Here is a 57,671-nt window from a genome sequence, read left to right on the forward strand (position 1 = left end):
TAGCAAGGCTTCACGCAGCCCGGCAGGGTTGACAAAAGAACCTTTTAAGGGAAGGGGTAATTGGGGGATATTAAACTATTCGAGGTCCAGAACGGAAACTTCTCCTCGGATCAGATGTTTGATGAGCGTTTCCTCCGCGAGTTTGAGGTCGTTTTCTTTCAGTGCCTTAACGATCTGACGGTGCTCAGAATCAGTTAGTTCGTAATCATTCATATGCGTCTGGGACTGGCCCAGCTTGTGGTGAAACAGGGGAATGTTGCTGAATTGATACAGATCCATCAGTTTTTTGTTCCTGGCGCTGTCTATGAGTGTTTCATGGAATTTAACGTCGGCCTCACAAGCCCCCCCCAGATACCCGCCACTGACCATGGAGGTAAAGTCGTCGCATATCTCCTCCAACTTTTTAATGAGCTTTTCGTCGGTTTTCTGAAAAGTGAGCCTCAATGCGCCCAGTTCCAGCACTTCCCGTAACTCCCTGATTTCCTTGATATCCGCTGCAGTGAGCGACTTAACAAAATACCCGCCCTTTTCACCAAAAACAACCAGGTTTTCGCCCAGCAGCCGGTTCAACGCTTCTCTCACGGCCATTCTGTTCACTTCCATTCTCTTAGCCCAGACATCCTCTTTAAGCCTTATCCCGGAAACCAGCTGATTGGACAGGATTTTCCGTCGTAATTCCACATATACTTTGCTGGCCAGTGAATCTTCTTTCATTTATAATAAACAATGGAGTAAAAATGTAAACATAAAGGTAGCAAGTTATAGACAAAACGTCCCCTATTTTGTAAGTTAACATTTTCGGCACCAATATTTTTTCACATTTTATTTAAAAAAAATCCTGAATCGATTAAGGGGTATTTTTCTAAAAGTTGTCTTGTAAATAGTTGACCGATTCAAAGAAATAATTGTGCTGTCTCATATGACTGATAACCTGCCTAAAAATACTTCCCGGGAGAACGGCGAGCCAGACAAAGTGTTGAACCTCGGTCCCAGGCCCGCCCAGGCCGACGGTCCGATCGATAGTGAATGGATGATCCGGAACGGTTTCGATAAAAGTCCGAAACATGGCTTTGAATTATTATTCAAGCGTTACCATAAGGTACTCTGCAGCCACGCAGCGCGGTTCGTATATTCAGATGCGGTAGCGCAGGATATAGTCAGTGAGGTCTTTTGCAAACTATGGAAATCCCGGTCGTACGAGAATATCACTTCTTCTTACCGGTTTTACCTGTTCCGCTCGGTGAGAAATGAGGCTTACAACTACATAAGGCTGGAATTTCAGCCGATGGAACAACTGGATGCGGCCGCAGCCCACGTATCCGGAAATGGTCAGCTGCCGGATATGATCACGCAATACGAAGAAGTATTGAACCATGTTGAGCGGCTTGTACAAGGCCTTCCTCCGCAGTGCCGTAAGATCTTTTTAATGAGCCGCTTCGAAGACAAAAAGTACCAGGAAATCGCAGACGAGCTGGGGATATCCATTAAAACGGTAGAAGTACACATCAGCCGGGCGCTATCGTCAATGCGCCATGGTTTAAAAGAACACTGGATTTAATATGAAACCAACGATCAGCAAGAGGCTCATATTCGACCATTTTGCAAACAAAACCTCACCCCTGCAAAAGACAGCCATCGAAAGCTGGCTAACCGACAGGGAGAATGAAGAGCTCTATTATCAATGGCTGGAAGAATGGGAACGAAACCATCTCCAGTACGATGCGCCAAGCGAAATCGCGCTCGAAAATTTTTTTTCGATCATTGAGCAAGAAGATGCCGCGCTGCCTGAGGAGCAAACAAGCCTCCGCGAAAAACTGGCCAGCTGGACCAATCACCATGCCGGAAAGATCGCCGCAGTAATCGCGCTCGCACTGGGGCTGGCCTGGTACAACCGGGATACGATCACATACGTTTCGTACAAAACCGGTTACGGGGAGATTGAGACGTTCCAGCTCAAAGACGGCAGCAAAGTAAAGCTGAATGCGAATTCGGTATTGACATTGTCCCGTTGGAATTTTGGGGAAACAAAAAGAGAGGTTTTCCTGAAAGGCGATGCAAGCTTTGATGTAGAACACCTGAAAAATCACCAGAAATTCATCGTTAATACACCCGAAAACTTTACCGTGGAGGTACTAGGTACCGAGTTTACCATGTCGGCGCGAAAATTCGGCTCCAAAGTGATCCTCACCAACGGCAAGGTAAAACTCCATTACCGGGAAGCCACGGACGAGAAGGAGCTCATTATGAAGCCCGGGGACGTGGTGAAGCTCAAAAAGGACCGGCCCATGGAAATGTCCCGTACCGAAGCGCCTGAAACGTACTCGGAGTGGGAAAACAAACGGTTCGTATTTGACGAAACAACCCTGGAAGAAATGGGTTACCAGCTCCACGAAACCTACGGACTCGATGTGACGTTCAGCAGCCAGACGATTGCCAGCCGGCAGCTGATGGGGTCTTTTAAAGGACGTACCATAGACGAATTTTTACAATCGATCGCAGAGGTGCTGGATCTCTCCGTAAGCCGCGAAAACAATAAAGTGCTTTTTACAGACCATTAAAAACGGCGGCCGTATCTGACATTTCCGTCCGCCCCGAGTACCCAACTGTTCCTAATCAATTAACCCATCATGTCCAGACATTTTTACCCGGCTACCATTTGGGGAGCTATCCTCTTTCTCCATTTACTGATTTCTTTCCCGGCGAGTGCCCAGGCATTGGCCATAAACCAAACAAAGCAAAACAATCCCCCCGCGCAGCGTCCGGCAAAAATACTACTGCTGAAAGATGCGCTCAATGAGCTGAAACACCACTTCCGGATCGATATCCTGTTTGACTCTCAGGCCACGAACGGTGTGCAGGTACCCAACTTCCGGATCAACAAGCAATGGAACGTGGAAAAAAACCTCGACGAAATGCTTGCCCCGCTGGGACTTACCTACAAGAAAGTCAACAAGAGTTCGTATCTGATCGTCGACCGGAGCAGCAGTTCCAACAGTCTGGCGCCCGGAACGATTAAAACCGCAGGCATTGAAAACCCGGCCGAATCGCAAAATGCAGTCAGCAAACCAATCGGAAACGAGACACCCGCGACCGTTGCGCCGGTCCAGGCTCGCGCCGACGTCACCATTTCAGGCAAGGTAACCGACGAAACCGGGGAGCCATTGCCGGGTGTAAGTGTGATGGTAAAAGGTACCCAGCAGGGTACCGCCACCGACGCTGCCGGAGAATACAAGCTGACGCTGAATGCATTGCCGGTATCACTGGTCTTTTCGTTTGTAGGTTATATTTCAGATGAAATGGAAGTGACCAGCCAGTCATATCTTTCCGTAAAACTGGCAGCTGACACCAAAGCGCTGGAAGAGATCGTGGTGGTGGGATATGGTACCGTTAAAAAAAGCGACCTGACTGGTGCGGTGTCGAAGATCGGGGAAGGAAATATCAAGGCAACCCCCATTGTCTCCCTCGACCGCGCGATGCAGGGACGGGCGGCAGGTGTGCAGGTCGTAAGCAACTCGGCCAGACCAGGCGGCAGCTCCACCATCCGGATCCGCGGCTCAGGTTCCGTGAATGCAAGTAATGACCCGCTCTATGTTGTGGATGGTTTCCCGACCGACAACCTGAATTCGATCAACCCAAACGACATCGAATCCATTGAAATCCTGAAAGACGCTTCGGCAACTGCCATTTACGGTTCGAGGGGATCCAATGGCGTGGTGATGGTCACTACCAAACATGGCAAAGCCGGAAAAACGGTAGTAAGCTATGAAGGATACTATGGGGTTCAGTCGGTTCGCCGCAAGATACCGTTGCTCAACGGACAGCAATTTGCGGAGTTCGTAAACGAGGCGCAGGTTAACAATGGAGGCACACCGTATTTCGACGGCTCCAACGCCGACCGGCCACTACCTTCGGCAATCGGGGCGGGAACCGACTGGCAGGATGCCATTATCCAGAGTGCCCCGATGCAGAATCACCAGCTGGGCATTTCGGGCGGTTCGGACAAATCGCGGTATGCGATCTCATTCGGCTATTACGACCAGGGAGGTATCATCAAGAACTCCGACTTTAAACGGTACACATTACGGTCGAACATCGATTCTGACATATCATCCCGGATTAAGGTAGGTCTTACATTTCAGGGAGCCTATACCGAAAACAACGACGCACAGACGGAACCTACGGGTAACCTCGCTTACACCGGCGTGATCAGCGCAGCTATGAACTATTCGCCGACCTTCAAACAGTACAACGACGACGGTACCTATTATAAAAACCAGGGACAACTGAATGGCCTGGGCGCCGACAACCCCCTGGCGTTATTGAATGAGTTTACCAACAAAACGTCGGCAATCAGGTTATTGGCCAATTCCTTCGTCGACATCAAGATCATGGACGGGCTGAACCTCAGGAGCAGCATCGGAGCCGACGTTCAGACTTCGAGACTCAACTATTACGTCACCAGAAATGCCCTCGTGGGCGCAAGTGTGCTGGGAAGCGCAGCGATTACCAGTACACAGCGACTTAACTGGCTCAATGAGAACACATTGAACTACACCAAAAATTTTAACCCGAAAAATTCATTCAGCGCATTGATCGGTTATACGATCCAAGAGATCAAGGCTGAAAACGCAGTGGCAAGAGCCAACACATTTTCCGACGATTTTGCGGAATATAACAACCTTGGAGCCGGATCTACATTGATCGCCCCTTCTTCCACAGCCAGTGAATGGGCGCTGATCTCTTACCTGGCCCGCGTAAATTATGGTTATGACGACCGTTTCTTATTGACCCTGACTGGCCGCCGCGACGGTTCATCAAGATTTGGCCCCAACCGCAAGCAGGGTTTTTTCCCGTCGGGAGCTTTGGCCTGGAAGCTTCATAATGAAGAATGGTTCAGCAACATCCCTTCGGTCACCGAGGCGAAGCTGCGCACCAGTTATGGATTGTCGGGTAACCAGGAGATCGGCAACTATCAATATCTGGCGAACATCAGCGCCGCACCCTACGTCATTGGAGGCGTTCTGAACACCGGTTCTGCTACGGCGGGTATTGCCAATCCCGACCTCAGATGGGAGAAAAACGCACAATTCGACATCGGTCTGGACCTGGGTCTTTTCCGCAACCGGATCACTGTTTCTGCCGATTATTACTACAAAAAAACATCCGACCTGCTTTTCAACGTGGGTGTGCCTACATCGTCAGGGTTTTCGACGACACTCAAAAACATCGGTAGCGTGCAGAACAAAGGTCTGGAACTGGCGCTCAACACCATTAATATCGACAAAGGTGGTTTGAGATGGAGCTCAGAGTTCAACGTTACATTCAACCGGAACAAGATCCTCACCCTCGACGGCCGTCAGGAATTCCGGACCGGCTCGGATGCGACGATCTCCAACACGTCCCAGAACCCGATCCTGCTCCGTGTGGGCAGCGAGCTGGGTAACTATTTCGGACTTGTAATGGACGGAATTTTCCAGAACCAGTCGGAGATCGATAACTCTGCCCAGAAGACCGCGAAGCCAGGCGACATCCGCTACATAGACCGCGACGGCAACGGAGCGATCAACGACGACGACCGTGACATTCTTGGCAGCGCCAATCCTGAATTTTTCGGGGGGATCAACAACACGGTTAGCTACAAAGGGTTCGACTTCAACATCTTCGTTCAAGGCACTTACGGCAATGAAATCCTGAATTTCGGCTCTTTTGACCAATTGAATTTCACGGGCGGGAACAACCAGTCGGCCCGGGTACTTGACCGGTGGACGCCTACAAACCCGAGCAACACCATTCCGCGCGCCAACGCGGCGGGAGGCTCGCGACTGTTGTCGACCCTGCATGTGGAAGACGGTTCTTATTTAAGGTTCAAAAACATTTCGCTGGGATACAACCTGCCTCAGCAATGGCGGAGCAAACTGCGGGCGCAGCAGGCCAAAGTGTATGTTGCCGCGCAAAACCTTTTCACGCTCACCAAATACACCGGATACGATCCCGAAGTGAACCGCTACGGAAGCTCTTCGCTGAGCCAGGGCATCGATTACGGCGGATATCCTGCTGCTAAAACCATTCTCGTAGGTCTGAATCTGACATTCTAAAAACTAAATTCATGAAACGTTACCTCATATATCTGCTTCCAGCCCTGCTGACGGTTTCCTGCGAAAGCAAACTCGACCTGACGCCCGTCACCAACCTGACGAATGCAACCTATTATAAAACAGCTGCCGACGCCAAAGCCGCCGTGGGTGCCTGCTATGCCGCCATCGGAAACCTCGATCCATTTGCCGATCTGGTGACGACTGACGACGCCATTCCATTCCTTACCGGCGCAGCCGACAGGCCGCAGCTCTGGCGTTACGAGATTACGACGGCCAACTCCTTCATTGCCCAATACGCGGGTGGCTTCCGGGGTATTAACCGGTCGAACATTGTGATTGACAGATTACCGGGGATCACCATGGACGAATCATTGAAAGCCCGCTACGTGGCCGAGGCGCGTTTCCTCCGTGCCCTGCATTATTTCAACCTTGTAAGGTGGTATGGCGGCGTACCTATTGTTACTTCCGAAACGGCGTCTCTTGAAGGCCTCGAAGTAGAAAAAGCTTCTGTTGAAGAAGTTTATAAATTGATTATCGAAGACCTGACCGCCGCAGAAACGGTGCTTCCTTCGACCTACCCGGCTACCGACGTGGGCCGCGCTACCAAAGGAGCTGCGATGGGCATACTTGCAAAAGTGTATATCACCATGGCAGGTACCGACCGCCAGTCGCCTTACTGGGCTCAGGCTGTCGCGAAACTGAAACAGGTGATCGACTCGGGTGTGTACGATTTATATGCCAATTTCGCCGATGCATTTGCACTTTCTGCCAGAGGCGGAAAAGAGAATGTATTTGAAGTCCAGTACCTGACAGACGTTCGCGGACACGGCCAGGGACGGGGATATGGCGTGAGAGGTGCCCTCATTTACCCGAGCGGCGGGAGCGGCATTGCGCGCCCTACCAAAAGTTTGTTTGACCTTTATTCAGCTCAGGATGCCAGAAAACCGGTTACCTTCCTGACGTCGTATACTTACAATGGCACTACCACCGAGCTGTCGGTAACCAATCCGGACTTTACAAAAGCAGTTTCCTTTCAAAAGCTGTGGGATAAAACGGCGAAAACGAGCGGCGGCGAAGGAACCAGCATCCCTATCCTGCGCTATTCCGACCTGTTGCTGCTTTATGCCGAAGCATTGAATGAAGTCAACAACGGACCTACTCCGGAAGCGTACGCCGCTTTGAACAAAGTACGGACACGCGCAAAACTGACCGCATTGGCCGGCCTTACCTACCAGTCTTTCAAAGAAGCAGTCTGGCTGGAACGTCGCCTCGAACTGACTTTTGAAAACCACCGTCGTTTCGACCTGTTGCGTACCGGGAAGCTCATTGAGGCGGTAAAAGCGGAGACAACCTTCAACCGGAACCCGCAGATACAGCCATTCCACGTGCTGTTCCCATTCCCGCAATCCGACACGGATGCCAACCCGAAACTGGTACAAAATCAGGGTTACTAACACCTGACTGCTAAGCTATTATGAAAAAATGTTTGATAATCCTAATGGTCTGCACGCTGGCAGCAGCGTTTTCAGGGATGATTTTTCCTGAACGAAATGCGCTGGGCGGTATCGCGGACATTCCGATCCGGAAGGTAGCCTCGGGCAAGATCATCCACCGCTTTCACGACACCTCGCCCATTAGTCCGTCGGGGAAATACATTGCGCTGTTTCGCATTCCTTTCGAGGACCATTATCCCGAGGCAGGCGACGTTGGCGAAGTAGTATTGATAGAACTCGCGACCGGGAAGGAAACGGTTGTCGAACGTTCCTACGGCTGGGAAATGCAGGTCGGAGCAAACGTCCAATGGGGAGCTTCTGATCACGAACTATTTTATAATCAGGTAAATACCAGCACCTGGAAGGCCTACACCATTCTGCACGACCCCATCAGCAAAACGTCCCGGAAATGGGAAGGGGCGACATTCATGGTTACGCCCGACGGGAAGCAGGCTGCAAGCCACAACATGATCAACTCGGTGAATGCACAGTCCGGCTACGGCGTGATCCTGCCGGAAAAATTTCGCAGCAAAAATTCGGGAGTGGTGAACAATGACGGACTTTTCGTAACAAATGTCGCGACCGGCAAAACGAAAATGATCGCGTCCATTAAACGGATTTTTGACGAAGCTAAACCTAAAATCGGGATCGACGATCCGGAAAACTACGAGATCTACACATTCAAAGCGATGTGGAATGCACAGGGTACCAGACTGATGACCTGCCTGATCATTAAACCTAAAACAGGCGGACCGAGAAAAGTGGCGCTCATCACCATTAAACCCGATGGCAGCGACATTCGTACCGCGGTTACCACGAAACAATATTCCAAAGGCGGGCACCACATGGCATGGATGCCCGACGGCGACCATTTTTCCATGAACCTCGAAGTGGATAGTACGAAGAACGGCCTCGAACTGATCACCGCTAAATACGACGGATCAGAGATCAAAACCGTTTTTTCCCCAGGCTCCGGTCACCCGAGTTTTCACCCGAAAGGCTTGCCGCTGATCATTACCGATTCCTATAACCACGAAAAAAGTGTGGCTAAAGGCGACGGCATCATACCCATTCGGCTGCTGAATACGAAAACCGGCAAGGAGATAATTCTTGCCAATGTGAGGGTACCAAAAGTAGAGGACAATTCTTTCCGCATGGACGCCCACCCTACCTGGGACCGGACCGGCAGATATGTGATTTTTAATGGGTACGACGACGATAACAGGGGCGTATACATTGCCGACCTGCAAAAGACGATTGAAGAACTAAAACCTTAACCACTTGTCACGGACAAGTAAAAACCTTTACAATGGACAGGCGTAAATTTTTGAATCTGACCCTACCCGCCACCGGCGCGGTATTCCTGACGAGCTCCATGCTCAGCGAGCAGGCAATGGCCGAGATCAGCCGGCAGTTCGACGGCAAGAATGCGGTCGGGCATTACGACATCGTGATCAACGGTGCGGGACTTTCGGGCTACTTTGCGGCGCTGCATGCGTCGTCGAAAGGCAAGAAAGTACTGATCGTGGAAAAACGGTCGAGCCCGGGTTTTGAGCTGGCCGCCAAAAGTCGGCTCTGGCTCCATGCGCAGGGATTCGACTCGCTGCGACCGGACTTGCAGGAACTGCTTTTGCCTGAGCAGGAATTAATGGAAATCAAGAATACAAAAGGTACCGGCAAAGGGAAAAGCCAGCTCGGCGATCACATTGCGCTTTTTAAAGGCAGTATCCGGAAAGGAATGGTACGTAACCTGCTCGTGGGCAAAGTGGATCTTTTGCTGATGACAGATACCTGTGGTCTTTTTGAAAGCAAAGGTCAGGTGAGCGGCGTGTTGCTGGCTACCAAACAAGGCGTATTTTCCGTTCCTTGTAAAACGTTCATTGATGCCTCCGATCAACTGATATTCAGCCGGAGACTGGCAGGAAAATCACTGAAAGTGCAGAAAGCCGGTTTTGTAGTTGAAGTAAATAAAGTAAGTAAGCCGGCATTTAAAGAGATTAAAACCGACGCTGCATTTGGACTGGATGGAAACAAGCTGACCGTCTACCCCGGCAAACTTTCGGATGACCAGGCTTTCCTGGCGTTCGAATACCTTGTGGACACCGACAAACTGGAAGAAATCGAGCACAAAGGCCGGCAGATCGCCACGCAGATCGGAACTAAGATTAAGTCCCTGGGCGCAGGTTTTTCCGTCGCTCAAATCCAGCAATACGCACTCGAAGCCTCGCTGACCCTGGCCGACAATGCCGTACCAACAACTTCACTGAACGGACATTATGTGCTGGACAGCACTGCCTCGGCACTCTCGGCGTCTTCACTTTTGACCCTCGAAAAAAACGCGCAGGCATTGGTGGACCGTGTTAAGATCCCAGCGCAAAACGCCGCTCCGCAGAACCTTATTCTTCCGGGTAAAAAGCTGGATATCAAGAAGGTGAAATTTGAAGACATTGATGAGCCGGGTTTCAATGTGCCGCTGCAAGCCGTGCATCTGGATTGGATGGATGCGGTGGTTGCCAGGCGCCAAACGCAGGTGGTCGTCGCCGGCGGAGGTACAGCCGGGGCGCTTGCGGCCGCAGGTTCGATAGACAAAGGTGCCGACACGATCGTGGTGGACTATTTCAATGACATGGGCGGTACCAAAACAATGGGTGGCGTAATGGGTTACTACCATGGCGTGAAAGAAAATGTATTTTTCAAAAAACAAAACGACGAGGCCGAAAGACTTGCTCTCGAAGCTAATATGAACAAAAAGATCGGGCGGCAGATTTTCCATCTGCGCTCGGTGGTGGATAAAGGCGGTCAGTTCCTGTCCTCGGCTATACTGTGCCAGGCCGTTACAAAAGACAATACCGTAAAAGGCGTGGTCGTATGCCGCCACGGCCAGCTCGAACTCGTACTCGGCGACGTGACAATCGATGCTACGGGCGACGGCGATGTGGCGGCCATGGCCGGTGCAAGCTTCCAGATCGGCGATTCCCGCATCGGGCTTACTCAAAATTACAGTCAATGGGACATTGCCGGCGCGGGAAAACTACCCTCGGCGACCAATCGCGATTATGATATTCTCGACAACCGGAAGGTCTCCGAGCAGCAGCGCGGACTTTTTATCTCGCATTACGAAGCCCATTGCTACGATTTTCATCCGTTCATGACCGTCAGAGAATCGCGGCGCATCGACGGCATTCACAATCTTGACCTGATCGATTGTGTTGAAAAAAGGCATTTTGAAGACGTACTGGCACTCGCCAGCAGCGATTTCGATCCGCATAATGTTGCTTCCTCCGAGTACAGCAAATGCGGTTTTCTGCTGCCCCATTCCAATGATATCACGGTGGAAATTCCTTATCGTTCCATTGTCCCCAAAAAGCTCGATGGCCTGCTGATATCCGGCCGCGGGTTCGGGCAAAGCCGCAATGCGCTGCAGTTCACGAGGATGACCGCCGACCTGCTCGTACTCGGTTATCTCACCGGGCAGATCGCGGCGGATGTGGCGTGGAAAAAAGTCCGTCCGAGAGATTATAATGTCGGTACATTACAAAAAGAATGGGTTTCGCTGAATTACCTTCCCGCGGAATACCTGAGCAAAAAGCCGGGCGACCTCCGCGCCGACCGGGCAGAAATACAGCGCCGGGTGCAGCAACTGGAATCGGGCGCGCCGGAATATCTGTACGAATGCAGCCGCGTAGAAAAATCGCTGATATTGCCGCTGATCAAAGAACGTTTTGAGAAAACCGATCGTCAGGATGGGAAATTGCTGCTCGCTAAAATGCTGGCGTGGTTCGGTGATGCGGGTGGCAATGCGATGATCGGTGCGGAACTTGCCAATCTTTTCGAACTGGAACAGGAAGATGGTTATCCAAAAGGCTATATCGACGATTACGATAACATCCGTGGCCGGCCGAAGAACAAACTGGAAGGTCTTTTCTGGAAAATCAACCAGAATATTGCCTTACTTGGCATGTCGGGCAATGGTTCGGAGACGGCGAAGATCCGGCACATTCTTGAAAAAACTGCCTCCGGCGGCGGCATGGTACCCCGTACCAGCGATTACTTTAACGAACGCATCGATATCAAATTCGTCCCATTCCACAACCGGATCATCGCCATCGCCGTGTACGCCGAGCGCCTGCCCGACCCATCGCTGATCAGCGGATTCGAAAACCTGCTGAAAGACCCGAATATCGGCGGCTTTGTCACATCGACTTATGAAAAAGTACGGTGGAGAGTTTATGGCGGATCACTTGAAATCAGCATGGCAGCAGCCATGGCACGGTGCGGAAGCAAAAAAGGGTTCGAGCTTTTGCAAGCTTACCTGGGTGATCTGCATTATAATTACAAAACTTTCGCATTAAGCGAGCTCAAAGAACTCACGGGAAAAAATTGGGATTACAAACCCCAGGATTGGCAGAAACACCTGGCGGGACTTTCGTATCCACAACCGGTAAAGGCTTTGAAAAAAGAAGTAGAAATTTAGTATCAATGCTAAAAACCCGACTCTTATCGCTGTTTCTTTTGCTTTCCACCACGCTGACTTTCGGTCAGCTGGTGGAAAGAACTTATTATCGAAGTCCTGAGCTCGAAACGCTTACATTGAACACCGATGGAGCTGAATTTGAAATCAACGACGACCACATGGAACCCTTTGCCGTCCGGGAATTCACTACCCCCGCCGGCATCATCTACTGGTACCGGCGCATTGCCACCGAGGTATGCCTCACCGGCGACTGCCGCCCGATCGACGTAGGCATTTATTGGGACGGCACCGGAGATTTTACCGGATTGGAGGTATTTAAAGAACCTTTGACAAAAACAGATCATAGCGACTTTTCCACCTTCGATTACCGCAGGCTCATTTCGATATTAAAAGACGACTGGTCGCCGCTGCGCGAATATTCTCTGAGTGAGCTGGTGGATGAAAAAAAAGAAGACAGCGTGGACGTGGTGAGCGGCGCTACCAAACATGAGATCGCGCAGGCAGCAGTGGAAAAAGCGGTTTATACCACCCACACGCTCTGGCACCTGATCCACGTAGGCGAGAAAGAACAGCTTGCCAAACTCACCGCCAGGCGACTAACCGAAAAGAACCTTCTGGAAAAAGCATTGCAGACCCAGCGCGAAAAGTATCAGCCGTTTCTGCTCGATATGTTTGCGCAGGGTAATCTGCCGCAAAATACCTTTACCGAATCCCTCGTGCTGACCGGTCTCGCCGATTCCACGGACCCTACCCTTCGCGCCGTGTCGCTCAATGCATTACAGCATCTGGACCTGACGCCCCCCGCATTGCAGGACCGCCTCGCAGCCATTTACAAAAACAAAAAACAACCCGAGCGCGTAGAGATTTTAACCAGGTTACACCCCACGGCCCAGCTTTCGGAAAGCTTTTACACTACCCTGGCAGAAGACCTTAAGGCGGATAATCCGTGGATGTCCGTCAAGATCCTGGCCGCATTAAAACACAGTGTGAAACAATCCCCAAAGGTTTTGGAAACCGTTACAAAACTGTCACAAAGCGATATTCCGGTGGTGCAAAAGGCGGTGAAAGAATTTGAACAAACCCGCAAAACGGGCAGCACCATTCCCTGATCATGAAAGCAATGCATTAGATCAAATCAGCCAGCAGATTGGAATATCAAAATGACCTTTCAGAAATGGACCGGGAAAGCCGCAACGCCCCGTCCGTGAGCGATGCAGAATCTGCGTCGGACGGTCACTATTGGTGGCAGCGACTCAGAGAAAGTGATGCAGACGCACTGGCCTACTTTTACGACCAGCACGCCGACTGGCTGCTGCGGTACGGCTTGTCGGTGATCTACGAGCGGGCAATTGTCAAGGACGCGGTGCAGGAATTGTTCCTCGTGATTTGGAACAGTCGACATACATTATCTGCCCCGAAGTCAGTAAGGTTCTATTTAATGGCATCGCTCAGACGTCTTATCCTGAAAAACGTCCGTACCGATCTGCGTCTCTGCGATCCGGTGGAGGATATGGCAGATATCGTTACGACCGATTCGGCCGAGGAAATGCACCAGGCCGTGCAGAAGGCGGTAAGGTCACTGCCCGCGCGGCAGCAGGAACTCATTTTTTTGAAATTTTACCAAAAAATGACCTACGAGCAGATTGAGGAACTGACAGGATTGAAATACCAGATCCTCCGCAACACCATACACCGGGCCATGAAATCGCTTCGCACGATGCTCACCCAGCATGCCGTCACCTCGCTCACGGCCGTATTTTTATTATTCTTATAAAAATTTATTTTTTTCTCAGATTACCAAGGTTACAAAACGCGGTATGCGATCTCTATTCAATAAAGAGTAGGGAAATACTATTGAACACAGTCACGCCCCTATGGACTATCACAAATTCGAGGTGCAGGATTTCCTGGCCGATGAGCATTTTACCAGCTGGGTACTGAAACCCGATGCTGAACATGAAGATTTCTGGACAACCTGGATCAGGCTCCACCCGGATCGCCGCGAAGTCGTGCAACAGGCCCGGCATATTCTGGAGAACATTGATTTTTCCGAAACCTGGACAAAAACGGAACGGAGCGATATGTGGAACTACATTCAGACGGGAACCAGTAAATCGGGAATTCCGTCCGGCAGAAAAATACAGCGCTGGCTGCGAATGCCTTACGCTGCGGTTTTTGCCCTGCTGCTATGCGCCGGCGGATGGTTTTATCTGACCTCACGGCCTGTCAGGTTCCAGACACCGTACGGCAAACAGCGTAGTGTAACCCTGGCGGACGGCAGCCGGATCACGCTCAATGCGAATTCGGAGCTGACGGTACGGCAGGATTTTGAAAACGGGGCCAAACGGGAAGTCTGGATACGGGGAGAAGCATTTTTTGATGTAGCTAAAATGACAAGAGACGGAAAAAAAATCCCCTTTATCGTGCATACCGATCAACTGGATATTCACGTGCTGGGCACGGCATTCAACATTACCAACCGCAGAGGCCGCGTCGACGTTGCGTTGGAACATGGTTCTGTAAAACTGGTAGACGCTCATAATGCGGCCAATACCATCCTGCTTGAACCCGGTGAAAAAGCAACACAAACCATAACGGACGCACTGCTGAAAAAAGAGATTGTCGATGTCAAGGAATATTCGGGCTGGCGGCGGAAGGTATTTCAATACAAAGGCAAAAAGTTGCGGGAGCTGGCTGAAATGATCGGTGATTCTTATGGTATTGAAGTCATTATAGAGAACGAAGCATTGAAAGAAGAAACCTTCACCGGTTCATTTCCAACGGATTCGGTGGAGACATTTTTCGAAAAGCTGGGAAAGCTGTATCCGCTCGAAATAGCGAAAAACGGAGACAAATATTACCTGCGATAAAGATATCCCGCCCAACTGCGACCGCAAATCTTGGCGGATGGGGGTCACGTCGGGCGGGTTTGACTATTAATCAATCCTAAACCTAAAAAAACGATGTCAAAAAAACTACGAGACATGATGTTTTGGGCATTTGCCGTGCTGGTATTCTGTCCTCCCGAGGCGGGCCTTGCGCAGGCAGTCGCCTCAAACAAAGACCTTCCGAAAGCCGCTCAGCAGCGGACACAAGCTGCCAGCTCGATCTCGCTCCGCGAGGCACTCGATGCGCTGAGCAAAAAGCACGGGATCATTTTTGAGTTCAATGACAATCTCATCAAAAACAAATCCGTAGACCCCGAGCTGTTGAAAGCTTCGGAAAAAATTGAAAAAACACTGACGCGTATATTGGAGCCGTTATCCATCCGTTTCGAGCGTTATGGAAAGAATTCTTACCTCATCTTCACGCCATCCAAACCCAAGACGGGCAGTGTGCCGGGCGAAGGCGACGAGGCTTCGCTTTTGCAAACCATAAACCCGGGTATGCCTGCTGACAACACGGGATCCGCTGCATTTCTGGCAGGTACCAAAACCCGTAATGCCGCGGAAATCGAGGTAAAAGGAACCGTTACGGGCGTGGATGGAGAAAGTCTGCCGGGTGTCAGCGTGATCGTCGAGGGGACTACCCGCGGCGCGCTTACGGACGCAAAAGGTGCATTTAAAATCGACGTGCCCGATGGGGAAACGAAATTGCTCTTCTCTTTTGTGGGTTATCTCAGCCAGCGCATCGCCGTAGGCAACCAAACGATCATTGACGTAATCCTGAAAGAGGATACCAAAGCATTGGACGAAGTGGTGGTGGTCGGCTACGGTACGATCAACAAAAGTGACCTTACGGGTTCGGTGGCTAAGATCAATGCGGAAGGCGTGGACGAAAGACCCATTGCTTCGGTTGAACAGTTTCTTCAGGGACAGGTTTCAGGCGTGCAGATCACCCAGAACACCGGAGCCCCGGGCGGCGGTATCTCCTTCAACATTCGCGGAGCTACTTCTGTGAGCGGCTCCAACCAGCCGCTGGTGGTGATCGACGGATATCCGGTCGACTCCGATAATGGGAATGTAAAAATGTCCGACGGGAGCCAGTCGGGTTACCTCAACCAGCTGCCGCAGGATAATGCACTCGCCAACCTCAACCCGGGTGATATCGAGTCTATCGAGATCCTGAAAGATGCTTCGGCTACGGCCATTTACGGTTCACGGGCTTCCAATGGCGTCGTACTCGTCACAACCAAAAGAGGCAAGGCCGGCGCCGACCGGATCTCATACAGTTTCCGGTATGATATCAGCGAGCTGCCCAAGAAAATCGGCGTTCTGAACACGGCTGAGTATTTTCAATATTCCAATGAAGCGTATCGCAACAATGGTCAGGATTCGATCTTTACCTCCGCGCAGATCGCCAATCTGGGACGTGTAAATACCAACTGGCAGGATCTTATCTACCGGCAGGCGCGTACACAAAACCATCAGCTCAATATTTCCGGTGGAATGGATAAAATGCAGTATTCCGTAAGTCTGGGCTACCTTTCACAGGGGGGTATTGTTAAAAACTCCAACTATGAAAGGGGCTCGATACGCATTAACCTCGACCGCCAGTTCAATAAGCAATTCAAGTTTGGCGTCAACATGAACGGCACGCTGAGCAGGAACCGGGCCGCCATGCAATCGTCCAACATCAGCGACGCTTCCATGTCGGTCGTTCGCGGTGCACTTACCTCCCGGCCGTACGACTCGCCTTTCAGTGCCGAAGATGAACTTGAAATCGACCAGACGCAGGTTGGCAACCCGCTTACGCTCGTAAACCTGGCCGATGATCAGAACCGGATGACGACTGTTCTGGCGAATATGTTCGGAGAATATTCGCTTGCAAAAGGATTGACGTTCAGGGTCAACGGCGGGGTAAATGTAAGTTCCACCCACCGTGATTTTTACCACCCCCGCGGAACCACTCTGGGTAATCTCGAAGGCGGCTATGCCTACCGGGGACACATTAATTCTTTCAATTATTTGACTGAATACACGCTCAACTACACCAAGGTCCTCGGCGGCAAGCATAGCATTAATGCGGTGGGCGGTTACACCTGGCAGCAATGGAACCGGCGCAGTTTTGGTATCAATGCGCTCAACTTCCCCAACGATAATTTAATTTACTACGACCTGGGCAGCGCTACTTCCTTTACCAATCCTTCCACCAGTACCACGGAATGGGCGCTGGGCTCTTTCCTTGGCCGCGTGAATTATAGCTTTGATAAACGATACCTGGTCACTTTCACAGGCCGTTCCGACGGGTCAACGCGCCTTGCAGAAGGTAACAAATGGGCATTTTTCCCATCGGTAGCGTTGGGCTGGAATGTGCATAATGAAAATTTCCTCAAAAGTGTCAATGCGATTTCCGAGTTCAAGGTGCGCGCGAGCTACGGACTTTCGGGTAACCAGGCCGTGGGTGTAGGTTCCACCAAAGCCATGCTCGGATCTACCGGCAGTGTCGCCAACCAAAGCATTCAGATCGGGTACCTTCTTGCCAATTTGCCAAATAGTACGCTGCATTGGGAAACCACCCGGCAGACCAACGTAGGAGCCGATCTCTCGCTATTCGGCAACCGGCTTTCACTGGGTTTTGATTACTACAAAAAACGCACGCACGATCTGCTGATCAGCCTGACCATCCCGCCATCCAACGGTTTTTCTTCTTACAGTACCAACCAGGGCGTGATCCAGAACCAGGGTGTGGAGTTCGATGTGACCGCACGTGCGCTGGCCGGCGCATTTTCCTGGGATATATCCGGAAACATTTCAAGGAACCGGAACAAGGTGATCAGCCTCGGGGAAGGTCTTAATTCTTTCGTGGGCCCGACATTCGGCGCAATTTCCAGCCAGTCGCTAACCATCGCAAAAGTGGGCAGCCCGATCGGCGCGTTTTACGGCTACCGGATCGCAGGAATTTATCAGAACGCAGCCCAGATCGACGCAGGACCGACCGACTCTTATACAAGAAAACCCGGATCGTTCATATTCAGGGATATCAGCGGCCCCGAAGGTCGCCCTGACGGTGCGGTGACAGCAGACGACCGCGAGATCATCGGCAGCCCCTACCCCGACTTTATCTTTGGTCTCACCAATACATTCGAGTGGAAAGGATTGTCGCTGAATGTGTTTTTTCAGGGAAGCATTGGTCAGGATGTGATCAATGCGAATCGCCACATCATGGATGCCATGAACCGCGGAACCCCGGCCAATGTGCGCCAGGAAGCCTGGGATAACCGCTGGCGCGGCGAGGGTACCAGCAACGTGTACCCAAGACCTGATATGATAGATCCATTTCAAAGCCGGTTCACCGACTTTATCGTGGAGGATGCGTCATTTGTCCGCCTCAAAAATGTTACCCTGGCCTACACCCTGCCACGTACTAAACTACGCGTATTCAAGACGGTGAAGGTCTTTCTTTCGGGCGGTAACCTGCTTACCTGGACCGATTACAAAGGCTATGACCCTGAGATTAACAGTAAGGGCGACAATTCCATGCTTTCGGGGATCGACAATGGCAGTATCCCTCAATACAAAACCTATTCTTTCGGAATCAATGCCGGTTTCTGATATCCGGCAACAAACGATCATTGGTATGAAAATGAAGTTTAAATCCCTATTCTGTTCCCTCCTATTCTGCTTTGGCGTTTCGAGCTGCAGCCTGGACGAGCAGATCTATTCATCAGCGATCGCTGAGACTTTTGTAAAATCCGAACAGGATGTACTGGCGCTGGTCAACGGAGGCTATTCCCTTCTGCCTACTTTCGATTGCTTTAAGTCAAACCTTACTTACAGCATTATGTTCGGCAGTGACGATGTGGCGAGCACGAGCGCGACCCACCGTGCATTCAATGAACGAACGGTATCCGCGTCGAACGGGTATTTCATTACGCCGTGGAGAAGTTTTTACCGCGTGATCAACCACGCCAATGCAGTGATCGAAACGGTGCAGAAAAGCGAGGTAGGGTCTGAGGCATTAAGGGCGAGGATCATCGGCGAAATGCAATTCATGAGGGCATTGTCTTATTTCTATTTGGTAAGAATGCACGGCGGCGTGCCGATCCATACAGAATCGGTAACGGGCACCTCGGATTTTTATCCAAAAAGAAACACCCTTGATGAAGTATATGCGCTGCTGCTGGAAGATTTCAAACACGCCAGCACGACGCTGCTGCCTTACAGCCAGCAACCGGCGGCAGAATCCGGACATGCTACCAAAGGTGCCGCCCAGGCCATGCTCGCACTCGCACATCTTACCTATGCGAATCACCACGATTTGTCGAAAAGGGCAGATCAGGCAGTGGCAAATTACCAGCTGGCAAAAAGCTACGCGGATAGTGTGATCAATTCAAATCAATACAGCCTGCTAAGCAACTATGCGAGTCTGTTTGATGTCGGTCAGGAGAAAAACGCATATCAGGAAGTGATTTTTGCGATCCAGTTCACGCGTGATGCAACTGCTGCCAGCGCCAGTTCAAGAGGTTCCGAGCTTGCGTATTACACCCAGCCTTCCAGCCGGTACAACGTTTGCGGCAATGTTACCAATGGCGCCGGCGCGGGCACGGCCCGCGTGCAGCCCTGGTTTTACGATCTGTACAACACCGGCGAATATGCCGGCGATTACCGCACCGCAGTAAGTTTCGTAACACGCTTCAAAAACCAGAACCTGAACACGGACCGGATCACGTATCCTGAAAAAAGGACAGCCACAGAAACAACCGAGCAGTTTCCGTACCTGAACAAATACATTGACCCGAGCGGATACCAGGCGCGGAACAATGAAAATGACTTTTTTGTAATCCGTTTATCTGAAATTTTCCTGATCAAAGCGGAGGCCGAGAATGAGCTTAACGGGCCTACCACCGAAGCTTATGCGGCATTTAACAAGCTTCGCGAAAGAGCGCGGAAGGCCGACGGGACCGTGCGAACTGTGCCTGCGGACCTGAAAACCGGTTTGTCCAAAGCACAGTTCAGGTTAAAGATTTTTGACGAGCGCGGACTTGAATTTGTCGGCGAAGGCCACCGCTGGTTCGATTCGGTGAGGATGAGATACCTGGATACTGAGAAAACGATGGTCCAGTACCGTTACGAGGACTTTTACCCGACACTAAACAAAACGGCGCCCGTTTTTAATGCGACCACCAATACCTGGGGCGGCGGGCGCGTGCAGCCGGCAAACATCGTACCCTGGACGCCGAAGTTCCTGATCTGGCCGATACCCAGTTCGGAAATCGATGCTAATCCAAGTATGACACAGAATCCGGGCTGGTAAGGTTTTGTCACTAACTATTCCTAAACCCCATGAAAAAACTATTTCTCCTACTATTCCTCTGCTCGGCCGCGCGGGCACAAACGGAAGATTACACGACCCCGATCGTGGCCGTTGAACCGCTGGATATGAACCGCGTGAACGAGATCGCGGCGATGCTCCCTGACGCGCCACGCGGATTTGGAGAACCGTACCAAAACCGCCAGGCGTGGGACAAACTCGTGCAAAGCGGACGTTTTAGTAAAGTACAGAAAGAAGCAAAAGCGTATCTCGACAAACCATTTCCGGCATTCGATGAAACCCGGTACATGCGCATGTTCACCCACGGCGATTCGCAGGCGGGCAAAGACCTGATGGGTGAGCGACTGCGCTGGCTCATCAAGCTTACCTGGGCGGAATGTCTGGAAAATAAGGGTACCTATGTACCTAAAATTGAGGAAGTGATCGCCGGTCTTTTGGGTCAAAAAACGTGGGTTAACCCGCGCAATTTCCTTGAAAAAAATCACCAGAGCCTCGTAGAGCTGGCCTGCGCCCAATATGCGCAGAACCTGGCACAGGCCATGTATCTGCTCAGCGACAAGCTGAATGCAAAAACCCGCGAACAGATTACTGTAACGATCCGCAAACGCATGTTCGAGCCGATCCTCGCGACTATATACGGGAAAAATTCGTATCACGGCTGGCTGAAAAGCACCAACAATTGGAATGCAGTATGTCTCTCGGGCATTGCCGGCACCGTATTGACGATTCTTCCTGACAAAAAGGAAAGAGCACAATTTGTGGCCATCGCCGAGCGCTACCATCAAAATTTTGTAGCCGGGTTTCTGAGCGACGGCTATTGCACGGAGGGGATCAGCTATTACAATTATGGTTTTGGAAGATTTGCTACGCTCCGTGAAATCGTATTTGTGGCGACAAAAGGGAAGATCGATTTTTTTGACACCCCAAAAATGGCCAAAATCGCCGCATTTCCGATCAATTCGGAGATTGTCAATGATACCTACCCTGCGATTGCGGACTGCAAAAACGGCACGAAACCCTCTCGCAACATCGTGTGGTACGCCGCCAAAAACGTAGGTATCGACGCGGGCCGCTACGACCAGTCGAAATCCGAACCCACCACACTCGACCTCGTAGCCGACGTGATGTATGAATTCCCGAATACCGCCTCGGCAAAGACGGGCGGCAACAAATCCAATGAATATGCGGCTCCATTACGCTCCTACTTCGACGCTGCCGGAATCCTGACCGTGAGGCCGGGCGGAAAATCTGAACACGGGATCGGAGCGGCATTGAAAGGCGGACGGAATAATGAGCATCACAATCACAACGACGTGGGTTCCTACACCATCGCGGCAGGCAGTGAACTGATCGTCGGCGATCCGGGCGCGATTCCGTACACGGCCAAAACATTCAGCGACGAGCGCTATACCTACAAATCGCTCGGTTCCTACGGTCACCCGGTGCCGCTCGTGGCAGGTGCCCAGCAACGCACCGGAAAAGAGGCCCATGCGGAAATTGTTTCCACAAAGTTTTCGAATGAAAAGGATGTGATGGTGATGGACCTGACTTCGGCCTACGAGGTGCCCGCACTCCAATCGCTGAAACGCGAATTTTCCTATACCCGCGGAAAAAGCAATCTGCTCAATGTTACCGACGAAGTGGTTTTCGACACGCCGCAACGCTTTGAAACTCCGATCGTGACGCGGAGTAAATGGGAGAAAAATGGCAAAAACGGCATCCTACTCACCAACGGCGCCGAAAAGGTCGCCGTCACCATCGATACCAAAGGAATTCCATACGACATTGAAAATGAAGAGATCAGCGAAGAAAAGGGAGAACCTTACACGCGGCTGGCGGTGCGGCTCAAATCGCCCGTCAGGACTGCGAAGGTTTCTATCCAATATGCACCGGTCGTCAATCTATGAAAAATATGATGTTTAGACTAAAATACATTTCCCGAACCTGGATTGCAGGACTCCTTTCCCTGACCTTCCCGCTCGCGGCCCTGGCGCAGCACGATGCAATTCCGCTGCGCCCGATCGATCAGAAGCGCGTGGCGGAGATTGCCGGGATACTGACTGACCAGCCTTCGGGTTTCGGCGAACCCATATCGAACCGGCAGAAATGGGACCAGCTACGCAACTCGGGCGGATATGATGCTTTTTTAAAGGAGATGCAGACCTTTACTTTTCCCGAATTCGGCAAAGCCGACTATTTTTCGCTTTCCGACGGGAGTGCCACTTCCTCGGGGAAAGGTCTTACCATGATGCGTAACCGGGCAAAAGGATTGAGCATGGTCACAATCGCTGAATGTCTCGAAAACAATGGAAAATACCTGAAACAAACAGAAGCTGGATTGCGCGATATCATCCAGCAAAAATCCTGGGTTTCACCGCGAATCGATTACGATTTTATCAACTACAATGGCAAGCAATACACGATCGACCTCACATCGGCCTTATATGCCCACACCATTGCACAGACCCTGTTTTTGCTGGGCGACAAACTGAATCCCGAACTTCGTAAAGAGGCGGTACAGGCATTATATATACGCGTTTTTGATCCGTTAAAACGGATTTTTGAAAAACAGGATATCCAATACCACAACTGGCTGGTGGGTACCAACAACTGGAATGCGGTATGCCTTTCGGGCGTAATCGGTGCCGCGCTGACGGTGATACCCGACAAAAAAGAACGTGCATTTTACGCCTGGGTCGGGGAAGAATATTCGAAAAATACGCTGGCTGGTTTTGGCGATGACGGCTACTGCTCCGAGGGGGTAACCTACTTTAACTACGGTTTCGGGCATTACGCGATGCTGCGCGAAAACCTCTGGCAGGCTACCCGCGGGCAAATCGATCTTTTCAAGATCCCGAAAGTGCGGGAGATCGCGCAGTACATTCCGAAGCTGGAAGTGATCAATGGTGTTTTTCCAGCAATCTCGGATAGCAAAACCGGCAGCGCACCCGATTCGAGCCTGATGAACTACCTTAGCCGCAGCCTGAACCTGGGATTTTCGGCTTACGAAAACATCAAACTGACCGGCCGCGTGAGCAACAATCGCATGGATGTTTTTATGGTTTTCCCAAATTCGAACGATGCGGCCGGCAGTAGCAAAAAAGCGCTCAGCAAAAAGGAAAGTCCATTGCGGTCATTTTTTGATAAATCCGGCATTCTGGTTGTCCGGCCGAAGTCGGCGACCGCATTGGCGGCTGTGCTGAAAGGTGGGAATAATGCCGAGCACCACAATCACAATGATGTCGGTTCGTACTCGGTGGTTCTGGGAAAAGACATTCTGGCGGGCGATCCGGGCAGCATTCCTTATACTGCTAATATTTTCGATCCGGAGTTTCGGTATACATATAAATCCAACGCGTCGTATGGTCACCCGGTGCCGCTTGTTGCCGGTCAGCAGCAGAAAGTTGGTCCGGAGGCACAGGCAAAAGTAATGCGATCCGATTTCAGCGATCAGCAGGATATTTTGGTGCTGGACCTTGCCTCGGCCTACGATGCTCCTACCCTTTCAAAACTCGAAAGACATTTTGCGTACAACCGCACCGGATCCGGCTCGCTGTCGGTGGAAGATGTTTTTGAATTTTCACAACCCGAAAATTTCCAGACCGCCTGCATTACCCGCGCAAAAATCACCGCCACCTCGCCCGGCAAATGGTTACTCGCGATCGGCGACAGACAGGCTACACTCACCATGGATACCGGTGGATTAAAATACGATGTTACCCAGGAAGAAATCAGCGAAGGAGGCACGCCATACACGCGGCTGGCCATTGTTTTGAAAGACAAAAACAAAAAAGGGAAAGTTACCCTCACTTATCAGCCATGAAAACATTTGCCACATTCCTGATCGTATTGCTCTGTTTTATTACATTAAAAACAGTCGCCCAAACGCCCGAGACACCGCTCGTCTCCATTGATTTTGAAACCCTGAAAAAGGTACGGGACAGTGGAAAAAACATACAAGTGCCGATCAAAAAGCTGATCGAAAAGGCGGATAAGCTATTAAAAGCAAAGCCGCTCCAAGTTGTCGACGGGGACACGCCGCCTTCGGGGAATATGCACGATTTTTTCGCGATCGGAAAACTGGCATTTCCAAACCCAAAAACGCCGAACGGTATGCCCTACATCCGTAAAGACGGTGTCACCAATCCCGAAGCCGATGGCGACCGGTATGATCTGCACCGGTACAATACCACTTTGTCCAGGGTAAATGACCTTTCGCTCGCATGGTTTTACACCCGAGACGAGAAATATGCGAAAAAAGCGGCGGAACTGCTGCGCGTATGGTTCCTGGACCCGGATACCCGCATGAACCCCAACCTGAACAACGCCTCTGCCCTGCCGGGTGTGCACGACGGTATGCCGATCGGGATTATTTTCAGCGTCGCACTGATCCGGATGGTGGATCATGTGAAGATATTAGCATTGTCGAAAAGCTGGACGACTGAAGACAACAAGGGATTGAAAAAATGGTTTGCCGACTACCGCGACTGGCTGCTGGAAAGCGACCTGGGCAAGGTGGAAGCCAAGGCCAACAACAATCACGGGAGCTGGTATGCCGCGCAGGTAGCTGCATATTCCATTTATAATGGTGAGTTTGAAAAAGCTAAACCGATGATCGATCTGGCAAAAAAACAGATCGCCCAACAAATCGAGCCCGACGGAAGCATGCCACGCGAATACAAGCGGGAACGCTCGCTGCATTACTCCATTTACGGTTTGCAGGCATTTACTTACCTGGCCCGCTGCGGCGAGATCGTCGGAGAAAACCTCTGGGATTTTAAAAGTGCGGATGAGAAAAGCCTCCGTCTTGCCTTTTCATTTTTGTATCCTTATGTGACTTATACCAAAGAATGGCCGTGGAAGAACATTGCAAAAGGCGAACCGCTAGGTCGGGGCGTACTGGAAGTATACCAATGGGCTGCCAAAGCCTGGCCGGACAGTGAATTCGCACGCGTAAATCCGTCATTCTGGAAAGAAGTGCCGGCACAATCAGGCGATTACCTGTACTGGCCGCAACCTTAATTCAAAAACCTGCTAAACCCATGATGAACCGACGAGAATTTTTAAAAGATGCGCCCATTCTGATGGGCCTGATGCTGGGCGCAATGGAAAGCGCCTCGGCTGCTCCGGCCAAAGTAATTATCCTCCGCTCGTCGTGGCAGACCGTCAACATCGGGGACATCGGCCATACGCCGGGCGTTTTGACGCTTTTAGAAAAATACATTCCCCAGGCGGAAGTGAGGCTCTGGCCTTCGGATGTGGGCGATGGCGTGGAGGAAATGCTCGCAAAAAGATTTCCGAAAGTCAGGATCATAAAAACGGACGAAGAAAAGCAGAAGGCGCTGAAAGAAGGTGACTTCATGCTGCACGGCTCGGGACCTTCGCTGGTGGCGAGAAAGGATATGGATTTGTGGCGCAAACAGACGGGCAAACCTTACGGCATTTACGGCATTACCTTTCCGGGCGGCTACGTATTTCAGGATCAGGCCGCCACGTTCGATCCGCTGGACATGGAGATCATGAACCAGGCGCGGTTCTGCTACTTCCGCGACTCGGCCTCCTACGAATTCGCCAAAGCAAACGGACTCACCAACAAAGAAACCGGCTTCTCACCCGACGGTGCGTTTGCCGTGGACCTCCGCAACGACGCGCCCGCGATCGCATATTTGAAAGAACATAACCTCAAAGACGGGGAGTTTGTGTGCGTGATCCCGCAGTACCGTTTTACACCCTGGTGGGAGCTCAAAAGCAAAAATCGTCCGGTGGACAAAGCCAAAGAGGCATATAATGACAAAATGAAGGAGCAGGACAACAAGCCGATCCGCGAGGCCATTATCGCCGTCGTGCGGCAAACCAACAAAAAAGTCCTGATCGTACCCGAAAACGAAACGCAGGTGCGCATCGGCAAGGAAATGCTATACGACCCGCTGCCCGACGATGTGAAGGAGAAAGTAGTATGGCGCAGCACCTACTGGCTCACCGACGAGGCGATCAGTACCTATGTCCGCTCGGCGGGATTGTTCGGCATCGAAATGCATTCGCCCATTATGTGCGTCGCCAACGGGATTCCCGCGATCGTTTGTCGCTTCAAAGAACAAACCAGCAAGGGTTTTATGTGGAAAGATGTAGGCCTGGGAGAATGGCTTTTCGATCTGGACACCCCGGAAGACGTCGCCCGCATTACACCTGCAGTACTTGATATGATCCAGAATCCGGCAAAGTCGAAGGCGAAAGTGAAGAAAGCAATGAAGCTTGTCGATGGTATTTTTGAAAAGACGATGGGTGTTTTGAAAAAGGAAGTATATAGCTGAGCCGGACACCAAAAATGCCCAACCCAAAGGACCTGATTTAAAATCAGTCCGATTTGAATGGGCTCAAAACAATTGAAAAACGATTTGTCAAAAAAATCAAATGATGATGCAAACCAACCGCCGCCAATTTTTACGCACTTCCGGTCTTGCGCTGGCCGCGCTGATCAGTCAAAATCTGTCGGCCCAACCGGCTAAGAAAAAAGTAGTGATCCTTCGCTCGTCCTGGCAGACGGTCAACATTGGCGACATCGGCCACACGCCCGGCGTACTCACCATTCTGGAAAAACACCTCCCAGATGTGGAGATCAGGCTCTGGCCGAGCAGCATTGGTAATGGTGTAAAAGAAATTCTGGAACAGCGATTTCCGAAAGTGAAGATCGTAAACACGCCGGAGCTCATTAAACAGGCATTTGAGGAAGGTGATTTTCTATTGCACGGCTCCGGGCCTTTCCTGGTGGCGCGGGGCGATGTGAAAAAGTGGCGGCAGGAAACGGGCAAGCCTTATGGTATATATGGAATCACATTTCCCGGATTTTACGGCGCACCCACCGACGCGCAGGTCGCGTCGCTCAAAACCGACACCGAGCTGCTCACCAATGCGGCGTTCACGTTTTTCAGGGATTCACCGTCGCTGGATTATGCCAAGGCAAACGGTGTAAAATGCCCGATCATGGAATTTGGTCCCGACGGCGCATTTGCGGTAGACCTTCGAAATGATAAACTGGCGAATGAATTTTTGAAACAAAACAATCTGCAGGCGGGCAAGTTTCTGTGCGTGATCCCGCGGCAGCGTTATACGCCATACTGGGAGGTAAAATCCCGGAATACGCCATTTGACGCATTCAAAGACGGTAAAAACAAAGAAATGCAGGATCATGATAATGCGCCGCTGCGAGAGGCGATCATCGCTGTGCTGGACAAAACGGATCTGAAAATACTCATTTGTCCCGAAGACGAAACGCACGTAAAACTCGGCAAAGAAGCCATTCTTGACAAGTTACCTGAGAAATACCGCAGCCGCGTAGTGTGGCGCGACCGCTACTGGCTGACGGACGAGGCATTGAGCACCTACCTGAAATCCGCCGGATTGTTCGGACTGGAAATGCATTCGCCGATCATGTGCATCGGCCACGGCATTCCGGCAATCGTTTGCCGGTTTACCGAACAAACGACCAAAGGTTTTATGTGGCGTGACATTGGGCTCAACGACTGGCTTTTCGATATGGACAAACCGGACAAAGTTGCCCGCATTGTGCCGACGGTACTGGCGATGGCGCAAGATCCGGTACAGGCAAAGCAGAAAGCATTGAAGGCAAAAAAAGTTGTAGAAGGCCGTCAGAAGGCAACCATGCAAATTTTGAAAAAGGCTCTTTCTTAACGTCTCTATTTCATTCCGGAAAGCATTGGGTAATGTGAAATTCAGGCACTGCGTATAGCTAGCTTCGTTCACTCCTCAATGCTATTCCGTCAATGTTTCTTTCAGCTAAAACACAAATCTTCTCAAAGTATAAACTTTTTACCAGGCGCTTTATGTGCTGAATACGGCTGTCAGGAATGGATTTGCCCGCCATTCTTTCCGGTCTGTATATCTCTCAATTTAGCCCTAAAACAAAGTGAGTATCAATACTTCGAAGTCGGATTTGTGGAAGGCATTTCAGCGGGGAGATGAAGAAGCGTACAGTGAACTCTACCGCACACATATCAAGCATATGTACCGGTACGGCATGAGCCTGGTGCCGGTTTCGGAAGCTTTTGTCCTGGACTGCATCCATGATGTATTTATGGAAATATGGATGAAACGTGACCGTATCACCGAGCCCGACAACATCAAATTTTATTTATTAAAAGCATTAAAAGTCCGCATACTGCATTTATTTGCCCGCACAGAACGCCCCTACGAATCTTTTCACGACAGCAGTTTCAATGAGCTCTGGGAAGAACCATCGACAGAAGAAATATTTTCACAGCAGGAAGAGACGGTTAACCGAAAGGAATTTGTCGAAAACCTGATCAGTAAACTTCCGCCCCGGCAGCAGGAAGCGATCCGGCTGCGGTTCATCGAAGAACTCGACTACGATCAGATCGGCGTCCTTTTATCAATCAATCATCAATCCGCCAAAAACCTGATTTTCAGAGCGATAGAGAACATGCGCGGGTGGCTTCTTTCAGCTTTTGTGATTTTTTCGAGTTTTTTTTAATTTATCTGAGTACGCAAACAAGGTTTTTGTCATCTATTACAAATAAATCTTGTTTCCGTGCAACAACCTTACCAATCTTACAGCGCTTCCGATTTTGTTTGTGATGACCATTTTCTGGCTCATCAGCTCTCCCCTACGGATGAGTCAGAGCAGTTTTGGCATGATTGGCGAATTCAGAATCCTTCACGTGAGCAGCATTACCACCAGGCTCAGCAGCTGCTGGAAGCGGTCCGGCTGGGACTGAGCGATTATGCAAGAAATTATCTCTCTGAGGAAGCGGAAGCCCGACTATTTGACCGCATCCATTCATCGAAATCGCAAATCAAATCCGGGCAACCCGGATTCAAAATCACCCGCAATCCCTGGTTTTTGCGCGGGATCGCGGCGTGTCTGATATTCGTATTGGCACTGGGTGCCTGGCAGTTGAAAGACAAATGGATGCAGCCTTCTTTGTATAAGCAGCAGGTGACGAATCTCCCGGTGCCGGCGATTGAAAAAATCAACGATAAGTCCGCGCCAGAGCTGACAACACTCCCGGACGGTTCGACCGTTGAGCTTTTTCCGGGCAGCCGGCTTAGTTATCCGACAGATTTCGGGAAGACGAACCGCACGGTATATCTTCTGGGCAAGGCCCGGTTCGATGTACGTAAAAATCCTCAGAAGCCATTTTATGTGTATTCCAACGAGCTGGTAACCAAAGTATTAGGAACCGTTTTTTCAGTTGAAGCCTTTGAAAAGGATAATGCGCTAAAAATTGTGGTAGAGCATGGACAGGTGAGTGTTTATCAGCAAAAGAATCCTGATACTAAATCTGCCCGAACGATTTTACAAGGCGTGCTGCTCAAACCGAACCAGCAGGTCGTGTTCTCCCGCGAAAGCAAGCAGTTCAGCAAGACGGTCGTTGCCGAGCCGGCGCTGGTAGATGATCGCATTGTCGACAAGAACAGCTTTGTTTTCGAAGAAACGCCGGTTATCGCTGTGTTTGAGCTACTTAAAAAAGCGTACGGACTAGATATCATCTATAATGAAGAAATTTTGAAAGGCTGTCAGCTGACGGCGTCGCTTGCAGATGAGCCGGTATTGAAAAAACTGGATATCATCACGCAGTCCATAGGTTCAAGTTATGAGATGGTGGAAGGCCAGGTGATCATCGTTTCAAATGGCTGTAAATCGCCATGACCATTTAGCCCAATCTCGAAAAAGCATTGAATTAAAGTATCCCTAACCATAAAAGTCAGTTCCGCTCGATCCAATGCCGACCCTGGCATCGGGGCACAGCAACAGCTGTCCGGGAAAAGTACGTCCCTATTTTTAAACCCAACCAAGAAGGTAATATGAAAAAAAGTATCCCTTTATTATTCAAAGTTTCGCTGGTACAAGTCTTTATTGCCCTCACTTTCGCGAGTTTGTCCTGGGCCACCCACGTTTCTGCGCAGGAAGTGCTCGAACGGCGACTATCCATTCAAATGCAGGGTGAGAAGGTCAAGAATGTGCTGAGCAGGATCGAGTCACTGACAAAGGTGAAGTTTTCTTACAGTCCGCAGATCGTGCAGTCGAACCGGAAAGTCTCCATTGAACTACGAAATGCAACCCTCGCGCAAGTGCTGGATAAGTTATCCCTGACGCTGGGACTTACTTATGATGTGAGTGGCAACCAGATCATCCTGAAAAACCTGCCGGCTGTCCGGTCGGATATTCAGCCGGCCGACAACGAACCGTTGACAAAACCGATGCAAACCAAACAGGCGGACAGGCAGATCAAAGGAAAAGTGACGGATGAAAAAGGGGAAGTACTGCCGGGAGCCAACGTACTGCTTAAAGGGACCACGACAGGTACGACTACCGACTCGGAGGGAAATTTCTCACTGAATGTCGGAGACGCCGGCACGCTGGTCATTTCGTCGATCGGCTACAACGAACAGCAGGTTGTGCTGGATGCGAGGTCAACTTACGACATCCGGCTGAAAGCGGATATTAAGGCGCTCAACGAGGTGGTCGTGATCGGGTACGGGGCGCAGTCGCGAAAGACGCTCGCGACTGCCGTGGCAAAAGTGGAAGGAAAAATGATCGGTTCGCAGCCGGTAGGTACTCCCGGCGAAGCTCTTGCCGCGCTGGCCTCCGGCGTGCAGGTGCAATCCGACCGCGGGGGCACGCCCGGCGCAGCGCCTACCATCCGGATCCGTGGAGTGGGATCTCTGGGTACTAACAGTACGCCGCTTTATGTCGTGGATGGTTATCCGCTGCAGGATGCCAGCCAGTTTAACCTCATCAACCCGCGGGATATCGAGTCCATGGAAATCCTGAAAGATGCAGCGTCAGCGGCCATTTACGGGTCCCGAGCGGCAAATGGAGTCGTTATTGTCACGACAAGACGTGGGAAAGCAGGTAAAACCAGCTTTAATTTTTCAGCTTACACGGGTATTCAGCAGATCAGCAAAAAAGTGGATGTGCTCAACCGGGATGAATACATAGAACATGCCGGCTACATTGGCCGGCTCAGAAATCTGTCTGTTCCATTGTCATTCACTGCAAACCCAGATAGTCTCCCTGATACCGACTGGCAGGATGAGATCTACCGTCTTGCACCTATGTCAAACTATGAAATTTCGGCAACCGGTGGCAGTGAAAAAGTCCGTTTTGCCATTTCCGGTGCCTATTTCAAACAGGACGGTGTTTTAAAAGGCACTTCGTACCAGCGCTATAATGTGCGGTTCAACCTGGATGCAGACCTCAGCTCGAAGCTCCGGATCGGGGTATCGATCGCGCCTTCGTATTCACGGCAATTTCAGCAGCAGGCTGCGGGGCAGTTCAGTGGTTCAAACAGCAGCGAGACGAATGGAACGCGCACTGTTCCCAGCGCGGTGATTTCTGCGATCAACATGCCTCCGACGATCCCGGCTTATTTGCCAAATGGGGATTACGCGCAGGGTTTTAATGGAAATACAACCCCGAGCGGAACGCCGTTTTACCAGCCTAACCTGTTTAATCCGCTGGCTGTTATAGAGCTTAATAAAAACCGATATAAAAACTACCGCCTATTCGGAAACAGCTACCTTGAATTCGAGCCCATTACAAATCTGAAACTGAAAACTTCCGTAGGCTCAACCATGAATATTACGGACCAGTATTCCTACATTCCGGCCACCATGGCCAGCGAACAGGCGCCTACTGCCAATGCATCTAACCCGGTACTGGGCCAGATTTATTCCAGGGAAGCCCAGAATGTGGGCATCGACTGGCTTTGGGAAAACACGGCTTCTTATAACAAAGGGGTTGGCGGTCATAATTTTTCACTGCTGGCGTTGTATTCCGTCCAAAAATTCCAGTCGAAAGCTACGGCTGTCCTGGGAAGGGCTGGTAGCTTTACAACGGACGTGCTGCAAAATCCGCTGGCATCGCCCGATCTGGTCGGCCAGCTGGATTACGATCAGAACGCATTCCTTTCCTACGGCGGGCGGCTCATGTATGATTATAAAAGTAAATACCTTTTTTCGGCTGCATTACGCCGGGACGCATCCTCCCGTTTTGGCCCGAACAATCGTTTTGCAACATTTCCTTCCTTCTCGGCCGGCTGGCGCATTTCCGAAGAAAAATTCATGGAATCGCTTGCTAATGTGCTGAATGAGCTGAAAATCAGGGCGAGTTATGGAGAAACCGGGAATGCCAATATCGGGAGTTTTACCTGGGCCAACAGAATGGCGGGCAGCAATTACAGTTTCGGGCAAACCCGCGCTTTTGGGTATGAACAAAATGGTTTCGTCAATTACGACCTGACCTGGGAGAAAAACAGCCAGGCAGACATTGGTCTGGAAGCAGGGTTTCTGGGAGATAAATTTTCCATATCCATTGACTATTACGACCGGAAAGCGAAAGGAATGCTTTTTCAAAAAGATCTGCCGGGCATCGTAGGCAGCGCGACCAGTTTCCGCACGAACCTGGGAAGTCTCCAGAACCGCGGGCTTGAACTTTCGGCGAAAGCGAACTTGCGGTTAGGCGCTGTACTGTGGTCGATCGACGGCAATATCTCCGGGAACCGAAGCAAAGTACTTGATCTGGGCGGCCCCGCTTTCCTCACTCCCCAGGCGTCTATCGGAGGCTGGAACAATGTGTACCAGGTACGGGTGGGCGATCCGCTGGGAAATATGTATGGGTTTGAAGTCGAAGGTATTTTCAAAACTGCGGAAGACCTTAAAAACCATGCACAGTACACCACCGGTGATAAGGTCGGGAACTGGATGATCAAAGATCAGAATGGCGATAACAAAATCGACGAGTCCGACCGGACACTGGTGGGCAAAGGTGTCCCGAGTTTCATTTACGGGATGTCGCATTCGGTGCAATACAAGAATTTCGATCTCAGTGTAATCATTCAGGGTGTGCAGGGCGCGAGCCTGATCAACGGAAACCTGCGTCATAATTTCGGTACCGTCAATTTCAATACCGTCCCGATGTACTTCCGGAATATGTTCGATCCTGCCAATCCGGACCGGGATGTGGAATTTCCAATGGCCGGTGCGGGAGGAATCGCCCCCAACAACAATCTGACAAACCGCCAGGTTTTTGATGCCTCATTTCTCAGGGTCCGGAATGTGACGATAGGCTTCAACCTGCCCGCAACCATTCTGAAAACCATTGGATTACAATCACTGCGCATTTACGCATCAGGCCAGAACCTGTTCACTTTTACAAAATACACCTGGTATAATCCCGAGACCAATGTAAACGTCGACGCTCCGGTGCAGATCGGCATCGACCAGGGCACGTATCCTGCAACGCGCACCTATACATTAGGATTGAACATTGGCTTTTAATACATGGAAACCCATCATTTATCGAAATTGAAGCGTATGAAAATTCATAAATTAGTACTGGCAGCTTCCCTTTTTGTAGCCAGCAGCTGCGGGAAAGATTTCGTAGATCTCAACCCGCAAGATGTCATCCCGGTCGGGGGATTTTATAAAACCGAATCCGATATCAAATCCGCATTGACGGGTACTTATGGATATTTACGGGGGATTTATAATGGGTACTGGCAGTTTTTCGAATTGCCTTCCGACAACACGCAAACGTTCACTGAAAGTGAATCTGGAAGCGGCGGTTTGGATAAACTGACCTACCAGCCTGTTACCACCAACGTTTCTTCCGGCTGGAACAGCATGTACCACGCCATCGCCGATTGCAACGCCATTCTCGACCGGATCGGGCCGGTAACCATGGCCGAGGCGAACCGTAGCCGCTACATCGCAGAAGCGAAATTCATCCGTGCGCTGATGTATTTCAATCTGGTGCGAATGTACGGCGGCGTTCCATTGATCCTGAAACAGATTGAAACAGAGGCCGAAGCCTACACGTATATCCGGAGTACCGAGGCAGAGGTTTATGCACAGATTGAAAAAGACCTGGCCGGGGCGGAAACCGTTTTACCTCTCCGGTATGGCACTGCCGACGTAGGCCGGGCCACAGCAGGTGCAGCCAAAGCACTGCTGGGCAAGGTATATCTTCAGCAAAAGAAATGGGTTCCTGCCGAATCGAAATTGGCGGAGGTCATCGCACTGGACGTTTACAAGATTTTGCCTACTGTTAATGCCGTTTTTGGTGTGGGGAATGACAACAATGCTGAGATTATTTTTTCAATACAATACCTCGGCGGCGGGTTTGGAGAAGGTAACTCATTTGCACACGCTTTTGCCCCGCAGACATCGGGGTCATCCATTGTAAGCGTGGTGGCGTCCAGTACCAACATCGGCACCCAGGATCTGTACGACTCATTTGCAGCCGGGGATTTGCGCCGGGATGCATTTCTAGGGGTTTTTCAAAATGGTAAAAACCCTAACATTTATTATTGGGCCAAAAAATTCGTCTACAACATTAACCAGCAAAATGAAGGCAGTAACGATTGGCCGGTAATCCGCTATGCCGACGTGCTGCTGATGTACGCCGAAGCTTTGAACAATAACAACAAGACTACCGAGGCGCTTACGCAGGTGAATGTCATTAGGAAAAGGGCGGGGCTACCGGTATTGGCGGGCTTATCCAAAGAGGCCACCCAGCTTGCCATTGAAGCCGAGCGAAGAGCGGAGTTGTGTTTTGAGGGACACCGCTGGCCGGACCTCATCCGCTGGGGAAAGGAAGTGTCCACGATGCAGGCATTCAAAGCAAAATACACGGCCATCGACCCTCTCCTGGCTAATATGAATGTAACTGCGGACAAGAAGTTGCTGCCGATTCCGCTCCGGGAAATCAACCTGAACCCGAAACTGACCCAGAATCCCGGTTATAACTAAGAAGCAGCGATTATTCAGCCAACCCATTGTTTAGAATCAAAAATATGGCCTTACTTAATGAAGAAATATCACGCAGGAATTTTTTCCGCTCGGCATCCACGTTCGCCGGCGCGGCGATCGTTCCCGGCCTGAACCAGCAGGAACTGGCATCCGAGGGCTTTGATGAAACGGCTTATTTTAAAGAACCGTCGGTCAACCTGCCCGTTAAAGGGGATGTGGACGTGCTGGTGTGCGGGGCTGGCCCGGCTGGCGTGGCCGCCGCGATCACGGCAGCACGCTCGGGCGCAAAAACGCAGCTGATCGAACTGGCCGGCTGCCTCGGGGGCGTCTGGACTGCCGGATTGCTTACCTGGATCTTTGATTTTGATAAACCGGGCATTACCCGTGAGATCGTGAGCAAGCTCGACGAGCGCAATGCACGGTCTAAATATGGGAATGAGCCGGCCAAAAACTTTGTGTATGCGCCTGAGGCGATGAAAATCCTTTTGGAAGAAATGTGCGCCGAAGCGGGTGTTGAATTTGTGCTCCATACCCGCGTCGCGGCGGCCTACAAGGATAACAAGCGGCTAACTACCGTGGTGACCGAATCCAAATCGGGGCGGCATGCCTGGCGCGCGAAGGTATTCATCGATGCCACCGGCGACGGCGATGTAGGCGCATTTGCAGGAAATGGCTGGGAAACCGGATTTGCTACCGATCAGGAATGCCCCTGCCAGCCGCTGACACTGAATGCATTGGCTATCGTGAAAGACGCCAGTGCGATCCGGGATTACATTTCATTTTATGAGTTTAAAGATGAAAGCGGCGAGCTCAAATTTGGGACGCACCATGGCCAGGCGTCGGCGAGACTGATGAAAGAGATCAACCGGGCGGGGCTGAAACCATCTTACGGGCGACCTACCATTTTTCAGATCAGCGGGAACCTGGTCATGCTCATGTTAAATCATGAATACAATGTCCGGGCTTTCAATGCCGACGAAGTTTCCCAGGCAACGATACGCGCCAGGGCTGAAATTGACCGGATTGTGAGAGGATTAAATAGTCTGGGCGGAGTTTGGGAAGGCATGCAGATCGCCTACTCCGCGGAGCAGATCGGTATCCGGGACGGCAGGCGTCTTCATGGAAGATACCGGGTTACCAAAAAAGATGTACTCACCGGTTCCAAACACGCCGATGGTGTGACCAACCCTACTTTTAATGCAGACATCCACAGCGCCGATCTTGACAACAACCATTCCGGCGGACCAATCCAGATCTTCAAGGTAGCGCCCTATGTGATCCCACTCAGGTCGCTGATCGCGCGGGACGTGGACGGGCTGATGATGGCCGGACGCTGTATTAGCGGTGATTCCACGGCGCATGCAAGTTACCGCGTCACAGGAAATGCGGTGGCGATGGGCGAAGCTGCCGGCTGCGTAGCTGCCATTGCGGCCAAAAGCAAGCGAATGCCGCACGATGTAAACTGGAAAGAAGCGGAGGATTTTTTAACAAAACTCGGCATGAGAGAGTGATCAGGATATTGATTATCAGGCAGATAGTTGGTTTAATTAATGATGTTTAAATGATGAAATCAAAGATATATTCCCTGATCCTGGGCCTTTTTTACTTTCCAGTTTCAGTTGCGACGCTACACGCGCAGAGTGAGTTTGCCGGTCAGAAAACCAGCTTACCCGAATCTAAAATAGTCAAAGGAGCTGACGGGAAATTTTCCGACAAGCGGGATGGGAAAAGTTACAAAACCATCACGATCGGAGAACAGGTTTGGATGGCGGAAAATCTCGACTATCAATCCAAAACAGGATCATGGAGCTACGACAACGACCCTAAAAATGCCAAAACGTACGGAAGGTTATATAATTGGGAAACGGCAAAGAATGTCTGCCCGAGCGGCTGGCATCTGCCGGGCGACGATGAATGGAAAGCGATGGAAATTTACCTCGGCATGAAGCCTACCCAGGCAAATGTGGACCGCTACCGCGGTACCGATCAGGGAGGAAAGCTCCGAAGTACGGGGACGATCGAGGCGGGTGACGGGCTGTGGGCGGCGCCTAACAAGCTGGCATCCAACGAGAGCGGTTTTTCGGCAATCCCGGGCGGTAACCTGGAAGCGGACAGTACTTTTCTTTTAAAAGGCCATTATGGCTTTTGGTGGACATCTACAGAAAATTCATCCCGCAACGCCTGGTATCGCTTCTTGTCTTTTATGGATCCGGAGGTGATCCGCTATCCTACTTCCAAAAATCTGGGATTTAGTGTTCGGTGTGTAAGGGATTCATCTCAAAAAACAGGTCAGGGAAGTGGGAAATGACAGATCCACTACCCTATATTTTTCTACTGCCTCTTTTTTATGCGAATCTTACTTACACTTTTAATAATCGCGTTTACCTCCGCTGCCCGCGCACAAAGTCCGCAGGCTCCCGTGTTACTTCGCACCGATCTTTTGCTGCATTCCGATAGGGTGTGGCAAAACGGGTTCCTGACTAATCTGACATTACCGCAGGCGGATTCAACCGCATTCAATGGGCAACTCGCGCTCATCCGCAGCCAGTATCCTTCATTCAGCTGGGTACTCGCGGATACCGTCGCTAGTTACCGCCAGACTGCGTATCAGATCGTTTTGTCATCTGTTGGAAAAAATAAAGGAGCAGGCCAGGTAAATGTGTGGGATTCCGGCAAGGTGAAAAGCAGGCAAAACACATGCATTTTACCAAAAGAAAAAGCATTGCAGCCCGGCCGGATCTATTACTGGAAAGTGAAAGTATGGGACCAGAACGAAGCCGAAAGTCCCTTTTCTCTTGCAAAAGCATTTCAAACTGCGGATAGTCTCAAAGCGTACGAACCTCCTTTTTCACCGCTGGTCAAAGCATATCAGCAGCCGGTAAATGAAAAAGCATTTGGTAATAAAAATAGTGTCTACGATTTCGGAAAAGATGCTTTTTCACAACTGGTAATCTCCATTCTAGCTGGTAATGAGCAGGATACCGTCTGGGTGCATTTCGGGGAGGCCGTTACACCCGACGGGCATGTCGACAGAAAGCCAGCAGGAACACTACGTTACCGGCGGATTCCACTCGTGCTTCAACAAGGTACCGGCCAGTACCAGGTACACTTTCCCGCCGACAAACGTAATACCGGCCCGAAAGCGATCCTGATGCCGGATTACATCGGCGAAGTGCTGCCATTTCGCTATGCGGAGCTGGAATTGCCCAATCAAAAAGTCAAAGTCGGTCAGGTTTCGCGGCTTACGGTTACGTACAGCTTCGACGATCAGGCATCTCATTTCACGAGCTCGGATACGACGCTCAACCGCATTTGGGACTTGTGTAAATATTCGATCAAGGCCACGACTTTCAGTGGATATTATGTGGATGGAGACCGCGAGAGGATTCCTTATGAGGCCGATGCTTACATCAATCAGCTTTCGCATTATGCCACCGATGTGGAGTACAATATGGCAAAACGTTCGCTGGATTACCTCGTGTACCACGCCACCTGGCCGACGGAATGGTCACTGCAGAACCTGCTCATCGCCTGGTACGATTACCTGTATTCCGGGGATATCCGTACCGCCCGTGCGCTTTATCCTGAACTGAAAGCCAAAGTACTGCTGGCGCTCGCGCGCCCGGACGGATTGATCAGCACCCGCACAGGAAAGCAAACCTCGGAATTTACCAAATCCATCCATTTCGAAACGTTCGACGGAAAGGCTACTTTACAGGATATCGTCGACTGGCCGCAAAAAGGGGTTTTGGGATTAGGGAAAAAGGAAGCCGGGGAAACGGACGGTTTTGTTTTCACGGATTACAACGCGGTAGTGAATGCATTTCATTATCAGGCACTGCTTTATTTAGGTGAAATCGCCTCCGTAATTGATGAAAAACAAGATGCGGCAGTGTATCAGAAGGCAGCTCAAAAAGTTAAAACTGCATTTCAAAAAACCTTTATCGATCCGAAAACCGGCCTGATCAGAGACGGCGAGGGCACGGATCATTCGTCCCTGCATGCCAATATGATGGCGCTTGCATTCGGGCTAGTCCCTGAAAAATTGCAGCAGAAAGTACTGGACCACATTCGTTCTCGGGGAATGGCGTGCAGCGTGTACGGTTCCCAATTTTTGCTAGACGGACTTTACAATGCGCAGGAATCCGATTATGCACTTGCATTAATGACCTCGACGCAGCAACGCAGCTGGTATAATATGATCAAAACCGGCTCAACGATCACCACCGAAGCCTGGGACACCAGCTACAAGCCCAATCAGGACTGGAACCACGCCTGGGGCGCCGCACCTGCGAACATCATTGTCCGCAAACTAATGGGCATTGAACCACTCACACCGGCATTCGGGACCGTGAGCATTAAGCCGCAACCCGGCACGCTTGCGAATGCGCAATTGCAGTTAACGACTTTGAAAGGCGTAATAAAAGTGGATTCTGAGAATACGGGGCAAAAATTCAGTTTGAAGGTGAATTTGCCTGCCAACATGGAAGGCGTGATTTACATTCCGCGCCGGTTTGCCAAAAGCAAGCTTACCTCAAACGGCCGCGCCGTGAAAGCTACGCAGGAGGGAGACTTTTACCGTATCGCGGAAGTGGGCTCGGGCAATCATCAATGGGAAGTCGTACCAGTACCTTAACTGTAACCGGGCATGATAGAACTTGGGAGGCTGATTTTGTCCGGAATGCTGTTTACCGGTTTTACTATTACAGCTGCATGGCTTGATACAGGACCGATCCGCTATTTCAACATTCCGACGGTTTCACTTCCCGGAGAAAAAACGGTTTCACACATTTTAAAATTTGACGATGACGACGTTGCCGATACGCTTTTCGAAGTCAGGTCGGCGGAAGGTTATCCGGTAAGTTATTTTCGCAACATCCGGACCAGCGTTTGTTTTGATAATAAATGCAGGCTGCTGGCTATTAGGCTCTACTGGAATATTACAGGACGGTATCTGGGCTATGAGGTTCCGAAAGGCGAATACCTCAGCAAAGCGGAGCATGAACCTTTTAAAGCGGAGGAATATGCCCGGCTGCATCAGATTCTGTCTGACGAAAATTCGCCATTGCGCAGCTTTACCTATGAGGACCTTGCACCCGGAGGGAACCAGGAAAAGGCCGGTGTCGACGGGGTCAGCTCCGCCACTTCCAAAGATGTGTTGAGCTATGTGGTGGAGGGGGCTGTGTATACCACTTATAAGATGTGGCATATTCTCTATGGAACAACTCAAACGGAAGTGATCAGGCTGACAAAGACCCATTTAAATGAAGATCTGGTTCTGAAAATTTTAAATAGCCCCGATCGTAGCGACAAGGTCTGGGCGCTCGATCAGGTCAACGGCCGATTTGAGAATGCTTCAAGAATCCCAAAAAAGATCATTGAACTGGTTGATAGCCGTGATTTTCACCTTTCGGAACAAGCGTTGAATTCGGTTCATCCAAATGCATTCACATCCGATTCTTTGCAGCTTTTGCTTCTGGCAAAATTCAAAACCGGGAATTACAATTTAAAGAATAGTATCGTCACTAAATGCAGGCAGGTATCAAAACTGAATGCTGCATTTAAAACGGCATTGACGAATGAGCTGCAAACCAGCCAGGGTACTTTATTTGTAAATACGCTCGAATTATTTAAAAATCCCGGGAATAACAATGCTGAAACCACGCGGGTGATCGCCAATCTAATGGGTAGTGAAAACCGTTTCATTGCCCGCAAATCATTCGATTTCTTGAAGAAACTTGAAAATAAAAATCCACGGGTGGAAGAACTGGTGCGGCAGTATGAGGCGAAAAACGGCCTGGATAACTGAGGTACTTTTGAAATTCGAATACGGTCAGTTCTAACATGGATCGTTTGGCAGAAGAACAAATCGGGGAAATAATAGCGAATATTTTGTGTCGCAAACATATTATTCCTACTTTTCGGGTACGTACCCGTTAATTTTAATAGCTTATCTATTCACCAAAACACATGTTAAACTTTAATTGCCTGTATAACACCGGGTACGTAACCGAACTTCAATTGTTTTTTGACAATTGGTAACCTTAAACCTTAACATATGCTTTTCAAACTCTTCTACAAGACCACGGCAGCGTTACTGACCGTCACGCTTTGTATGTTCGCTGAGGTCCAGGCCATTGCCCAGGACCTTCGGAATGTTCAGATTACAGTATACGACAGTACTTCTAAAACGACGCTGCCAGGCGTGAATGTTGCGATCAAAGGCACTACCCGGGGCGGAGCAACGGATGTGGATGGAAAATTGAAAATCCAGCTGGCCGGTGACGAGATCATCGTCGTATCGTTCATCGGATATGAGAAAAAAGAACTTATAGTCGGTACCAGATCGGAAATCGAGGTAATGCTCAGCGCAAGCCAGACGATGCTCGACGAGCTGGTTGTTGTGGGCTACGGAACACAGAAGCGCAGCGAGCTCACCGGAGCGGTGACTTCCATTAAAGCCGATGAAATCCAGAAAGTGCCTACCAACAGTTTTACCAGTTCGCTCCAGGGAAAAATCCCGGGGGTTTTTATTAACCAAACCAGCGGAGCGCCCGGCGGGGCTGCATCTGTCCGAATACGGGGTGTGGGGACTACCGGGGGCAACCAGCCTTTATATGTCGTTGACGGTTTTCCGCTGGGCGGCGGCGGCATGGGTATTTCCGGAAGTTCCGATCGCATCGACGGACTTTCGATCGTGAACCCCAATGACATCGAATCGATCGAAGTGCTGAAAGACGCTGCTGCCGCGTCCATTTACGGTGCCCGCGCGGCGAATGGCGTAATTTTGATCACAACTAAAAGAGGTAAGGATGGTTCCACGCGCATTAACCTGGATGCTTACACCGGCATGCAGCAGTTATGGAGAAAACCTGATTTCCTGAATGCAACCGAATTTGCCACCTTAGCGAATGAGCTTTACACCAATTCGGGCATGACGCCGAATCCTGAATGGGCCAATCCGGCTTCTTTCGGGACCGGCACGAACTGGATCAACCAGGTATTCCGGACTGCGCCTGTTCAGAATTACGATCTCCGGATCTCCGGCGGCAGCAAGAAAATCTCAGGCGCATTGTCGCTGGGCTACCGCGACCAGGCGGGTACATTAATAGAAACCTGGTACAAACGTTTCACCGGACGCATTACGGGTGACCTGAAAGTGAACGACAAGCTCCGTTTCGGAAGCTCACTTGCCTTTGCAATCTCACGCGCGAAAGGTCAGCAAAACCAGGAAATGCGGATCGGGATCTTTAACCTTGCCCAGCAATTTTACCCGACACTCGGCCCGAACGATGTGGTAAATGGCTCCTCTGCCTATTATACCACGCAGGGAGACAATCCATTGCTCCGTGCAAAATCGATTGATAATCAGCTGAAAAACATGCGGATGTTCGGTAATATTTTCGGGGAATATGAAATATTGCCGGGTTTACGCTGGAAAACCAATGTGGGGCTGGATACGGATAACAACCGCGCGAGAACCTGGGAGCCGAAGGCCGAAAGAGGGCATTACCGCAACTTGCAGGCCATTTTAGGCGAAACATATTCGCAAGGCCTGAACTGGCTTCTTGAAAATACATTATCGTATTCGGTTTCCTTGGGCAGCCACAAAGTCTCGGCAGTAGCAGGACAAACGGCCCAGAAAAATACCGTCAACTGGATCGGCGTGACTGCACGTGACTTTCAGAATGAACAATTACAGGTGGTGAACGGAAGCAAGGATACGGAACGCCGAGCGACCGGAACCGGGTCCGACTATACGCTGGCTTCCTACCTGGCGCGCGTCAACTACTCCTTCAAAGACAGATACCTGCTTTCTGCCAGCGTTCGTCGCGACGGTTCGTCCAACTTCGGCCCAAACCACAAATGGGGTAACTTCCCTTCCGTATCGGCCGGCTGGAACATTTCTGAGGAAACATTCATGAAAGATATTTCCGCGGTAAGTTCACTGAAACTGCGCGCCAGCTGGGGCCGGCTTGGAAATGATGCCATCGGTTCTTTCGGATATCTGAGCAGCATCCGGCTTGGGACTGTCAACGATAACTACGTACTCGGCGCAGGCCAGGCGCTCGAAATCGGTGCATCCATGTCCCGCCCCGGCAACCCCGACCTGAAATGGGAAACCAGCGAGCAAACCAACTTCGGGATCGATGGTAATTTTCTTAATGAGCGGCTGTACCTGACGGCGGATTATTATATCAAAACCACCAAAGACATGCTCGTGAGCCTTCCTGTTTCCATCGAAGCCGGATTCCAAACGGCTCCTTCCGTCAATGGAGGAAAAGTGCGTAATAGCGGCGTGGAGCTGCTGATCGGCTATCGCGGTGAGGCCGGAGCATTTACATACGATGTGAGCGCCAACATGGCTACGCTTAAAAACGAAGTGCTCAGTCTCGGCGTGGGACAACCGATTACCGGTCCTACCCTCAACTTTACAAGTATCAGTCCTTCCTACACGCAGGTTGGTCAATCGATCGGCTATTTCCGGGGCTATGTGGTAGAAGGAATTTATCAAACCAATGACGAAGTAAACAAAACGCTTCAACCCAATGCGGTAGCGGGGGATTTCCGGTACCGGGATGTGAATGGGGATAACCGGCTCACCGATGCTGACCGCGTGAACCTGGGCAGTCCGTGGCCTACATTGACCTACGGAATGAACCTGGATCTTGGTTACAAAGGCTTTGATTTAAATGTCATGCTCCAGGGCATTTCAGGAAGCGAGGTATTCCATTCAAATAAATTTGCGATTTATCCGCTCAAATATTTTGGCGGCTCGGGCGTGGTGAACGGTTCCCGGGAAGTACTGGACCGGTGGACGCCCGGCAGTGGAAAAAACGAAATACCACGTCTTGCCTATGTCGATGCCAATGGAAACTACGCCAACAGTTCTTCATTCTACGTGGAAGACGGAGACTATATGCGGATCCGGAACATCACGCTGGGTTACAGGATCCCTCAGGATTTGCTCGCCAAAACGCGTGCATTCCAAAGTGCCCGTATTTATGTGAGCGCGCAAAACCTGTTCACATTCACCAAATATTCCGGGTTTGATCCTGAGATCGGCAGCATTGATCCATTGCAATCAGGGGTGGATAATGGCGTGTACCCGCAACCGAGAACATTTATGGTCGGCGTGAGCCTTGGTTTTTAATCTTAATCCTGAACAACATGAAAAAATATATCAAATACATCGGCACGTTTCTGATTGTGGCTTCGATGGCATCCTGCGGTGATAAATTCTTAACCCTTACCCCGAAGGATATTCTCACCGACGCCAACTTTTTTGTCTCAGAATCCGACGCCCAGGCTTCGCTAACCGGCATTTACGCCATTTTACAGCGCGAAGAAACGTTCAGTAATGTGCGTGATGCGGCGGATATCGAATGGGCCATGGCCGGTGATATGTACGAAATGGACGGCAGCGCCAACCGGATCGAACTTCATTCGCTGAGCCTCCCTTCCAACAATACCATTTTGCGGGATGTTTATCAGGGAGCCTACCAGGGCATTGGCAGGGCCAATATTGTCATCGGCCGAGTATCTGCGATGGATAACATCGACCCGGCTGCAAAAGCCAGTATAATTGCCCAGGCCAAGTTCCTCAGAAGTCTGTTTTACTATCGGCTCGTAAGTTACTGGGGCGGCGTTCCATTGGTTACAGAGGAACTGAATGCAACCTCAAAACTGGACATTCCGCGGTCCCCGGCAGCAGACGTATGGGCACTGATCGAATCCGATCTGAAAGAAGCAGCTGCCACGCTTCCCGCCAGCTGGACAGGAGCGAATTTGGGACGGGTTACCCGCACCGCGGCATTGGGTTACCTTGTTAAGGCAGCATTATGGCAGCAAAAATGGGCGGATGCGGTAAAATACAGCGAGGAAATTATCGCAACCAATTCCCACGACCTCCTCCCGAAATTCCGGGACGTGTTCCGTGAAACCAATGAAAACAACAAGGAGATCCTGTTCTCCACACAATTCCGGACATCTGTGGATGCGGAAGGCAATAGCCTGGTAAAACGTACTGCCCCGCGGGGGGCGCCTTCCGTCTATACGGGAAGCGCGGCGTGGAGTAACTTCGTGCCGCAAAAACACTGGGTGGATGCATTCGAGAAAGATGCAGCCGGGAAGATCAGAGACAAGCGGTATTGGGATGTGATCATCGGTCCGGGCGAGGCGCACCAGGATATCAAAGATTTCGTAATGCCAGCGCAGGTACCTGCCGGCTGGTCCCGTACCGGTTTTATAGTTACAAAATACTGGGAAGCCCCTGCACCGACCAACTCGGGCGTAAACACACCGGTGCTGCGTTTCGCGGAAGTGCTGCTGAACTATGCAGAAGCCCTCAATGAAACCGGCAAATCGGCCGAAGCCATGCAACTTGTGAACAAGATCCGCGTGCGGGCCGGTCTGGAAGCCAAGGCCACTACGCTTGGGAAGGACGCCGTACTCGATGCGATTTTCTATGAGCGGCGGATGGAATTCATTTGGGAGCCCGTCGGTGCGTTTTCAGATCTCAACCGCCGGGGAAGATTTATCTCGTTTATCAAAGCCAACAGACCTAATTTTGCAACTTTGGAGATTGATAAAAAACCCTGGCTTTCGACCGTTCCGATCCTGTTTCCAATTCCGAGAGAGGCGTGGGATAAAAACAAATCTCTTGAACAAAACCCGCATTACTCTTTTTAACCAGCCTGTCAAATCTTAATTCTTTGTCATGAAGTGGACATATATGTTTGCTGGTCTGCTGGTAGCAGGTTGGCTGGGCGGCCAGGTAGCGGCCCAGCCCGACCTGCAAAGGCGGCGGCAGTATTTGCAGGAAAACCTCAAAATCAACGAGCCCAAGGATCACCGTCACGCGATCAGTCGCCGCGTGACCGTTCAGGATAGCACCTGGCTCGACTGGCTGCACCGCACCGGCGAACTGCCGCCGGATTTTTCCAGCATGCCTTCTGCCCCATTTCTGCCTGAACCGCTGGTTACCGTCAAAAACGGAAAGCCCTACCCCATTCGCACCGTTGCGGAATGGAACGACCGGCGGGAATGGATCAAATCGGAATTTCAGCACTGGGTTTCCGGCAAAATTCCGCCTGCACCCAAAACTTTTAAAGTACAGGTTCTTTCCGAGAAAATTGAAGGCGGCACCCGCATTGAAATGGTGCAGATCAGTTTTGGTAAAAACAATGTGGCTAAAATGACTTTCGAGCTGATGATCCCCGAGGGAAAAGGGCCATTTGCCGTATATATGACGCCCTGGACACACAGAAACTGGGCGCAGCTGGCTGTGAAGCGAGGTTACATTGGTTGTGTGTATGCAGGCGCGGATTCGAAGGATGACACGCAGGCGTATCAAACGCTTTATCCGGAATATGATTTTACTGCTTTAATGCGCCGCGCCTGGGGAGCCTCGCGCGTGATCGATTACCTGGTTACCCGAAAGGAAGTCGATGCTGCCAAAATCGCGATCGCCGGTCACTCCCGCAATGGGAAGCAGGCGCTTTGGGCCGGGGCATTCGATGATCGGATCGCGGCCGTTATTTCCAGCAGCTGCGGCACTGGAGGGATTACACCGTTTCGCATGAGCGACCCGCAGTATGTAAACCAGACGCTTGACGACATTGCCTCTAATGCGGCCCACTGGTTTCACCCGCGTCTCCGGTTTTTCTTTGGCAGGGAAGATAAGCTGCCCATTGACCAAAATCTCCTGATTTCACTCATCGCTCCCCGCAGCGTGGTGTTCCAATATTCGGTTGTGGAGCAGCAGCTGAACCCCTGGGCGAGCGAACAGAGCTATCATTCGGCGCGGAAAGTGTTTCAATTCCTGGGCGTACCCGGGCATATTGCGATGGCGCCGCGCATGGGCGAGCATGCCGTTGCAGCGAGAGATGTGGCGAAGTGCATTGACTTTCTCGACACCCGGTTTGGCCGGAAAAATATTCCCTGGCACACCGAGCTGCAATTTGATTTCCGATATGATGAATGGGCTACGGCACACGCGGGACAAGCTACGCAGGCAGCACAACGGAAACCGATTAAGCTGAATCCCTCACTCAAAGGTTCTCAGGCTCAAACTCAGAAAAACGAAATACAAAAAAGTCTCCGCTGGCTTTTAGGCGAAGAACCTTCCGGCGTTAAACCCGATCAGGTTGCGGTAACCGAGTCTTCGCGGATCGACTGGATCGACCGGATCACGGGCAGGCCGGTGGTGAAAGGCGCAATTGCCGAACACCTGGGACCGTACACCGCACTGGGCGATCACGTAGCATCGACGGTTTACTATCCGGCAGATTCAGCGGGCAAAAAAAAGGTACCTAAAAACGGCAAGATCCCGGTCGTGATCTATCTGCATGAATATGCTTACGCGCATGGTTACGCACACGGTTACAGCACTGACCGGCAGGGAAATAGCAAGTTATTTCAAACATTTACAGACCGTGGATTTGCTGTAATGGCACTCGATCTGTTTGGTTTCGGGACGAGAATGGAGGAAGCCAAATACTTCTATAAGCGCTTTCCTGAATGGTCGAAAATGGGCAAGATGGTGAGTGATACAAAAGCCTGCATCGATGCATTAAACACTTTTCCGGACATTGATTCTGATAAGATCTTTCTGTTGGGTAATACTGTGGGCGGCCTCGCAGCGATCCTCACCGCTGCGCAGGATTCGAGGGTAGCCGGCCTGGCAACCGTCGCTGCATTCTCTCCCTGGCGCTCGTCGGATGCGACTTACGAGTCAGTCCGGAGCGTCTCGCAGTGGCACGGACTGATTCCCAAACTAGGCTTTTATGCTGAAAAACCACAAGATACGCCCATTGATATGGCTGAAATCATTTCCTGCATTGCCCCAAAACCACTGTTAATGATAGCACCAACACTTGACAGGTACAGCCACGCAGCAGCGGTTCGCGAAGTTATCAAAAGCGTAAATTCGGCCTATGAATCGGGTAATGCGGCAGAAAATGTGAAGGCAAGCTTTCCTTTTGAAATCAACAGGATCACCCCGGAAATGTCCGTGCAGATTGCCGATTTTTTTAAACAGACAACCCGTTAAACTGAGAACTATCTGCATGGAAGAATAAGACGATGCTGCTGTGAAACCGCATGCGCTTATCTGGCAATTTACTTTCTAATCGAAAGAAAGTCGTTTCAAAACAGTCGAAAAGTAATGCAATTCAACAGGTTTAGGGATAATTTCATCTATTCCTACCTGTTTATAATAAGTCACCCTCTCTTCTTCGACACTTCCGGTGAATCCGATTATCGGGACCCGGGCTTTCTTTGGTTCTGCATGCGTTCGGATGCGCTTTGTGAGCTCGACACCATCCATAACGGGCATATGAATGTCGGTAATTACCAGATCATAGGAATTCTCATTGTATAGATCGATCGCTTTTTGCCCATCGTTGGTAAGATCATAGGTGGCACCGAGCTTATCCAGGATTTTGCTGATCAACAATAAATTAATTTTGGTATCGTCCACTACCAACACCTTTCTGCCATTCAGGATCGGTTCGGGTATTGTCGGCGGGGCCGCAGTGGTATCGGGAGTCGGCGCTGCATCCAGCGCATTGTCGGCTGACTGCCCGGGCGAGTTGGTGATAATCGTCATGGGTAAAGTGATCGTGAACTCCGATCCTTTTCCAAGTACACTTTCTACCTTGATCCGGCCTTTGTAAAGGTCGACAATCCGCTTGCAGATAGCGAGTCCCAAACCGGTCCCCACCTGAACGGTACGGTTGTCATCACTTTCAACCTGGACATAATCTTCAAAAATGGAATTCAGGTATTTGCTTTCAATGCCGACCCCGGTATCCTTCACCTTTATTTCAAGTAACCCTTTTTGGTGACCCGTAGTTTTGAACTGTGCAGTCACCAGGACGGTACCGCCGATAGGCGTAAACTTGATCGCATTGGTCAATAAATTGATCAGTACCTGCTTGATCCGCAGCTCGTCGCCGCTGGGCCATTTTTCAGGGTCCGATTCGACGTGGTAAGACAACGTTATCTTTTTCTCATCGGCCAGTATCGAGAGCATGGAAACAGCATCGTCTATCAGCGCGGTGATGTTAAATGGCTTGTTGTGCAATTTGATCTTTCCGGTTTCGAGCTTTGAAAAATCAAGGATCTCGTTCACGAGCGTCAGCAGTATTTTGGATGCGCTTTTGATCGCATTCACATTGGCCCTCAGATCTTCATCGAGTTCGCTTGAATCCATGAGCTGCGAAAACCCTATGATCGAGTTCAGCGGTGTGCGGATCTCGTGAGTCATGTGGGCCATCATATCCCCTTTTCTTTTGGTGGTAATGGCTGTCATCCGGGCATGACGAATGATGGTAACGTCTTTTTTGTAGAGCTTTACTAGGTTCCAGATGATCATCGCGGCCAGCAAAGCGACCAGCAGCACACTGCCCCAGATCAGTAAGCTTATCTCCTCGAATTTGGAGGATGTGGTCGTCAGCAGAGCTGTCCTCAACGCTTGTGCCTGGCTTTCCTCATTCTTTTTTAGCTGGATCAATGCATGCTGCAAATTGGAAAAGATGCGGCTGTTAATGGCCAATAGTTCCTGTTCCGTGGCGCTCAAATCCCTGCGGGCACTTTCAAAGACGGAATGGTTTGTCGGCATGGCAAGCGGTACAGGCACGAATGCCGAATCGCTGGAATGGACGGAGCTGCTGCTGGCACTCAAAACCGCTTTTTCGAGTGTGTCTTTATCCCGTATTGCATCAATGATCCGTTTTACCAGCTTTCTTTTCTGCTTGCCGGCAAAAACGGCGAGCGTGTCCTTTTTGCTCGACTCGCTGATCACTTTGACCTTGCGGGTTGCTTTTCGCGGAGTGGCAGGCTTTGCTTCGGCGGTTTGAAACGAGAAAGAAACAAGGCTGTCAACCATCATCCTGAGCCTGACCAGTTCTTCATTCTTCTGCTGCTTGCTGGCGATCAGATTGGAAAGCAGGCTGGCGCGGCCATTCTTTTCAATTTCAAATTTGTTTAATGTAGTATTGACGGCCCCGAGCTGGCTTTGATAAAGCCGCAGGTATGCCGAATCCAGTGTGACCACGAACAGCCGGCTGTTGTTTTCAGCCGCGTAAAGGATCGCGATACAGGTGTCGAGCTTGTGATAGCTGTTATTTTCGATCTGCAGCGCCTGGATATTATTCTTTATGGCATCCGATTTCGATTTATTAAGCAGTGTGAGAAACGTGAAAGATACCAGCAGTACGATCAGAAGTGCTGTCCATACAAAGGTCCTGCGGGAAGCTATCGGGGAAGAATTTTTCATGGGAGGGTCCTGAGCTTCACGGCGTGCGGCTCGTGATTGTGCCTGACCGTAAACTTAATTATCTATCATAACAATGTCATACCGTTTCAGGTTTTTCCTCAATTTTTCATAAAACATCAGAAGAACTTTCTATAAATAGTCGGAGCGCCGAGGTCATTTCCGCTCATACACTATCTTTGAATCACAACCACTTATGAATAGTATAAAATGAATTGGATTACGCGTGAACGCCCTAAAATTGACCGGCTGGCCTGCCCATGGCTGATCAGAAGGTTTATAGACCCCGAAGCACAGATTTTTTTTGTCCCATTTACTGAGGTGAAAGCCAAGGCGCCCGAACTGGATGCTACTCCTTTTGACATTCCGGACACGGAATTCACGCATTACGAAGACCGCTGTACGTTTGATTTTTTTCTGGAAAAATATGAACTGGAAGATCCGGCTTTAAAAGATATGGCCGTGATCATCCGCGGGGCAGATACCGATGACCATTCACTGGCCGCTCAGTCGTCGGGGCTGTGGGCGATCTCCGCCGGACTCGCCTACAACACTACAGACGACCAGGAGCTGCTTGAAAAAGGTATGCTCATTTACGATGCACTTTATAGCTGGGCAAAACACCTTCAAAAGCAGAAGCACACACAAAATCCTACGGAAAAGCTGTTACTGGCGGTTTTTAATACGTATCTGGATAAACAAAAAACCGAGAACCTGAAAACCCCGAAGTGGGCGAAAGAGCTGAAAGAAATTATACAGGACCAGATCGATACCAACCTTAGTCTGAGCCTGAAAGAAATTTCGGAGGGTTTGCAGATCCATCCGTCTTATGTATCCCGGGAGTTTTCCAAGTATTTCAGCAATCTGTCGTTCGGTGAATATATCCGGAAGCTGCGCATCGAAAAGGCCATGGACCTGCTGGCAAATCCTGACCATACGCTGTCAGAGATCGCTTACCTGACCGGGTTTTCAGATCAAAGCCACTTTAACAGGATTTTTAAGGCACATACGGGGCAAAATCCATCAGATTTCCGAAAAAATTTACCCAAAAAGTAATCCCCGTACAAATCCGTCATTTTCATTCTATCATTTGGGTTTTGAGGCTGCTAGTATTGTGGCGGTAAAAGCAGCTGGCTTTCGCATTAAACTTATCTATGAACACTTTATTACCTGATTTTATGAAGCGCGTTATTTTAATGCTGTTTGTCCTTTTTTCACTTCCATCCCTGGGCCAAAAACAGGTTAATAAACAAAGTGGCGTGTGGCTGGGGTATTTCAACCAGACCAGGATTTCTGATAAATGGGGCATCTGGCTGGACTTGCACGCGCGTCGGACTGATTTTCTGGATCGGTGGTCTACGCAGATCATCCGGCCAGGGATTACTTATTATGCCAATGACCATCTCAGGTTTACCGCCGGGTATGCATACGCCCGCAGCTATCCTGCCGCCGGCCTGCACACCGTCCGGCCTGAAAACAGGCTTTGGCAGCAGGTACTTTGGACAAGCCGCCAAAAACGCCTGCAAACCCAGCAGTGGATCAGGGTCGAGGAGCGCTTTAACCACAAGATCGCCAATGATGCATTGCAGGACGGGTACAATTTCAACTTCCGTTTCCGGTATTTATTGAACCTGATGGTGCCTTTGAACCGGGATTTCATTGAACCCAATACATTATTCTTCGCATTCAATGATGAAATCCATATCAATGCAGGCAAACAGATCACTTACAATTTATTTGACCAAAACCGCCTTTTCGTCGGATTAGGCTACCAGTTTACAAAAGGCCTGAATCTGCAGGTCGGTTACATGAACCAGTTCCAGCAGCTGCCTTCCGGAAACCATTTCAACAGCAACAATGTGTTAAGGGTTTTTGTGTTCCATAATCTGGATATCAGGTCCAAAAAGTAGGGTTTCCCTCAATCAAAGGTCATCGGTAAAATGCCGTCTCGATTTTTCCTGATGGAACTTCCGGCTGTTGTAGTCGCCTGATTTGTTTTTCGGGATTGAAAGGCTTTGCCATTTATCGTTGGCAACCATTTTTGCAATGTAAACCATTTGCCCGATGTGGTAAGGATAATGTGCGAGCTGCCGGTTGATGGCTTCCATCACCGTGTGCCCGTCATTTCGGATGTAGACCACGGCTTCCAACTGCTCGTTACTCAGGTTTCGCAATGTCGTGAGCAGACATTCCCAGCCTTTGTTCCAGTGCTCCATGATTTCGGCGCGACTGGTAAAACGATCGTCGAATTCCGCGTCACGGTTTCGCCAGGGTTTTTCGCCATCGGTCGTCAGGAAATCGGTGAAACGCGAGAGCATGTTCCCGGCTATGTGATTCACGATCAATGATATGCTGTTACTCTCTTCATTGTATTGCCAGAATAGCGCCTCGTCGGGCAATTGCGCAATGGCCTTTTCGCCAAGCATTTTGTAGTACTCAAACTGTTTGATCGCACTGGGTAAATAGGTTGAATTCATGAGGTCAAAATTTTGTGTCGCCAAATTTCTCTTTTCAAGATACAATCAATTTCTTCAGATTGATCTCTGCTTTCAACCGGGTAAGTTCTCCCAGCAGCCTTGTTTCCTGCACTTCATTCATTAAGCCGAGCTCCCGGGCCATTCTCGCGATTTCAAAATTCAGAGTGTCTATCTCCGTTTTTCTGCCTGCACGGATGTCCTGCAAGGTGGAAATAAGTTGTCCGTCGGACGAGCGGCTAATCTGTAAAAGACTTTCTTCCACTTCATGTATTGTGAGTAAAATCCCTTTTGCATTTGCAATGGAGATGCATTCCGCAATCACCCGACGGGCCATGTGCAGCGCCGACTCGTTCCTGTGAAAAATGCCATTATCTGCTTCCAGCAGCGGGCAAACCGAATTGAAAACGCAATTGACGATCGCCTTTCTCCAGATCGTATGCTGAATGTACGCTTTGCTTTTAAAGATAAGTTGCGGCGTGTTCAATTGCCTCACGATGTGCTGCAAACCGTCGGTATTACCACGCTCAATGCCGACGGGGCAAGCGGCCACCGGTTTGAAACGGACGGTGGTTTCGTCAATGATCTGGCTGGTAACAAATAACACGCAGCGATAAATTTCAGGAAATCCGTTCTCAAAGAATGGCCTCTCCACTCCCAGCCCATTTTGGAGTAACACAATGGGTGAACTGCCGGTTTTGTTTTTTAATGCAACCGCCAGCTGCTCATTCCCAAACGATTTATTGGCAAGAACAATAATGCCGTTCAGCGCAGGAAATGCATTTAAGGTAGAAACGGTAACCTCGGCCTCGTGCACGGTTTCGTCCGGCATCTGCACGCGCAGGTGCCCGATTTTCCGGCTATCGTCGTTTACACTGCCTCTGATGATCGTGGCCTTTCGTCCGGATAATCTCAGAAAAACCGCCAGCGCCTTCCCGATCGCGCCTGATCCGATGATGTAGATATGGTCTGAATTTGAATGCATAATGCTAGTATGGACTGACAACGGCAAATTTGACCAAAAAGAAACTCCGATAGCAGATGCAGTTTTGCTATTTTTGACAGTAGCAGTTTTAAAGTATGAAAAAAGAAGATCCGGACAAAGGCAAATTTGTATATCTCAGGATTGCGGATATGATCGAGCAGCAGATCCTGGACAATACGTTGCGCGCCGGGGACAAGCTTCCGTCGTTGCGGACTGTTTGCAGCGAATATGGAGTCAGCCAGAACACGGCCCTGAGCGCCTATTACCATCTTGAAAGTAAGATGCTGATCGAAACCCGGCCCCAATCCGGCTATTATGTCAAGTATTCAGGCACCAGAATTCCCCAGGTGCCTGATATTAGCAGTCCGTCAACGATTGCAAATTTTGGCATCAGCGAGCTGCTGGTGAGTAAAGTATATGATAATCTCGGGCAAACCGGGCACTTGCCGCTCGCGCTGGCCACGCCTGCCAACGAGCTTTTACCCATTGCCAAGCTGAACAAAGGTTTACTATCGGCAACCCGCGAGTTGAAAGGCAGCGGCGTGGCTTACGACAAAGCAGAGGGGAACGAAAGGTTGCGGCGGCAAATAGCACGCTGGGCATTTCACATGGAATGCAGCCTCAGCCACCACGACATTATCACTACCGGCGGCTGCCTCAACGCACTTTCGTATTGTTTGATGTCGGTAACTGAAAAAGGCGATACGGTCGCTATGGAAAGTCCGGTATCGTTTGGGATGCTGCAACTGGCCGAGGCCCTGGGTTTGAAAGTACTGGAACTCCCCACGCACCCGGAGTCCGGCGTGGACCTGAATGCGTTTGAGGATGCTTTGAAAAACGGAAAAGTGAAAGCCAGTCTGCTGATCAGCAACTTCAACAACCCGCTGGGAAGCTGCATGTCCGACGAAAACAAAAAAGCAGCCGTGCAGCTGGCAGAAAAGTATAATGTTCCATTGATCGAAAATGACATCAGCGGCGATGTATACTTTGGACAAAACCGGCCAAAATCCTGCAAAACCTACGATCGGAGCGGGATCGTGCTCTGGTGCAGCTCGGTATCCAAAACACTCGCGCCGGGCTACCGCGTTGGCTGGGTGGCACCGGGCAGGTTCAAGGAGCATGTATTGCGAATGAAGCTTTATCACAGCATTTCGGGTACTTCCATCACGCAGGAAACGATTGGCGGCTTTCTCGAAACGGGACGTTATGAGAGCCACCTTCGCAAGCTCCGCCACACCTTGCATGGCAATATGCTCCGGTATTCGAGGGCAATTGCCGACTATTTTCCGGAAGGAACAAAAGCCAGCCGGCCGCAGGGTGGTTTCGTTTTGTGGGTCGAGCTGCCGGCGAATGTCGATACCATCGACCTCTATGAAAAAGCACTTGCCCGGAACATCAGTTTTGCTCCGGGCAAGATATTCACGCTGCAAGATCAGTATCAAAGCTGCATGCGGCTCAACTACGGCTTATTGTGGAATGATCAAACAGAATCACAGTTAAAAACGCTCGGCGAATTGGCTAACCAGCTTATTCGTTCACTTTCCTGAAAATAATCGCGTCAGCAATGACCTGACCTACTGAACCTTCACTCAGTATGTCTACATAACCGTCCATACCTTCCCAGAAACTGAATTTCCCAATAGAAAGCGATTCTGTCGGCCTCGCCCAAATCTCCTCTTCCCTTTTTTTGAATGGATCCTTATTTTGAATCGCATTGTCGGCGATCTCCTGTTTCCCATTTCGTCGTGAGAAGGCGTATAAATTAAAAATTACAAAACGAAAGTAAAAAGCATTTTAAACCTTTCTTTTAAGTACATCAAGAACAATTGTCAGCCGAAACAGTTGTACCGCAACAAGCTTTTCCTGGATTTATCTTCGTTTACCGGTTCTTCATTTTTAACTGCAGCTTATAGCTGGAAACTTCTGCGCCTTGAACACAAGTACAACTTTTCACAAGATTCTCAGGATCACCGTTGAAAGACCAAACTTTCGAGACCTGGTTGAACAAAGTATCATTTTAACCGGCCGGCTCGTCCTTTTGGTTTGTTGCTTTTACATTCCGTCCCCGGCTAATGCACAGGTCACGCCATCGCAGCAATTACCCGCTCCAACCAGGGCTGGTTCCGGCTTGCTGCCACTTCCGCAGCAGATGGAACTGACCGGGAAAATGTTTACGATCGGTAAAAACTGGAAAATTATGGCGGATCCGGCACTCGCCAAAGGTCAGGCACTCATGAGCCTGCTGCAGGGATTAAAAGAAGCCGGTCTTCCACTCTCCATTGTAACCCGCGGTTCCTCGGGTGGTTCCCCGGCCATTCGGCTGGTCGTCAAGAAGGGATCTGTCGCCATTGGAGCCAGCGTCGATACGAACCGGACCGCGCTTGCACGCCAGGCATACCGCCTGAGTTTAAAGCCCGGAACTATTACCATTACTGCCAATGCTACACAGGGTTTGTACTACGGAATTCAAACCTTTTTGCAGTTGGTTAGAACGCAGGCCATTAAAAACCAGCTTCCGGAAGGTGACATTACGGACTGGCCCAGCGTGGAAGTCAGGATGATTTACTGGGACGATGCCCACCATTTGGAGAAACTAAGCGCATTGAAGAGAATTATCCGTCAGGCCTCCACGTATAAGATCAATGCTTTTTCAATAAAACTGGAAGGTCATTTCCACTATAAATCGGCCCCCGCCATTGTTGAACCCTACGCCATGTCGGCCCAGGAGTACCAGGAACTGACGGATTTTGCAAAAGCACACTATGTCGACCTCGTACCATTTCTCGATGCACCCGCACACGTATCGTTTATCCTAAAACACCCGGAGTACCGCAAGCTGCGGCTGCTCGACGACATCAACTACCAGTTTTCGGTTACCAACCCCGCCGCATTTGAGCTGCTCGATGCCATGTTCAGCGAACTCATCAACGCCAGCAAGGGTAGCAAGTACATTCTTCTTTCGAATGACGAAGCCTATTACACCGGTAAAGCGCCGTCGGAGAAACCAATGGCGGATAGCCTCGGCGGAAATGGACGATTATTGGCCTGGTTCATAAAAAAACTAGCGGACAGGCTGCATGAACAAGGCCGCACGGTTCTGTTCTGGGGTGAATTCCCATTGACAAAAGAGGATATCAAATTCCTGCCGTCACACCTGGTCAATGGCGTTTATAGCAAGGCCAGTGCTTCGGATTATAAAGACCATGGAATAAGGCAGTTTGTTTATACAGCCACTCAGGGCGCGGAGCCTGTTTTTCCCAATTATTACCCGCTGCATACGAAAACCGCGATCATGGAAGATGGAAGTGATCGCTCGTCGGGCCGTGTAGCGGACATGATGAAGGAAATTGGTACTGCCTTCAACCAAAAGCTTTCTTCCTTCATGGGCGTGGTGATCGCCGGCTGGGCCGATGCGGGATTGCATCCCGAAACATTCTGGCTGGGATATGCCACGGGCACGGCCGCCGGATGGAATAACCAAAACCTGACCTCCGCGGATGCCACCGCCCGGTTTATGACATCTTTTTACGGGCCTTCACAAAGGGATATGGATCGGGTTTACCGCATTCTCAGTGTACAGGCGGAGTTCCATACCACGAGTTGGGATTGGATCGCCTCACCCTGGCGGACACCGATCAAAGGAAACTCGGATGGTATCTTCGCCCAGCCGCAACCGGCAAAAGACCAGACATTGCCTCTGCCACCGGTGCCAAATCCCGGTACTCTTGCAATCGGCAAAAACACTTACCCTGTGAACGCAGAGCGCTTTTCAACGGCGCAGACGATGCTTGCCGGCCATGAAGAAGTGCTGAAACTGCTCCGGGACAACAAATCGCGTGCTGGAACTCAGCTCTACAACCTGG

The 57,671-nt window shown here is 50.4% G+C and carries 35 protein-coding genes (1 of these 35 only partly in view); 31 read left to right on the forward strand and 4 right to left on the reverse strand.

Going from position 1 to position 57,671, the window contains the following annotated elements; translation table 11 throughout:
• Positions 1-75 precede the first annotated feature (75 nt).
• Positions 76-714, reverse strand: a complete 639-nt coding sequence (locus LZG72_RS18320; protein WP_233875769.1) for a GntR family transcriptional regulator — start codon at positions 712-714, stop codon at positions 76-78.
• 205 nt (positions 715-919) lie between these two features.
• Between LZG72_RS18320 and LZG72_RS18325 the strand changes: the two genes are divergently transcribed.
• The 27 genes from LZG72_RS18325 to LZG72_RS18455 all read left to right on the forward strand — a co-directional run bounded on the left by LZG72_RS18325 (position 920) and on the right by LZG72_RS18455 (position 48,123).
• Positions 920-1,558, forward strand: coding sequence for an RNA polymerase sigma-70 factor (locus LZG72_RS18325; protein ID WP_233875771.1), 639 nt, complete (start codon positions 920-922; stop codon positions 1,556-1,558).
• A gap of 1 nt (position 1,559) precedes the next feature.
• Entirely contained in the window at positions 1,560-2,558 is a 999-nt protein-coding gene (locus LZG72_RS18330; protein WP_233875773.1) for a FecR family protein, read from the forward strand.
• 69 nt (positions 2,559-2,627) lie between these two features.
• Positions 2,628-6,095: a TonB-dependent receptor gene (locus tag LZG72_RS18335; RefSeq protein ID WP_233875775.1), complete on the forward strand. Its 3,468-nt coding sequence runs from the start codon at positions 2,628-2,630 to the stop codon at positions 6,093-6,095.
• A gap of 11 nt (positions 6,096-6,106) precedes the next feature.
• On the forward strand, positions 6,107-7,549 hold the full coding sequence (locus LZG72_RS18340) for a RagB/SusD family nutrient uptake outer membrane protein (RefSeq protein WP_233875777.1): 1,443 nt from the start codon (positions 6,107-6,109) through the stop codon (positions 7,547-7,549).
• A 20-nt stretch (positions 7,550-7,569) separates the two neighbouring features.
• A complete protein-coding gene (locus tag LZG72_RS18345; RefSeq protein ID WP_233875779.1) occupies positions 7,570-8,865 on the forward strand; it encodes a hypothetical protein in 1,296 nt (431 codons plus the stop codon).
• A 32-nt stretch (positions 8,866-8,897) separates the two neighbouring features.
• The gene (locus LZG72_RS18350; RefSeq protein WP_233875781.1) at positions 8,898-12,062 is read left to right on the forward strand and encodes an FAD-dependent oxidoreductase; all 3,165 of its coding nucleotides are present in this window, start codon (positions 8,898-8,900) and stop codon (positions 12,060-12,062) included.
• A gap of 5 nt (positions 12,063-12,067) precedes the next feature.
• Positions 12,068-13,171 carry a hypothetical protein gene (locus LZG72_RS18355; protein ID WP_233875783.1) on the forward strand — a complete coding sequence of 368 codons (1,104 nt, stop codon included), beginning with the start codon at positions 12,068-12,070 and terminating at the stop codon, positions 13,169-13,171.
• 38 nt (positions 13,172-13,209) lie between these two features.
• Positions 13,210-13,836, forward strand: coding sequence for an RNA polymerase sigma factor (locus LZG72_RS18360; RefSeq protein WP_233875785.1), 627 nt, complete (start codon positions 13,210-13,212; stop codon positions 13,834-13,836).
• A 100-nt stretch (positions 13,837-13,936) separates the two neighbouring features.
• Positions 13,937-14,932 carry a FecR family protein gene (locus tag LZG72_RS18365; protein ID WP_233875787.1) on the forward strand — a complete coding sequence of 332 codons (996 nt, stop codon included), beginning with the start codon at positions 13,937-13,939 and terminating at the stop codon, positions 14,930-14,932.
• A 93-nt stretch (positions 14,933-15,025) separates the two neighbouring features.
• Positions 15,026-18,556, forward strand: coding sequence for a TonB-dependent receptor (locus LZG72_RS18370; RefSeq protein ID WP_233875789.1), 3,531 nt, complete (start codon positions 15,026-15,028; stop codon positions 18,554-18,556).
• Between the two features lie 25 nt (positions 18,557-18,581).
• Positions 18,582-20,258 (forward strand): RagB/SusD family nutrient uptake outer membrane protein, encoded by a 1,677-nt coding sequence (locus tag LZG72_RS18375; RefSeq protein WP_233875791.1) that lies wholly within the window; start codon positions 18,582-18,584, stop codon positions 20,256-20,258.
• A 29-nt stretch (positions 20,259-20,287) separates the two neighbouring features.
• Positions 20,288-22,183, forward strand: coding sequence for a heparinase II/III family protein (locus LZG72_RS18380; protein ID WP_233875793.1), 1,896 nt, complete (start codon positions 20,288-20,290; stop codon positions 22,181-22,183).
• Between the two features lie 5 nt (positions 22,184-22,188).
• Positions 22,189-24,099 carry a heparinase II/III family protein gene (locus tag LZG72_RS18385; protein ID WP_233875796.1) on the forward strand — a complete coding sequence of 637 codons (1,911 nt, stop codon included), beginning with the start codon at positions 22,189-22,191 and terminating at the stop codon, positions 24,097-24,099.
• Complete coding sequence (locus tag LZG72_RS18390) at positions 24,096-25,298, forward strand: alginate lyase family protein (RefSeq protein ID WP_233875798.1); 1,203 nt, start codon at positions 24,096-24,098, stop codon at positions 25,296-25,298. Before LZG72_RS18385 ends, LZG72_RS18390 begins: the two co-directional genes overlap by 4 nt.
• Before the next feature lie 20 nt (positions 25,299-25,318).
• Positions 25,319-26,587: a polysaccharide pyruvyl transferase family protein gene (locus LZG72_RS18395; RefSeq protein ID WP_233875800.1), complete on the forward strand. Its 1,269-nt coding sequence runs from the start codon at positions 25,319-25,321 to the stop codon at positions 26,585-26,587.
• 103 nt (positions 26,588-26,690) lie between these two features.
• On the forward strand, positions 26,691-27,965 hold the full coding sequence (locus LZG72_RS18400; protein ID WP_233875802.1) for a polysaccharide pyruvyl transferase family protein: 1,275 nt from the start codon (positions 26,691-26,693) through the stop codon (positions 27,963-27,965).
• A gap of 235 nt (positions 27,966-28,200) precedes the next feature.
• Positions 28,201-28,785 carry an RNA polymerase sigma factor gene (locus LZG72_RS18405; protein ID WP_233875804.1) on the forward strand — a complete coding sequence of 195 codons (585 nt, stop codon included), beginning with the start codon at positions 28,201-28,203 and terminating at the stop codon, positions 28,783-28,785.
• 57 nt (positions 28,786-28,842) lie between these two features.
• On the forward strand, positions 28,843-29,964 hold the full coding sequence (locus LZG72_RS18410; protein WP_233875806.1) for a FecR family protein: 1,122 nt from the start codon (positions 28,843-28,845) through the stop codon (positions 29,962-29,964).
• A gap of 155 nt (positions 29,965-30,119) precedes the next feature.
• The gene (locus tag LZG72_RS18415) at positions 30,120-33,596 is read left to right on the forward strand and encodes a TonB-dependent receptor (protein ID WP_233875808.1); all 3,477 of its coding nucleotides are present in this window, start codon (positions 30,120-30,122) and stop codon (positions 33,594-33,596) included.
• A 36-nt stretch (positions 33,597-33,632) separates the two neighbouring features.
• Positions 33,633-35,069 (forward strand): RagB/SusD family nutrient uptake outer membrane protein, encoded by a 1,437-nt coding sequence (locus tag LZG72_RS18420; protein WP_233875810.1) that lies wholly within the window; start codon positions 33,633-33,635, stop codon positions 35,067-35,069.
• 44 nt (positions 35,070-35,113) lie between these two features.
• Positions 35,114-36,580 carry an FAD-dependent oxidoreductase gene (locus tag LZG72_RS18425; RefSeq protein WP_233875812.1) on the forward strand — a complete coding sequence of 489 codons (1,467 nt, stop codon included), beginning with the start codon at positions 35,114-35,116 and terminating at the stop codon, positions 36,578-36,580.
• 50 nt (positions 36,581-36,630) lie between these two features.
• Positions 36,631-37,377, forward strand: coding sequence for an FISUMP domain-containing protein (locus LZG72_RS18430; protein ID WP_233875814.1), 747 nt, complete (start codon positions 36,631-36,633; stop codon positions 37,375-37,377).
• A 39-nt stretch (positions 37,378-37,416) separates the two neighbouring features.
• A complete protein-coding gene (locus LZG72_RS18435) occupies positions 37,417-39,705 on the forward strand; it encodes an alpha-L-rhamnosidase C-terminal domain-containing protein (RefSeq protein ID WP_233875816.1) in 2,289 nt (762 codons plus the stop codon).
• A 12-nt stretch (positions 39,706-39,717) separates the two neighbouring features.
• Positions 39,718-40,878 carry a hypothetical protein gene (locus tag LZG72_RS18440; RefSeq protein ID WP_233875818.1) on the forward strand — a complete coding sequence of 387 codons (1,161 nt, stop codon included), beginning with the start codon at positions 39,718-39,720 and terminating at the stop codon, positions 40,876-40,878.
• A gap of 249 nt (positions 40,879-41,127) precedes the next feature.
• The gene (locus LZG72_RS18445; RefSeq protein WP_233875820.1) at positions 41,128-44,223 is read left to right on the forward strand and encodes a TonB-dependent receptor; all 3,096 of its coding nucleotides are present in this window, start codon (positions 41,128-41,130) and stop codon (positions 44,221-44,223) included.
• 17 nt (positions 44,224-44,240) lie between these two features.
• Complete coding sequence (locus LZG72_RS18450; RefSeq protein WP_233875821.1) at positions 44,241-45,761, forward strand: RagB/SusD family nutrient uptake outer membrane protein; 1,521 nt, start codon at positions 44,241-44,243, stop codon at positions 45,759-45,761.
• A 28-nt stretch (positions 45,762-45,789) separates the two neighbouring features.
• Positions 45,790-48,123, forward strand: a complete 2,334-nt coding sequence (locus tag LZG72_RS18455) for a serine aminopeptidase domain-containing protein (RefSeq protein ID WP_233875822.1) — start codon at positions 45,790-45,792, stop codon at positions 48,121-48,123.
• Positions 48,124-48,198: 75 nt separating this feature from the next.
• On the opposite strand, the gene LZG72_RS18460 is transcribed toward LZG72_RS18455, so the two are convergent.
• Positions 48,199-50,352, reverse strand: coding sequence for an ATP-binding protein (locus LZG72_RS18460; protein WP_233875823.1), 2,154 nt, complete (start codon positions 50,350-50,352; stop codon positions 48,199-48,201).
• Between the two features lie 207 nt (positions 50,353-50,559).
• Here LZG72_RS18460 and LZG72_RS18465 point away from each other — a divergent pair, with 207 nt between their 5' ends.
• Complete coding sequence (locus LZG72_RS18465; RefSeq protein WP_233875824.1) at positions 50,560-51,405, forward strand: chromate resistance protein ChrB domain-containing protein; 846 nt, start codon at positions 50,560-50,562, stop codon at positions 51,403-51,405.
• Positions 51,406-51,503: 98 nt separating this feature from the next.
• On the forward strand, positions 51,504-52,259 hold the full coding sequence (locus LZG72_RS18470; RefSeq protein WP_233875825.1) for a DUF2490 domain-containing protein: 756 nt from the start codon (positions 51,504-51,506) through the stop codon (positions 52,257-52,259).
• Positions 52,260-52,271: 12 nt separating this feature from the next.
• Here the strand turns inward: LZG72_RS18470 and LZG72_RS18475 are convergent, their stop codons facing one another.
• Together LZG72_RS18475 and LZG72_RS18480 are read right to left on the reverse strand one after the other, a co-directional pair.
• Positions 52,272-52,826 carry a DUF1572 domain-containing protein gene (locus LZG72_RS18475; RefSeq protein ID WP_233875826.1) on the reverse strand — a complete coding sequence of 185 codons (555 nt, stop codon included), beginning with the start codon at positions 52,824-52,826 and terminating at the stop codon, positions 52,272-52,274.
• A gap of 34 nt (positions 52,827-52,860) precedes the next feature.
• Positions 52,861-53,808 carry a ketopantoate reductase family protein gene (locus LZG72_RS18480; RefSeq protein ID WP_233875827.1) on the reverse strand — a complete coding sequence of 316 codons (948 nt, stop codon included), beginning with the start codon at positions 53,806-53,808 and terminating at the stop codon, positions 52,861-52,863.
• Positions 53,809-53,903: 95 nt separating this feature from the next.
• Between LZG72_RS18480 and LZG72_RS18485 the strand changes: the two genes are divergently transcribed.
• Positions 53,904-55,355, forward strand: coding sequence for a PLP-dependent aminotransferase family protein (locus LZG72_RS18485; protein WP_233875828.1), 1,452 nt, complete (start codon positions 53,904-53,906; stop codon positions 55,353-55,355).
• A gap of 383 nt (positions 55,356-55,738) precedes the next feature.
• Positions 55,739-57,671: the 5' portion of a beta-N-acetylhexosaminidase gene (locus tag LZG72_RS18490; RefSeq protein WP_233875829.1), read on the forward strand. It continues 449 nt past the right edge of the window; the window shows 1,933 of its 2,382 coding nt (coding positions 1-1,933); the start codon lies at positions 55,739-55,741; its stop codon lies beyond the right edge, outside the window.

Source organism: Dyadobacter sp. CY323 (assembly GCF_021390245.1).
In the GTDB taxonomy this organism is placed as follows: Bacteria; Bacteroidota; Bacteroidia; order Cytophagales; family Spirosomataceae; genus Dyadobacter.

Bases quoted from the DNA above. Each gene is read 5' to 3' on its own strand.
- LZG72_RS18320 (WP_233875769.1), bottom strand. From the start codon at position 714: ATGAAAGAAGATTCACTGGCCAGCAAAGTATATGTGGAATTACGACGG.
- LZG72_RS18325 (WP_233875771.1), top strand. From the start codon at position 920: ATGACTGATAACCTGCCTAAAAATACTTCCCGGGAGAACGGCGAGCCA.
- LZG72_RS18330 (WP_233875773.1), top strand. From the start codon at position 1,560: ATGAAACCAACGATCAGCAAGAGGCTCATATTCGACCATTTTGCAAAC.
- LZG72_RS18335 (WP_233875775.1), top strand. From the start codon at position 2,628: ATGTCCAGACATTTTTACCCGGCTACCATTTGGGGAGCTATCCTCTTT.
- LZG72_RS18340 (WP_233875777.1), top strand. From the start codon at position 6,107: ATGAAACGTTACCTCATATATCTGCTTCCAGCCCTGCTGACGGTTTCC.
- LZG72_RS18345 (WP_233875779.1), top strand. From the start codon at position 7,570: ATGAAAAAATGTTTGATAATCCTAATGGTCTGCACGCTGGCAGCAGCG.
- LZG72_RS18350 (WP_233875781.1), top strand. From the start codon at position 8,898: ATGGACAGGCGTAAATTTTTGAATCTGACCCTACCCGCCACCGGCGCG.
- LZG72_RS18355 (WP_233875783.1), top strand. From the start codon at position 12,068: ATGCTAAAAACCCGACTCTTATCGCTGTTTCTTTTGCTTTCCACCACG.
- LZG72_RS18365 (WP_233875787.1), top strand. From the start codon at position 13,937: ATGGACTATCACAAATTCGAGGTGCAGGATTTCCTGGCCGATGAGCAT.
- LZG72_RS18370 (WP_233875789.1), top strand. From the start codon at position 15,026: ATGTCAAAAAAACTACGAGACATGATGTTTTGGGCATTTGCCGTGCTG.
- LZG72_RS18375 (WP_233875791.1), top strand. From the start codon at position 18,582: ATGAAAATGAAGTTTAAATCCCTATTCTGTTCCCTCCTATTCTGCTTT.
- LZG72_RS18380 (WP_233875793.1), top strand. From the start codon at position 20,288: ATGAAAAAACTATTTCTCCTACTATTCCTCTGCTCGGCCGCGCGGGCA.
- LZG72_RS18385 (WP_233875796.1), top strand. From the start codon at position 22,189: ATGATGTTTAGACTAAAATACATTTCCCGAACCTGGATTGCAGGACTC.
- LZG72_RS18390 (WP_233875798.1), top strand. From the start codon at position 24,096: ATGAAAACATTTGCCACATTCCTGATCGTATTGCTCTGTTTTATTACA.
- LZG72_RS18395 (WP_233875800.1), top strand. From the start codon at position 25,319: ATGATGAACCGACGAGAATTTTTAAAAGATGCGCCCATTCTGATGGGC.
- LZG72_RS18400 (WP_233875802.1), top strand. From the start codon at position 26,691: ATGATGCAAACCAACCGCCGCCAATTTTTACGCACTTCCGGTCTTGCG.
- LZG72_RS18415 (WP_233875808.1), top strand. From the start codon at position 30,120: ATGAAAAAAAGTATCCCTTTATTATTCAAAGTTTCGCTGGTACAAGTC.
- LZG72_RS18420 (WP_233875810.1), top strand. From the start codon at position 33,633: ATGAAAATTCATAAATTAGTACTGGCAGCTTCCCTTTTTGTAGCCAGC.
- LZG72_RS18425 (WP_233875812.1), top strand. From the start codon at position 35,114: ATGGCCTTACTTAATGAAGAAATATCACGCAGGAATTTTTTCCGCTCG.
- LZG72_RS18430 (WP_233875814.1), top strand. From the start codon at position 36,631: ATGATGAAATCAAAGATATATTCCCTGATCCTGGGCCTTTTTTACTTT.
- LZG72_RS18435 (WP_233875816.1), top strand. From the start codon at position 37,417: ATGCGAATCTTACTTACACTTTTAATAATCGCGTTTACCTCCGCTGCC.
- LZG72_RS18440 (WP_233875818.1), top strand. From the start codon at position 39,718: ATGATAGAACTTGGGAGGCTGATTTTGTCCGGAATGCTGTTTACCGGT.
- LZG72_RS18445 (WP_233875820.1), top strand. From the start codon at position 41,128: ATGCTTTTCAAACTCTTCTACAAGACCACGGCAGCGTTACTGACCGTC.
- LZG72_RS18450 (WP_233875821.1), top strand. From the start codon at position 44,241: ATGAAAAAATATATCAAATACATCGGCACGTTTCTGATTGTGGCTTCG.
- LZG72_RS18455 (WP_233875822.1), top strand. From the start codon at position 45,790: ATGAAGTGGACATATATGTTTGCTGGTCTGCTGGTAGCAGGTTGGCTG.
- LZG72_RS18460 (WP_233875823.1), bottom strand. From the start codon at position 50,352: ATGAAAAATTCTTCCCCGATAGCTTCCCGCAGGACCTTTGTATGGACA.
- LZG72_RS18465 (WP_233875824.1), top strand. From the start codon at position 50,560: ATGAATTGGATTACGCGTGAACGCCCTAAAATTGACCGGCTGGCCTGC.
- LZG72_RS18470 (WP_233875825.1), top strand. From the start codon at position 51,504: ATGAACACTTTATTACCTGATTTTATGAAGCGCGTTATTTTAATGCTG.
- LZG72_RS18475 (WP_233875826.1), bottom strand. From the start codon at position 52,826: ATGAATTCAACCTATTTACCCAGTGCGATCAAACAGTTTGAGTACTAC.
- LZG72_RS18480 (WP_233875827.1), bottom strand. From the start codon at position 53,808: ATGCATTCAAATTCAGACCATATCTACATCATCGGATCAGGCGCGATC.
- LZG72_RS18485 (WP_233875828.1), top strand. From the start codon at position 53,904: ATGAAAAAAGAAGATCCGGACAAAGGCAAATTTGTATATCTCAGGATT.